General features: G+C 63.5%; 50 protein-coding genes. 24 read left to right on the top strand and 26 right to left on the bottom strand.

Translation table 11 applies throughout. From position 1 onward, the window contains the following. Positions 1–448 precede the first annotated feature (448 nt). From DDE20_RS13450 to DDE20_RS13440, 3 genes are all read right to left on the bottom strand, one after another. Positions 449–1,135, bottom strand: a complete 687-nt coding sequence (locus DDE20_RS13450; RefSeq protein WP_240608073.1) for a polysaccharide deacetylase family protein — start codon at positions 1,133–1,135, stop codon at positions 449–451. A 385-nt stretch (positions 1,136–1,520) separates the two neighbouring features. After that, on the bottom strand, positions 1,521–2,822 hold the full coding sequence (locus DDE20_RS13445; RefSeq protein ID WP_116559035.1) for an NAD(P)/FAD-dependent oxidoreductase: 1,302 nt from the start codon (positions 2,820–2,822) through the stop codon (positions 1,521–1,523). Beyond that, positions 2,822–4,219, bottom strand: coding sequence for an aspartate aminotransferase family protein (locus tag DDE20_RS13440; protein ID WP_116559034.1), 1,398 nt, complete (start codon positions 4,217–4,219; stop codon positions 2,822–2,824). Before DDE20_RS13440 ends, DDE20_RS13445 begins: the two co-directional genes overlap by 1 nt. A gap of 220 nt (positions 4,220–4,439) precedes the next feature. On the opposite strand from DDE20_RS13440, the gene DDE20_RS13435 reads away from it, so the two are divergent. From DDE20_RS13435 to DDE20_RS13420, 4 genes are all read left to right on the top strand, one after another. Beyond that, positions 4,440–5,342, top strand: coding sequence for a LysR family transcriptional regulator (locus tag DDE20_RS13435; protein WP_116559033.1), 903 nt, complete (start codon positions 4,440–4,442; stop codon positions 5,340–5,342). A 185-nt stretch (positions 5,343–5,527) separates the two neighbouring features. Then, positions 5,528–6,538 (top strand): TAXI family TRAP transporter solute-binding subunit, encoded by a 1,011-nt coding sequence (locus DDE20_RS13430; protein ID WP_165814525.1) that lies wholly within the window; start codon positions 5,528–5,530, stop codon positions 6,536–6,538. A gap of 136 nt (positions 6,539–6,674) precedes the next feature. Next, entirely contained in the window at positions 6,675–8,567 is a 1,893-nt protein-coding gene (locus DDE20_RS13425; protein WP_116559031.1) for a TRAP transporter permease, read from the top strand. Further along, entirely contained in the window at positions 8,554–9,054 is a 501-nt protein-coding gene (locus DDE20_RS13420; protein ID WP_116559030.1) for a RidA family protein, read from the top strand. Before DDE20_RS13425 ends, DDE20_RS13420 begins: the two co-directional genes overlap by 14 nt. A 64-nt stretch (positions 9,055–9,118) precedes the next feature. Here DDE20_RS13420 and DDE20_RS13415 read toward each other — a convergent pair whose 3' ends face one another. Continuing rightward, entirely contained in the window at positions 9,119–9,604 is a 486-nt protein-coding gene (locus tag DDE20_RS13415) for a flavodoxin family protein (RefSeq protein WP_116559029.1), read from the bottom strand. A gap of 441 nt (positions 9,605–10,045) precedes the next feature. On the opposite strand from DDE20_RS13415, the gene DDE20_RS13410 reads away from it, so the two are divergent. Beyond that, entirely contained in the window at positions 10,046–10,672 is a 627-nt protein-coding gene (locus DDE20_RS13410) for an outer membrane protein (RefSeq protein ID WP_165814524.1), read from the top strand. Between the two features lie 87 nt (positions 10,673–10,759). Here DDE20_RS13410 and DDE20_RS13405 read toward each other — a convergent pair whose 3' ends face one another. The 6 genes from DDE20_RS13405 to DDE20_RS13380 all read right to left on the bottom strand — a co-directional run bounded on the left by DDE20_RS13405 (position 10,760) and on the right by DDE20_RS13380 (position 17,807). Then, complete coding sequence (locus tag DDE20_RS13405) at positions 10,760–12,463, bottom strand: sulfate adenylyltransferase (protein WP_116559027.1); 1,704 nt, start codon at positions 12,461–12,463, stop codon at positions 10,760–10,762. A 64-nt stretch (positions 12,464–12,527) separates the two neighbouring features. Continuing rightward, positions 12,528–13,337 carry an ABC transporter ATP-binding protein gene (locus DDE20_RS13400; RefSeq protein WP_116559026.1) on the bottom strand — a complete coding sequence of 270 codons (810 nt, stop codon included), beginning with the start codon at positions 13,335–13,337 and terminating at the stop codon, positions 12,528–12,530. Continuing rightward, a complete protein-coding gene (locus DDE20_RS13395) occupies positions 13,334–14,134 on the bottom strand; it encodes an ABC transporter ATP-binding protein (RefSeq protein ID WP_116559025.1) in 801 nt (266 codons plus the stop codon). The genes DDE20_RS13400 and DDE20_RS13395 overlap by 4 nt, the downstream gene beginning before the upstream one ends. Continuing rightward, positions 14,131–15,276 carry a branched-chain amino acid ABC transporter permease gene (locus tag DDE20_RS13390; RefSeq protein ID WP_116559024.1) on the bottom strand — a complete coding sequence of 382 codons (1,146 nt, stop codon included), beginning with the start codon at positions 15,274–15,276 and terminating at the stop codon, positions 14,131–14,133. The genes DDE20_RS13395 and DDE20_RS13390 overlap by 4 nt, the downstream gene beginning before the upstream one ends. Positions 15,277–15,282: 6 nt before the next feature. Beyond that, positions 15,283–16,311, bottom strand: coding sequence for a branched-chain amino acid ABC transporter permease (locus tag DDE20_RS13385; RefSeq protein WP_116559023.1), 1,029 nt, complete (start codon positions 16,309–16,311; stop codon positions 15,283–15,285). A 149-nt stretch (positions 16,312–16,460) separates the two neighbouring features. After that, positions 16,461–17,807 (bottom strand): substrate-binding protein, encoded by a 1,347-nt coding sequence (locus DDE20_RS13380; RefSeq protein ID WP_116559022.1) that lies wholly within the window; start codon positions 17,805–17,807, stop codon positions 16,461–16,463. 171 nt (positions 17,808–17,978) lie between these two features. Between DDE20_RS13380 and DDE20_RS13375 the strand changes: the two genes are divergently transcribed. After that, complete coding sequence (locus tag DDE20_RS13375) at positions 17,979–19,577, top strand: helix-turn-helix domain-containing protein (protein ID WP_165814523.1); 1,599 nt, start codon at positions 17,979–17,981, stop codon at positions 19,575–19,577. Here the strand turns inward: DDE20_RS13375 and DDE20_RS13370 are convergent. The 4 genes from DDE20_RS13370 to DDE20_RS13355 all read right to left on the bottom strand — a co-directional run bounded on the left by DDE20_RS13370 (position 19,574) and on the right by DDE20_RS13355 (position 24,434). Beyond that, positions 19,574–22,297 (bottom strand): sensor histidine kinase, encoded by a 2,724-nt coding sequence (locus DDE20_RS13370; RefSeq protein ID WP_116559020.1) that lies wholly within the window; start codon positions 22,295–22,297, stop codon positions 19,574–19,576. The genes DDE20_RS13375 and DDE20_RS13370 overlap by 4 nt on opposite strands. Beyond that, complete coding sequence (locus tag DDE20_RS13365) at positions 22,297–22,590, bottom strand: hypothetical protein (RefSeq protein ID WP_116559019.1); 294 nt, start codon at positions 22,588–22,590, stop codon at positions 22,297–22,299. Before DDE20_RS13365 ends, DDE20_RS13370 begins: the two co-directional genes overlap by 1 nt. Then, positions 22,587–22,964, bottom strand: coding sequence for a response regulator transcription factor (locus DDE20_RS13360; RefSeq protein ID WP_116559018.1), 378 nt, complete (start codon positions 22,962–22,964; stop codon positions 22,587–22,589). The genes DDE20_RS13365 and DDE20_RS13360 overlap by 4 nt, the downstream gene beginning before the upstream one ends. A 198-nt stretch (positions 22,965–23,162) precedes the next feature. Beyond that, a complete protein-coding gene (locus DDE20_RS13355) occupies positions 23,163–24,434 on the bottom strand; it encodes a Rieske 2Fe-2S domain-containing protein (RefSeq protein WP_116559017.1) in 1,272 nt (423 codons plus the stop codon). Between the two features lie 99 nt (positions 24,435–24,533). Here DDE20_RS13355 and DDE20_RS13350 point away from each other — a divergent pair, with 99 nt between their 5' ends. From DDE20_RS13350 to DDE20_RS13335, 4 genes are read left to right on the top strand one after another with little or no spacing between them, the layout of a single operon-like run. Next, entirely contained in the window at positions 24,534–25,463 is a 930-nt protein-coding gene (locus DDE20_RS13350) for a PDR/VanB family oxidoreductase (RefSeq protein ID WP_116559016.1), read from the top strand. Next, positions 25,450–26,607, top strand: coding sequence for a Gfo/Idh/MocA family protein (locus DDE20_RS13345; RefSeq protein ID WP_240608071.1), 1,158 nt, complete (start codon positions 25,450–25,452; stop codon positions 26,605–26,607). The genes DDE20_RS13350 and DDE20_RS13345 overlap by 14 nt, the downstream gene beginning before the upstream one ends. A 4-nt stretch (positions 26,608–26,611) precedes the next feature. Further along, positions 26,612–27,595, top strand: coding sequence for an ABC transporter substrate-binding protein (locus DDE20_RS13340; RefSeq protein WP_240608069.1), 984 nt, complete (start codon positions 26,612–26,614; stop codon positions 27,593–27,595). Beyond that, positions 27,592–28,017 (top strand): hypothetical protein, encoded by a 426-nt coding sequence (locus DDE20_RS13335; protein WP_116559015.1) that lies wholly within the window; start codon positions 27,592–27,594, stop codon positions 28,015–28,017. The genes DDE20_RS13340 and DDE20_RS13335 overlap by 4 nt, the downstream gene beginning before the upstream one ends. Before the next feature lie 85 nt (positions 28,018–28,102). Here DDE20_RS13335 and DDE20_RS13330 read toward each other — a convergent pair whose 3' ends face one another. Then, entirely contained in the window at positions 28,103–28,630 is a 528-nt protein-coding gene (locus DDE20_RS13330; RefSeq protein ID WP_240608066.1) for a MarR family winged helix-turn-helix transcriptional regulator, read from the bottom strand. A gap of 288 nt (positions 28,631–28,918) precedes the next feature. Here DDE20_RS13330 and DDE20_RS13325 point away from each other — a divergent pair, with 288 nt between their 5' ends. Then, on the top strand, positions 28,919–30,115 hold the full coding sequence (locus DDE20_RS13325) for an enolase C-terminal domain-like protein (RefSeq protein ID WP_205961672.1): 1,197 nt from the start codon (positions 28,919–28,921) through the stop codon (positions 30,113–30,115). Beyond that, positions 30,112–31,110 (top strand): ketopantoate reductase family protein, encoded by a 999-nt coding sequence (locus DDE20_RS13320; RefSeq protein WP_205961671.1) that lies wholly within the window; start codon positions 30,112–30,114, stop codon positions 31,108–31,110. The genes DDE20_RS13325 and DDE20_RS13320 overlap by 4 nt, the downstream gene beginning before the upstream one ends. A gap of 6 nt (positions 31,111–31,116) precedes the next feature. On the opposite strand, the gene DDE20_RS13315 is transcribed toward DDE20_RS13320, so the two are convergent. Then, complete coding sequence (locus DDE20_RS13315; RefSeq protein ID WP_116559013.1) at positions 31,117–32,145, bottom strand: LacI family DNA-binding transcriptional regulator; 1,029 nt, start codon at positions 32,143–32,145, stop codon at positions 31,117–31,119. 90 nt (positions 32,146–32,235) lie between these two features. Next, positions 32,236–32,790, bottom strand: coding sequence for an NADPH-dependent FMN reductase (locus DDE20_RS13310; protein ID WP_116559012.1), 555 nt, complete (start codon positions 32,788–32,790; stop codon positions 32,236–32,238). A 440-nt stretch (positions 32,791–33,230) separates the two neighbouring features. Between DDE20_RS13310 and DDE20_RS13305 the strand changes: the two genes are divergently transcribed. From DDE20_RS13305 to DDE20_RS13255, 11 genes are all read left to right on the top strand, one after another. Next, positions 33,231–33,755 (top strand): VOC family protein, encoded by a 525-nt coding sequence (locus DDE20_RS13305; protein WP_116559011.1) that lies wholly within the window; start codon positions 33,231–33,233, stop codon positions 33,753–33,755. Positions 33,756–33,941: 186 nt separating this feature from the next. After that, a complete protein-coding gene (locus DDE20_RS13300) occupies positions 33,942–34,934 on the top strand; it encodes a TRAP transporter substrate-binding protein (protein ID WP_165814522.1) in 993 nt (330 codons plus the stop codon). A 10-nt stretch (positions 34,935–34,944) separates the two neighbouring features. Further along, positions 34,945–35,463, top strand: a complete 519-nt coding sequence (locus DDE20_RS13295) for a TRAP transporter small permease (RefSeq protein ID WP_116559009.1) — start codon at positions 34,945–34,947, stop codon at positions 35,461–35,463. Continuing rightward, positions 35,456–36,748 (top strand): TRAP transporter large permease, encoded by a 1,293-nt coding sequence (locus DDE20_RS13290; protein ID WP_116559008.1) that lies wholly within the window; start codon positions 35,456–35,458, stop codon positions 36,746–36,748. The genes DDE20_RS13295 and DDE20_RS13290 overlap by 8 nt, the downstream gene beginning before the upstream one ends. A 6-nt stretch (positions 36,749–36,754) precedes the next feature. Further along, the gene (locus DDE20_RS13285; protein ID WP_116559007.1) at positions 36,755–37,942 is read left to right on the top strand and encodes an alpha/beta hydrolase; all 1,188 of its coding nucleotides are present in this window, start codon (positions 36,755–36,757) and stop codon (positions 37,940–37,942) included. An 8-nt stretch (positions 37,943–37,950) separates the two neighbouring features. Continuing rightward, positions 37,951–38,811 (top strand): isocitrate lyase/PEP mutase family protein, encoded by an 861-nt coding sequence (locus DDE20_RS13280; RefSeq protein WP_116559006.1) that lies wholly within the window; start codon positions 37,951–37,953, stop codon positions 38,809–38,811. A 176-nt stretch (positions 38,812–38,987) separates the two neighbouring features. Further along, a complete protein-coding gene (locus DDE20_RS13275; protein WP_116559005.1) occupies positions 38,988–40,217 on the top strand; it encodes an efflux RND transporter periplasmic adaptor subunit in 1,230 nt (409 codons plus the stop codon). Continuing rightward, positions 40,214–43,309, top strand: coding sequence for an efflux RND transporter permease subunit (locus tag DDE20_RS13270; protein WP_116559004.1), 3,096 nt, complete (start codon positions 40,214–40,216; stop codon positions 43,307–43,309). The genes DDE20_RS13275 and DDE20_RS13270 overlap by 4 nt, the downstream gene beginning before the upstream one ends. A 118-nt stretch (positions 43,310–43,427) precedes the next feature. Next, positions 43,428–44,597: an amidohydrolase family protein gene (locus tag DDE20_RS13265; RefSeq protein ID WP_116559003.1), complete on the top strand. Its 1,170-nt coding sequence runs from the start codon at positions 43,428–43,430 to the stop codon at positions 44,595–44,597. An 11-nt stretch (positions 44,598–44,608) separates the two neighbouring features. After that, the gene (locus DDE20_RS13260) at positions 44,609–45,193 is read left to right on the top strand and encodes an amino acid synthesis family protein (RefSeq protein WP_116559002.1); all 585 of its coding nucleotides are present in this window, start codon (positions 44,609–44,611) and stop codon (positions 45,191–45,193) included. A 15-nt stretch (positions 45,194–45,208) separates the two neighbouring features. After that, positions 45,209–45,697 (top strand): MarR family winged helix-turn-helix transcriptional regulator, encoded by a 489-nt coding sequence (locus DDE20_RS13255; protein ID WP_240608065.1) that lies wholly within the window; start codon positions 45,209–45,211, stop codon positions 45,695–45,697. A 33-nt stretch (positions 45,698–45,730) separates the two neighbouring features. Here the strand turns inward: DDE20_RS13255 and DDE20_RS13250 are convergent, their stop codons facing one another. The 8 genes from DDE20_RS13250 to DDE20_RS13215 form a co-directional block, all read right to left on the bottom strand. Continuing rightward, on the bottom strand, positions 45,731–46,996 hold the full coding sequence (locus DDE20_RS13250) for a TRAP transporter large permease (protein ID WP_116559001.1): 1,266 nt from the start codon (positions 46,994–46,996) through the stop codon (positions 45,731–45,733). A 4-nt stretch (positions 46,997–47,000) separates the two neighbouring features. Beyond that, positions 47,001–47,582: a TRAP transporter small permease gene (locus DDE20_RS13245; protein ID WP_116559000.1), complete on the bottom strand. Its 582-nt coding sequence runs from the start codon at positions 47,580–47,582 to the stop codon at positions 47,001–47,003. Positions 47,583–47,660: 78 nt separating this feature from the next. After that, positions 47,661–48,638: a TRAP transporter substrate-binding protein gene (locus DDE20_RS13240; RefSeq protein WP_116558999.1), complete on the bottom strand. Its 978-nt coding sequence runs from the start codon at positions 48,636–48,638 to the stop codon at positions 47,661–47,663. Between the two features lie 69 nt (positions 48,639–48,707). Further along, positions 48,708–49,292: an amino acid synthesis family protein gene (locus DDE20_RS13235; protein ID WP_116558998.1), complete on the bottom strand. Its 585-nt coding sequence runs from the start codon at positions 49,290–49,292 to the stop codon at positions 48,708–48,710. Continuing rightward, complete coding sequence (locus tag DDE20_RS13230; protein ID WP_116558997.1) at positions 49,285–50,193, bottom strand: UPF0280 family protein; 909 nt, start codon at positions 50,191–50,193, stop codon at positions 49,285–49,287. Before DDE20_RS13230 ends, DDE20_RS13235 begins: the two co-directional genes overlap by 8 nt. 1 nt (position 50,194) lies before the next feature. Continuing rightward, positions 50,195–51,727, bottom strand: a complete 1,533-nt coding sequence (locus DDE20_RS13225; protein WP_240608054.1) for a 6-hydroxynicotinate reductase — start codon at positions 51,725–51,727, stop codon at positions 50,195–50,197. Between the two features lie 3 nt (positions 51,728–51,730). Next, a complete protein-coding gene (locus tag DDE20_RS13220; protein WP_116558996.1) occupies positions 51,731–54,496 on the bottom strand; it encodes a molybdopterin-dependent oxidoreductase in 2,766 nt (921 codons plus the stop codon). Between the two features lies 1 nt (position 54,497). Further along, entirely contained in the window at positions 54,498–55,337 is an 840-nt protein-coding gene (locus DDE20_RS13215; RefSeq protein ID WP_116558995.1) for an FAD binding domain-containing protein, read from the bottom strand. Positions 55,338–55,662: 325 nt separating this feature from the next. Between DDE20_RS13215 and DDE20_RS13210 the strand changes: the two genes are divergently transcribed. Further along, the gene (locus DDE20_RS13210; protein WP_116558994.1) at positions 55,663–56,475 is read left to right on the top strand and encodes a ferredoxin--NADP reductase; all 813 of its coding nucleotides are present in this window, start codon (positions 55,663–55,665) and stop codon (positions 56,473–56,475) included. A gap of 1,097 nt (positions 56,476–57,572) precedes the next feature. Here the strand turns inward: DDE20_RS13210 and DDE20_RS13205 are convergent. After that, positions 57,573–57,671: transposase domain-containing protein (locus DDE20_RS13205; protein ID WP_133240353.1), on the bottom strand; the 99-nt coding region annotated here is incomplete at its 5' end.

Below are 57,671 nucleotides of genomic sequence, written 5' to 3'. Positions count from 1 at the left end.
GGTGAAGGACATTGCCAAAGCGCCCTCCCATGGGGAGGGTCGGGCGCGGCCCGGCGGTGCCGCCGGGACAAAGGGGTGGGGCGATGAGGTGCGCTACGGGACGGAGGTGTTTACTATCGATGGCTCTCGCTTGGGCGCGTTATTGGCAGATCCGAACCAAGCGCAAAGGGACGCGCCCGACACTGGGTGGGCGCAGGTGTGCTTGGAACGACGCGGGGCGATTGGAAGCACGGATGTCGGTTGGGCGGTGACGGGCATCGCCAAGGCGCCCTCCCGGGGGGAGGGTCGGGCGCGGCCCGGGGTGCCCCCGGGCCAAGGGGTGGGGCGATGCGGTGCGCTACGGGATGGTGGTGCTTACTCTCGAAGGATCGGGCGCGGCCCGTGTTCCACACGGGCCAAAGGGGTGGACGATGTGGTGGGAGCCGGTCGTGGCGATGGGGAAGCCCCCCTACCCCCGCCAGTTATCCGCTGCCCCTTGGCGCACATAGCGCAGGCCGCGGGGGCCCCAGTGTTGCCAGCCGAGAAGCTCGGACATGGTGGTCAGCTCCATCCCCCGCGCCAATATCCCCTCGATCGCCTGCGGCACCGCGCGCACCGTCGGCCCGTGGATATCATGCGCCAGGATCACCGCGCCGGGACGGGCGCCGCGGATCATCCGGTCGGCGACCACGTGCGAGCCGGGACGGCGCCAGTCGCTGGTATCGACCGACCACATTACCGTCGGAATATTGCGCTCACCGGCCAGCATATGGCTCTGGCGTCCGGTGATCGCGCCGTAAGGCGGGCGCATGGTCACCGGCAGCACGCCAACGGTGCGCCAGACGATTTCCTGCGTGCGGTCGATCTCGCGCAGGAAACCACCATGACCAAGACGGCTGAGCGTCGGATGGGTCCATGTGTGGTTGCCCACCTCATGGCCCTCGGCAACGATCCGGTGCAGGATCTCGGGATAGCGCCGCACCATCGAGCCGATCACATAGAAGGTCGCCTTGACGTTATAGCGCGCGAGAATATCCAGCAGCACCGGCGTATGGGTCGGATGCGGACCATCATCGAAGGTCAGCGCGACCTGCGGGCGCGTGGTCTGCACCGCATGCACCGAGACCAGCCCATGCGCGCGGGTCAAACGCGGCACCGGCGGCATCGGAATGGCAGCAGTCTGCGCGGCAGCGCGTGAAGAAGTGTTCAGGACCGCGGTGCCAGACAGACACAACGCTCCCATTCCGGACAGCAGCGCCCGGCGATTTATATGAGTCACACCGTCCCCCGACATGTGTGTTAGCAGCAGCCTAAAGTGGTAGGCGCGCAGGCAACGGGGGGAAAGCGGAAACCCGCCGACCCCGCATCGCCGCTTGTGGGGTGCGGCTCAAAAACCACAATTTCTTGTGTTTTCAGGGTGAAATCCGGTGATCTGTGTTGCCCAGGCGCCACTTTTGCTTGCGCAGCAACGGGCGGATCTTTGCCGGTGCGCCTTGGGAGGCGGGGTTGTTCACAAGCGAATCACTGCCGGTGACAGCGGGTCACAGCCGGTCGCGCAGGGAAAACCACAGCATCGCGGCGACCAGAAGCGGCCAGCGCAGGCTGGCGCCGCCGGGAAAGGCCGGGGTCGGGACTTGCGCCATCAGGTCAAACCGCTCGGCCTGCCCCGAGATCGCCTCGGCCAGCAGCTTGCCCCCCAGCGTGCCCATGGCGACGCCGTGACCCGAGTAGCCCGAGGCGCTGAGGATATTCCCCGCGAGCCGCGCGAAATGGGGCATGCGGTTGAAGCTGATCCCCAGCGTGCCGCCCCAAGCGTGGGTGAGATTGATATCCGCGAGTTGAGGGAAGATCTGCGCCATCGGGCGGCGGACCTTGCCTGCGATATCGGCGGGAAAGCGGTAGCCATAGCTTTCGGTGCCGCCAAACAGCAGCCGGTTGTCGGGCGAAAACCGGAAGTAATTGACCACGAATTTGGTGTCGGCGACGGCGTGGTCACTGGGCATCACATTGGCGCGCTCACTCTCGGTGAGCGGGCGCGTCGCGGCGATGTAATTGTTGATCGGCATCACCCTTGCGGCGACCGCAGGCGCGAGATTGCCGAGATAGCCGTTGCAGCCCAGTGCGACAAAGCGCGCGGTGATCACGGCGTTTTCGGTTTTGACAATCGCGGGGTCGCTGGTGGTCAGGCTGGTAACGCGCGAACCCTCATAGATGCGCACCCCCGCCGCCTGCACCGCGCGGGCCAGCCCGAGGGCATAGCGCAGCGGGTCCAGATGGCCTGCGCCCATGTCGATATCGCCGCCGTAATAGGCGGGCGAGTTGAGCAACTCCTGTAGCTGCGCCTGATCAAGCGGGCGGATCTGGTCATAATTGTAATCGCGGGCCAGTTTCTCGGCATAGGCATGGGCGTCAGCGACGTATTTCGCTTTATGCGCGGCGTGGATGATGCCGGGCTTAAACCCCGCCTCCGGCGCATGGGTCTGCGCCAGTTCGCGGGTCAGGGCGACGGATTCCAGTGCCATATCCCACAGCGCGCGGGCGGCGGTTTGGCCGACCATACCCTCGAGCGTGTCCTGATCGAGCCGCTGGCCCATGCCGACCTGCCCGCCGTTGCGGCCCGAGGCACCGAAGCCGAGGCGCTGCGCCTCCACGAGGATCACATCATAGCCGCGTTCGGCCAGATGCAGCGCGGCGGAGAGGCCGGTGAAACCGCCGCCAATGACGCAGACTTCGCAAGACAGCGCCCCCTGTGCCGGTGCGAATGGCGGCAGCGGGGTGGCGTGTTCGGCGTAATAGCTGCGCGGGTATTCGCCCGCGCGGTCATTGGCGGTCAGCAGGTCCATTAGCTGGCCGCGACCAGCAGCCCGTCGGCGCGCATCTGCGCATGGGCCTCATCCAGCGCTGTGGTCAGCCGGTCGATCATCATGTCGATCTGGTCGGGCGTCATCACCAAGGGCGGCGAGACCACCATCCGGTCATAGACATGGCGCACGATCACATTATTGGCGAAACAGCGCTCGCGCACGATGAAACCGGCGGTGCCGGGCGCGGCGGCGAAACGCCCGCGCGCACCGGTGCCGGGGGTCAGGGCCAGCGAGCCCATCATCCCGATCAGCGAGGTCTCGCCGACCAGCGGATGATCAGCCAGCGCGTGCCAGCGTTTGGCCAGATGCGGACCGGCCACATCGCGGACGTGATCAACGACGCCCTCTTCCTCCATGATGCGCAGGTTTTCCAGCGCCACGGCGGCGGCGACCGGATGGCCGGAATAGGTGTAGCCGTGGTTGAATTCATCCTGCGCGATGGTCGCGGCGACCTCATCGCAGACCACCGAGGCACCGATCGGCGCATAGCCCGAAGACAGCCCCTTGGCGATGGTCATGATATGCGGGCGGATGCCGTAGGTCTGGCTGCCGAACCACTGGCCGGTGCGGCCAAATCCGGTGATCACCTCATCGGCGATCAGCAGAATGCCGTAGTGATCGCAGATGCGCTGGATTTCCGGCCAATAGGTGCTGGGCGGGATGATCACCCCGCCGGCGCCCTGCACCGGCTCGCCGATGAAGGCGGCGACGCGGTCAACGCCGATCTCGAGGATCTTCGCCTCAAGCTGGCGGGCGCGGGCGAGGCCGAAATCCTCGGGCGTCATATCGCCGCCCTCGCCATACCAATAGGGCTGGTCGATATGGGCGATATCGGGGATCGGCATCCCGCCTTGGGCATGCATCGGGGCCATGCCGCCCAGACTGCCGCTGCCCATCGACGAGCCGTGGTAGCCGTTCTTGCGGCTGATGATCACCGATTTCTCGGGCTTGCCCTTGAGCGCCCAGTAATGGCGGACCATGCGGATATTGGTGTCATTGGCCTCGGAGCCGGAGCCGGCGAAGAACACATGGTTCAGATCACCGGGCGCGAGTTCGGCAATCCGCGCGGCCAGAGCAATCGCGGGCACATGGCTGGTCTGGAAAAACGTGTTGTAATAGGGCAGCTCCTGCATCTGCCGCGCCGCGACATCGGCCAGTTCCTTGCGCCCGTAGCCGATATTGACGCACCACAGGCCCGCCATCCCGTCGATGATGCTTTCGCCATCGCTATCGGTCAGCATCACGCCATCGGCGCGGGTGATGATCCGCGCGCCCTTACGCTGGAACCCGTCATTCTGGCTGAACGGATGCATGTGATGCGCGGCATCAATGGCTTGCAGTTCGGCGGTGGGCAGGTGGTTGGTGATCTTGGTCATCAGATGTCTCCGGCTGGCCCGATGGCGGGATTTGGGGGGAGAATAATCCGGCGCGGGGGGCGCGGCAATAGAATTTGATCAAATTATTTGCGCGGCGTTGGGCGCAAGTTTCATGCCCGGTCGGGCGCCCTGCCCCGAGCTTGTATCCTCGCCTGCAGGGGGGAAATAACCGCGCTTCGCCCTGCTGACTTTGCCAAGTGAAACGCGGTATAGATCGTGCATGAAGGTCACGCTCACCCAACTTCGCGCATTTGTCGCCGTCGCCCGCGCCGGGTCGTTCACCCGCGCCGCCGAGGTGCTGAAGATGTCGCAGCCCTCGATCACCGTGGCGATCAAACAATTAGAGACCGCCTTGGGGCTGCGGTTATTTGACCGCTCGACAAAGATGCTGACCCTGACCAAAGCCAGCGCGAATTTCCTGCCCGGCATCGAGCGAATCCTCAGCGAGCTGGACGCGACGCTGGCGGATTTCCAATCGGTGGCCGAGGGCTCGCAGGGCAGCGTCGCGGTGGCGGTGCTGCCCTCGGTGGCGACCTTTGTGCTGCCCTCGACGATCAAGAGCTTTTCGGCGGCCTATCCGAAAACCCGCATTTCCCTGCGCGATGACAACTCGCCCGGGGTTTATGAGCGGGTGCTCAGTGGCGAGGTTGATCTGGGGGTTGCGGGGCGGATTGCGCAGACCACGGGGCTGCATTTCGAGCCCCTGATCCGCGATCCTTTCGGCGCGGTGGTGCATCGCTCGCATCCGCTGGCCGCCGAGGCCGGGCCGGTGGGTTGGGATGCGCTGGCGGAATATCCGTTCATCTCGTTCGCCGCCGATACCGGATTGCGCCCGCTGCTGGATACGCTGCGCGAGGTGCCGGAGAATATCACCGCGCCATGGGTGGAGGTGTCGAATATCGCCACCGTGCTGGCGCTGCTGAAGACCAATGTCGGGATCGCGGCGCTGCCGAAGATGGCGGTGAACACGATCGAGAATGACGTGGTGTTCCGCACCCTCTTGAACCCGCCCTTGTTTCGCGAATTGGGGCTGATCACGCGCGAGGGGCGCTCGCTCTCGCCGACCGCGCAGAATTTCGTGCAGCATATGAAGGATGTGCTGCGCCCGCAGTGGGTGCGGTGAGGCGCGGGATGTGAGGTGCATATAGGGGTGTCGCTAGAGGTGTGGCGGCCTGTGGCGCTGGTTATTTTATTATAGAGTGAACCTATAACTGGGCGAGTTTTATCGTCTTGCGGCATATTGAAGTTGGAAACGGGCGAATTTTTATGCCTGATTATCTGCATCATTCATCTGGGAGGACTCCAATAATGACCCATTCGTTCAACCGTCGTGCCGTTATCGCCGCCACCGCTGCGCTGGCCGCAAGCCTGTCGCTGGCAACGCCCTCGATGGCCGAAGATCCCGATTTCCTCAACATCGGTGGCGGCCCCAGCGGCGGCACCTTTAACGTCGTCGCCACCGGCCTTGGCGATCTGATGCGCGAGACCTTCCCCGACAGCATCATCGGCGTGCAGCCGGGTGGCTCGGGTCCGAACCTGCTGCGGGTCTCGGCGGGCGACGCCGATCTGGGCATCACCTCGGCCAGCAATGCCGCCGACGCCTGGGCGGGCCGCGATCCGGCAACACCGGAAGCGCCGATCCAGAACGTGCGCGGCTTGATGAGCTTTTTCCCCAGCGCGATCCAGATCTGGGTTGATGCCTCCTCGGATATCTACACCGTCGAGGATCTTGTCGGTCGCCAGATCAGCGCCGGTCAGCCCGGCCAGACCTCGTGGAACGCCTTCAACAACCTGCTGGCGATCTATGACATGACGATCGAGGACCTTGAGGCCGATGGCGGTCAGGTCCATCACCTGAGCTGGGCCGAGAGCCAGAACGCCCTGCGCGACGGGCAACTGGATGCGGTGATGTGGGTGGCGCTCTATCCGCATTCGACGGTGCTGGCCACCGAGACCGCGCGCCCGATCCGCGTGCTGTCGCTCGATGAGGACCACGTGCAGGAATATCTGGAGCTGCACGGTGCCGGTTTCGCCGCGGTCAACCTGCCGGTGGGCCTCTATGCAGGCCAGACCGAGCCGGCGCTGAGCGTGGGCACCACCACCTTCCTGTTTGCCAATGACGACATGGATGACGAGACCGCCTACCGCGTCACCTCGTCGATCTGGAACAACCTCGAGCGGTTCCAGCAGACCCATGCGCTGCTGCAATATATCAACGAGGACACTGCCGGTCGCGGCATGTTCGTGCCGATCCACCCCGGTGCTGCCCGTTTCTATGACGAGCAGGGCATCGCGGTCGACGACGCACAACTGAACTGATCCCCCTCTCCGCGCGGGCAGGTCCATTGGCACCTGCCCGCGCGTTTTCTCATATGGTTTTTGCACAGTTGGTCTTTGCCCGCCCCGATACTGGCGCGGGCGCTGCTGCCTGCATCTTGCGCGAAAGTTGATTGAAATGCCTATTACCCTCAAGCAAACGGCGACCGCATTGGCGGTTCTGATGGCCCTGTTCCATATCGTTGCGGCCTCACCGATGGTGCTGCTGCCCGACCTGATCCTGCGTGGCACGCATCTGCTGCTGGCGCTGGTGATCGGCTATCTGATCTATGGCATGGAGGGCAGCCGCCTGCGCAAGACGGTGGATGCCGCTTTGATCGCGCTCTCGGTGGTCTGCGTCGGCTATCTGGTGGTCAATCACGCCGCGATTGTGGTGCGCCCGCCATGGACCCGCGCCGCCACCCCGATGGAGCTGTTCGTCGCTTTTGGCACCATCCTTGTGGTGCTGGAACTGACCCGCCGCGCCTTGGGCATGGCGATCTCGCTATTGTGCATCATTTTCATTCTCTACGGGTTTTTCGGCCCCGATCTGCGGCATGTCAGCTTTCTGCGGCCCCTTGCCCATAGCGGCGTGAATATCAACGAATTCGTTGACCAGATGTATTTCAGCTTTGAGGGTATCTTTGGTGTCGCCCTTGGCGTGTCGACAAATTTCATCTTTCTGTTCGTGGTCTTTGGCGCGCTTCTGCAGGTCATCGGCGGCGGTGATTTCTTTGTGAATGTCACCAAAGCGGCGACCGGCTCGACCCGTGGCGGCCCCGCGAAAATGGCAGTGGTGGCCAGCGCCCTGATGGGCACGATGTCGGGCTCTTCGGTGGCCAATGTCGCCACCACCGGCGCGATCACCATTCCGATGATGAAGAAACTCGGCTACCCGAAGAATTTCGCCGGAGCCGTTGAGGCAGTGGCCTCGACCGGTGGCCAGATCACCCCGCCGATCATGGGCGCTGCGGCCTTCCTGATGGCGGCGATTCTGGGGATCAGCTATCAAGAGGTGATCACCGCAGCGGTTCTGCCCGCGGTGCTGTTCTTTGTGTCGCTGTTCGTGGCAGTGCATTGGGAAGCGCTCAAGCACGGGCTGCAGCCCTTGGAGCGCAGCGTGAAGGGCACCACTTGGCGCGAGTTCAAGGCCGGTTGGACCTTTTTGCTGCCGCTGGTGGTGATCATGACCTTCCTGATGATGGGCTACACGCCCAGCCTCTCGGCCTTTTATGGCGTGGTCGCGACGCTGGCGACGCCCTTCCTGCGGCGCTCGACCTTTGTTTCGCCGGCGGTGCTGGCGCAAGGCCTGAACCTTGGCGCGCGGGCGGCGGTGACGGTGGCGGTGGCCTGTGCCTCGGCGGGGATTATCGTCGGCATCGTGCAGATTTCCGGCCTCGGCTTTAGGTTCAGCAGCCTTGTGGTGTCCTTTGCCAATGGCAATCTTTACACCGCGCTGGCGCTGGCGATGATCGCGGCCTTCATCTTTGGCATGGGGATGCCGACGACACCCGCCTATATCATTCAGGCGACATTGGTCGCGCCTGCCTTGGTGAACCTTGGCGCCGATCCTTTGGCCGCGCATCTCTTTGTCTTTTACTACGCCGTTCTCGGCCAGATCACCCCGCCGGTGGCTGTCGCCGCCTTTGCCGCGGCACCGATTGCCGACACCAGTGCCTCGAGCGTTGGCTGGCGCGCCTTTGCGCTGGGCATTCCGGCCTATGTGATCCCCTTCCTGTTTGTCGCCAATCCGGTGCTGCTGGGTCAGGGCGAATGGCTGGAGCTGATCCTCGTGCTGACGCGGTCCTTGGTGGCGATCATCTGCCTGTCGATCATGCTGACCGGCTGGCTGGGCGGGCGCACCTTGGCATGGACCAGCCGTGGCCTGCTGCTGGTGGCGGCGGCCCTATTGATCACCCCGACGCTGATGCTGAACGCTGTGGCGGCGGTTGGAATACTCGGCGTCTGGGCGTTGCAAAAATACGGCCCCGGCGCGGTTGCACTGCAAGGAGAGACCCGTGGCAATTCTTAACCCCACCCCGACCGATGTGACGCCCGATATGCCGGATATCGCCAGACTGGCGCGCAGCCTGCCAGTGCCCGAGGGGACGGTCTATCCCTATGAGCTGGTCTCGATCGAGGGCAACACCGCCTTTGTTGCCGGGCAGATCGCCAAGCGCGATGGCGCGCTGGCCCATGTCGGGCGCGTCGGCGCCGAGACCGATCCCGAGACCGCCGTCGCCTCGGCGCGGATCTGTGCGGAACAGGCGCTGGCCTGGCTGAACCATTCGGCGGGCGGTTTGCAGAACCTGCGGCGGATCCTGCGGATGACCTGCTATGTGGCGCATGACGACACGTTTCAGGATATTTCGCGGGTGGCGGATGGCGCGTCGAATTATCTGATCGAGGCGCTCGGCGATGCCGGTCGCCATGTGCGCGCGGTGATCGGGGTCAAAAGCCTGCCGCGCAATGCGCCGGTGCTGATCGAGGTGACCGCGGCACTGCACGCGAACCCCTGACGGGTTGGGATGGCGTAAGCCGGATTGGGGTGGCGTCTGTTTCGGCAGCGCCACCCTTTTTCGTTCAGAACACCCCTAGCGCCAGCCCTGCGCCCAGCGCCGCGCCAAGCTCGCGGCATTGGGCGAGTTGGGCGTCGGGGATGGTTTTCTCTGCCAGTATTTGCTCCGGCGTTTGCGCGTGGGTGCAGATGATCAGGGGTTTCTGCACCTCTTTAAGCCGCCAGCCCTGCGCGATCCGCGCGGTCTGCCGCGCCGCATTCTCGCCATCCGATCCGGCGCAGACCATCTGCGCATAGGGCCGCCCCTCGATCCGGCCCAAGACCGGATAATAGCAGCGGTCAAAGAAATCCTTCATCACCCCGGCAATGGCCGCCAGATTTTCGGGCGCGCAGAAGATATAGCCATCGGCGCGCAACATATCCTCGGGGCCGGCCTCGGCGGCGGGTAACAGCGTGGTGGTGGTCTCATCGCGGGCGGCCTGCGCCGCGGCTTCGGCCATCTGGCGGCTGCCGCCGGTTTTGCTGTGATAGATGATCAATAACTCTGCCATGGGGCGCAGGTTAGGCCATCGCGGGGGCTTCGCCAACGGGCTGTTCGATGCGGATCTGCGCTGCACCGAGGTGATTCGCGCATCGTGAACGGTCTGCCGCGAGGGCGGAACACCCGCTGCCGCGACGGCAACCACTGTATTGGCGGCGTCGCGTGCGTCAGTCCCGCCACATCGCCAGATCCGCCGTGCAAGGGCTGAAATATTGCAACATCGCGTGAACTGGCAAGAAATCCAATGACCACAATATGTTGTGGATAACTCACGATCCCGTGACCGCCACACCCTTCACCATGCCGGAATTTATCTGAGCGGAAAGCCGCTTTTCACGGTAAAGTGGGGAACCATTCCAGTGCTGGGCTGTTCTCATTTACAGATCCGATGTGTAAATGCAGGAGCCGAACCTGGGCTTTTGTGGCTCACGATAATGAAAGGTGCACGGACATGAAAAAACTAGTGCTTTCCGCAGTTCTCGCTGCAACCTCGACCGCCGCTATGGCCTCGGGCCCGATTGAATACACCCCGCCCGCCGTGGTGCCGGTGATCCCCTCCGCTTATGACTGGAACGGGGCCTATGTCGGCGTCGGCCTGGCCTATACCCGTGCCCAGACCTCGAGCACCAGCGGCAACGCCCTGCCCGACGCCACCGGCGGATCGCTGGGTGTGCTGGCCGGTTACAACTGGCAGAACAACAACACCGTGATGGGTGTCGAAGCGGCGCTGAGCTTCTCGAACCTGTCAGCCACCAGCACCTGTGGCGGTGTCTGCGCGGTTAATGTCGAGAATTTCGCCGCTGTGCGCGGTCGCCTCGGCTATGCGGTTGACCGCACGATGTTCTTCATGACCGCCGGTTACGCCACCGATGCGCGTAGCTTCACCGACAACGGCGTCAATGGCAGCGCGCGCTTCAACGGCCCGACCATCGGTGTCGGCGTCGAGCATGCGATGAACAACGACTGGAGCGTTCGCGGCGATCTGGAGCATTACTTCTTTGGTTCGGAAACCGTGGGTGCCAACACCTATTCGGCCTCGACCTCGCTGCTCCGCGTCGGTGTTGTCCGCCGCTTCTGATCTGTCAGCGTCTTGACGGAGTGAAAAACCCGCCCGATTGGGCGGGTTTTTTTGTTGGCGATCAGGGGCAGCCCCTTAGCCGCCGCCTTAGTCGTCGATGCCGCGGTAGCGGTGGTAGGGCAGCGGGTTCCAGACCTTGGCCGATAGCGTGTCCTCGGCGGTGACCGGCGGCGCCGCGTCGAGATGCAGCTTGGCGGCCACCACCTCGCGCTCGGTCTCGGACTTGTCTTGATACATGAACTCATCCGAAGCCTCGGCAGGCGCCATGGCGAGTTTTTCCTCAAGGTCCGAGAGCACCATTTCCTGATGCGCCTTGATCGTCGCGCGGGCCTCGGTGATCCATGTGCGCTGCAGGCTCAGATTGTGGTCGGCGAGGCTGCTATATTCATTATAAACATCGCTGTAGACCATATGCGCGTTGCTGCGCACATCGAGACTGGCGGCCTCGAGATCGCGCACAGTGAGGTCCTCGGCGGCGAGTGGCGTGGCGCGTTTGGGGCCGCCGAAACGGGTATGCTCACGGTAGAAGGGATACATGCTCTGGACGACTTTGGCGACCGGCAGCGTGCCCTCGCCCGCCTCGTCAACGCCCTTGGGCTGGACGCCCTGAATGGCGATCCGCGCGGCCTCGGGGCGGACCACCTCTTTCGGGGGCAGGATGCCGTGGCGCAGCATCTCGCGGATGCCGGTGCCCGAGATGCCCAGCCGGTATTGCGCGTCATGCGAACAGGTTTTCTCGGTCGCATGGGAGGAACAGCGGGCGCAGTAGAACACCTCATGGAACAGGCGGATGTCGATGCCCAGTTCTTCGGCGCTGTAATTGTCAAAGATCGAGTGACCGGCGTATTTGTCATAAAAACTGCCGACACCGGCGTGGTCACGCCCGATCAGCGCATGGGTGCAGCCGTAGTTTTTCATGATCAGCGCATGCAGGATTGCCTCGCGCGGACCGGCGAAAATATAGGTCACGCGCAGGGGCGCCATCATCGCGCGGGTGTCGGGGTAATAGGTATCGAGCACCGAGCGATAGGCGAGCATGCGAAATTCATGGCGCACATATTCGCGTTTCGCCATCTCGACGAGGGGCTGGACAAACAGCCCGTCGACCTCTTCGAGCGCGTTTTTGTGGATGTATTCATGGCCGCGGTGCAGCGGGTTGGCGCCGGTGATGAACCCCGCGACCGAGGAGAACTTGCGCTCGTCGTAGAACATCCGCCAAGTGTCTTTGGGCTCTTGTCGGATTTTCTCGAACGGCCCCCAGTCGGCGCGCTTGAGCAGCGTGACGGGACCGGCCAGCGAGGTGTCGCCCATGCGCCGATAGATCGAGTCCACACCGGGATGACTGCGGTCGCTGGTGCCGAAGAGTTTCTGCGCGCGCCCGTCCTTGTCATAGTCGAAAATATCGCTGAGGGTCAGGATCGCGACCGGATCATTGTTGCTATCGGTCAGCGCCACCTCATCGCCGACGCTCAGGGTCTTGATGATCTCGGCGTTCTTGCTGCCCACCGGCGCGAAGCTGAGCGGCACCGGCCAGATCGTGCCATTGGCAAGACGGCCTTCGGAGAGCACCGAGTTATAATCCGCCTCATTCATAAAGCCGGTGTTGGGCGAAAGGACGCCGGTGGCGATCATTTCGATGGTGATGACAGCCTCTAGATCAACGCGGATCGAGGGCAGATTGCGGGCGCGCGCGATTTCGGCGTCGCGCTGCCCCGCGGGCACAACCTGATCCACCAGCACCCCGCCGTGGGGTTTTTGCGGGTAGGTGTCGAAGTTCATATCTTTAGGCATATCAGGTCTGTGCCCCCCTTTTTAGACAGTCGTATTTGTGGTGCTCACCACATATTTTAGCCGCTCAAATGGCAAGGTATTTTTCCCGCAATTCGGTGTTTTCCAAAAGCTCGGCGGCTCCACCTGTATGGACCAACTCGCCCGAGTCAAGGATCACCGCCCGATCCGAGAGGCGCAGCGCCGCCACCGCGTTCTGCTCGACGATGATCGTGGTGATGCCGCGTTCTTTGATGCTTTGCACGATGCGCTCGATTTCCTGCACGATCACCGGTGCGAGGCCCTCATAGGGCTCGTCCAGCAGCAGCAGTTTGATATCGCGGGCCAGCGCGCGGGCGACGGCGAGCATTTGCTGTTCGCCGCCCGAAAGGGTGATCCCCTCTTGCAGGCGACGCTCGGCAAGCCGCGGGAAATGCTCGTAGATTTCCTCGATCTCCCAGCCGCGACCGGGCGAGACCTGCGACAGGATCAGGTTTTCCTCGACGGTCATGCCGGGGATGATGCGGCGGTCCTCGGGCACCAGCTGGATACCGGCGCGCGAGGCCTCAAAGGCTTTCATCGGGTGCACGGCTTGGCCTTCAAGCCAGATTTCGCCGCGGGTCATTGCCGGATCATCCAGCCGCGCGATCGCCCGCAGGGTCGAGGTTTTACCCGCCCCGTTGCGCCCTAAAAGTGCGAGGATTTCACCCTTGCGCACCTCTAGCGAGACGCCCTGCACAATATAGCTTTCGCCATAATAAGCATGGATGTCGCGGATCGAAAAGAACGCGTCTCCGGCGGGTTTTGTGGCGGTATTGGCGGCAGCGGTATCGGCGGTAGTGGCGCCGATATTGGCTGCGGCAGTGGCGGGGGTTTTTTCTGTGACAGCGATATTCATTCTGCAGGCACTCCCAAATAAGCCTCTTTGACGCGCGGGTCATCCTTGACCTGTTGCGGCGGGCCCGAGGCGATCAACCGGCCCTGCGCCAGCACCGAGATCCGGTCGGCGAGTGAAAACACCACATGCATATCGTGCTCGATAATCACGATGGTCATGCCGCGGCTTTTGATCGATTTCAGCAGCTCGATGGTGGTGTTGGTGTCATGGCGCGACATGCCGGCGGTGGGCTCGTCCAAAAGCAGCAGACGCGGGCGCTGGATCAGGCACATCGCCAGTTCCAGCCGCCGTTTGTCGCCGCGCGAGAGGGCACCGGCGTGATCCTCGCGCCGCGCATAAAGGCCGAATTCGCGCAGCAGCCCCTCGGCCTCGGCGCGGATCTCGGCCTCATCCATCACCGCGCGGAACATATTGACCCGAAACGCCCCGTCGCGGCGGGCGAAAGCGGGCGCCATGACGTTGTTCAGGACCGAGAGATCGGCGAAGATCTCGGGGGTCTGGAACACCCTAGATATACCGAGCTGGTTGATCTCATGCGGGGCCATGCCGGTCAGCACATTGCCATCAAAGACCACCGCGCCGCTGGTCGGCGGCAGGCGGCCGATGATCACATTCAACAGCGTGGATTTCCCCGCACCATTGGGCCCGATGATCGCATGGGTGGTGCCCTCTTCGACCTGAAGGTCGATATCGGACAGCGCCTTGAGCCCACCGAAATTCTTGAACACATCCGCGACATGCAGGACGATATTGCCCGGAACGGCGTCAGGGGCGACGGCTTTGGCTTGCGCGGTCATGTGCGTTTCTCCTGTGCGTCGGCGGCAAGGTCATAGGTGTCGGAGCGGCGTCTAAAGCGGTGGCGGAGCTTTTCGGCGCCCTCGACCAGACCGCCGGGCAGGAACACCACGATCAGCACGAACACCAGACCCAGCGTCAGATGCCAGCCTTCGCCGACAAATTTCGACATCACCGTGACGGCGACGCTTTGCACCCCGTCGGGGAGGAACTCGAAAAACCCGTTGAGCATCTGGGTGTTGATCGCCGAGAAGATATTCTCGCAATATTTGATCACCCAAGCACCGATCACCGGCCCAAGCAGCGTGCCGACGCCGCCGAGAATGGTCATCAACACAAGGTTGCCCGATTCCGTCCATTGCATGCGCTCGGCACCGGCAATCGGATCGGTCACCGCCAGAAGGCCACCGGCCAGACCGGCGAACATGCCCGAGATCACAAAGGCGGTCAGCATATAGGGCTTGGTGTTAAAGCCGGTGTAGATCATCCGCGTCGGGTTCGATTTGATCCCGCGCAGGGCCATGCCAAAGGGCGAGGCAAAGATTTTCTGCGACAGAAAGAAACAGGCGATCAGCACCAGCGCGCAGATATAAAACCCGCCGTAGCCGCCCAGCTCAATGCCGATCAGCGAGGGCATCGGCATGCCAGAGGCGGATTGCCCGACGCCAAGCATCGTATCAATCGCGCGCGGATCATCGCGGGCGATCAGTAGGCCGGTCTCGCCATTGGTGATCGGGGTGAGCACGGAATAGGCGAGGCTATAGCTCATCTGCGCGAAGGCCAGCGTCAGGATCGAGAAATAGATACCCGAGCGCCGCAGGCTGAAAAACCCGATGAACAGCGCGAAGATACCGGCGAAGACCACGGCGAAGAACAGCGCCGGGATCATATCCATCGACAGGAGTTTGAACGACCAGACCGCGGTATAAGAGCCGACGCCGAGAAACGCCGCATGGCCAAAGCTGAGATAGCCGGTGAGGCCGAAGAGGATGTTAAACCCAATGGCGAAAATCGCATAGATGACGAATTTCTGCATCAGCCCCGGGTAGGCCGCGCCCAAGGGCTGCAGCCAGATCGGCATGGTCATGACGATGACGGAAAACACCGCCAGCAAGGTGAAGTCTTTGCGAGATAGTGAAAACATGGCGGATCAGCTCTCCATGACGCCGGAACGACCCATCAGGCCGCGCGGGCGCACCAGCAAAATGATGATTGCGACGAGGTAGATGATGATCTGGTCGATCCCCGGAAAAATCGAGGTGACCTCATTCATCGAGGCAAAGCTCTGCAGGACGCCCAGAAGGAAGCCTGCCACCACCGCTCCGGGCAGTGACCCCATGCCGCCGACCACCACGACGACGAAGCTCAGCACCAGAAAATCCATCCCGATGTGATAGTTGGGCGCCAGAAGCGGGGTATACATCGCCCCCGCGACACCGGCGACGACCGCGGCAAGGCCGAAGACGATGGTGAATTTGCGGTCGATGTCGATGCCCAGAATGCCCACCGTCTCGCGGTCGGCCATACCGGCGCGCACCACCATCCCGAAGGTGGTGAACCGCATGAAGGCAAAGACCGCGCCGATCACACCGGCCGAGAACAGCAGATAGACCAGCCGCCATGTCGGATAGGTGACGCTATAGGCCTCCATCCCGAACCAGACGCCGACATCGGCAGCAACGCGCAGATCGGCGGGGATCGGCTGCGGCACCGGATTGGCGCCAAAGAAGCTGCGCACGATTTCCTGCAGCACGATGGCAAGGCCGAAGGTGACAAGGATCTGCTCGGCGTGGCTGCGTTTGTAGAAATGCTTGATCAGCCCGCGCTCCATGACGATGCCGATCACCAGCATCACCGGCACGGCAAAGATCACCGAGAGGGGCACCGAGTAATCGACCAGAAACGCGCCCCAATCGCCAAGCCAGCTTTGCACCAAGGGCGTGCGCACCTCGACCGGCGCGCCCCAAGGCGACAGCTGCGTGGGATCGACGGTCACCGTCTCGATGGTCAAGAGATAGCGGAAGACCACCGCGCAGAAACATCCCAGCATGAACAGGGCGCCATGGGCAAAATTGACCACGCCCAGCGTTCCGAAAACCAAGGTCAGGCCGAGGGCGATCAGCGCATAGGCGCCGCCCTTGTCCAGACCGTTGAGCAATTGAGCAAGTATCGCGTCCATTTTACCCTCAACTCCCGCATCATTCCGGCAAATATCCGGGCGAAAAATTTCTTGCGCACAGAGGGGACGGTCGGCGCGGGAATGTCCCGCGCCGCCCTTTGCCTCATGCGTCAGTCGTGCCTGTTATGGCGCCAGTTAGAGTGCTGCGATCAGCACATATTCGGCTCGTAGGGGCCCAGCTCGCCGCCAAAGATCGCGGGGTCATACATGACATCCTCGCGCGGCGTCTTGCCGACCACGTCGAGCACGTCAAAGCGGCTGGTCGGCGCCTCGTTGCCGCGCACCACAAGCACCTCTTTGAAGCACTGGTGGTCCGAGCCGCGATAGAGCGTCGGGCCGTTGCCGAGACCGTCGAACTCGAAGTCCTCGAGCGCGCGGATCACCTCGGGCGGGTAGAAAGTGCCGGCCCGCTCGACCGCATCGGCGTAGAGCAGCGTCTGCACATAGCCGGTGTGCGCCGACTGCGAGGGCGGCTCGCCGTATTCGGCGCCGTAGGACTGGGTGAAGGCGCGCGAGCCCGCGTCGTCAAGCTGCCAGTTCCAGTTCTGGGTGCCGATGATGCCCTTCACCGCATCGCCCGCGCCCACCGCCATCAGTTCCGAGAACATCGGCACGATGATTTCGAACTGCTTGCCGTTCGCCATCCGGTCGCGCATGCCGAATTGCACCGCCTGCGGCAGCGAATTCACCATGTCGTGGCCATAGTGGTTGAGGATCAGCACATCCGCGCCCGAGTTCAGCACCGGCGTCAGATACTGCGAATAATCCCCGATCCCGAGCGGTGTGCGAACGGCACGCACGGTTTCCCAACCCAATGCTTCGGTCGCCGCCATGATCGATTCTTCCTGGGTCCAGCCCCAGTTGTAATCGGCGGTCAAATGATAGGCGCGGCGGTCGCGGCCATATTCCTCGGCCAGCAGCGGCGCGATCGCGACGCCGGACATATAGCCTTGGAAGAAATGCCTAAACCCGTAGCGGCGCTTGTCCTTGCCGGTGGTGTCATTGCCGTGGGTCAGGCCGGACATATAGATCACGCCCAACTCGTGGCAGAGCGCCTGTTGCGCCACAGCCTCGCCGGTGGTGACGCAGCCGGTGACCATCACCGCGCCGTCACGTTCGATCATCCGGCGGGCGCCGTCGCGGGCGGCGTCGGTGTTGGTCTGGGTGTCGCCGGTGACATAGCGCAGCCGCTTGCCGAGGATGCCGTTGCCCTTGAGCGCAGTCGGCTGCATGGTGTTGATCATGCCGCCGTCACCCTCGCCGTTGATATGCTTAACGGCCAGCTCGTAACCCTTGAGTTGCTCGAGCCCCTCTTCGGCATAGGTGCCGGTCTGCGGCACGTTGAAACCGATGATCGGATCATTGTCGCCAGGATTGTTGCAAAACTGCTGCGCATAGGCGCGGTTGGTCAGCACCAGAGGCGAGGCCACCGCTGTTGTCAGCCCTGCCCCCACGGTCTTGAGCAAGCCACGCCTGTTCATTGTGAACTTTGTCATCACTGTCCTCCCTTGCGGTGTAAACACCAGTTTCTCCCGCCGAAAGACTAGGGACACATTGAAAATCTAATCAATATCAATTTGATTACACTGCATAAATCTGTTAATCATTGAACTTATGCGGGGTGTGATCTGTCAATTGTTGACAAGATTGCAGCGGGGAGGATGGCGATGCGGGCACCGATCGGGATCAGGGTGCGGCGGCACCGGATGGCGCTGAAGCTGACGCAGGCGGGGCTGGCGCGGGCGGTGGGGATTTCGCCGAGCTATCTGAACCTGATCGAGAACAACAAGCGCGAGATCGGCGGCAGTCTGCTGCAAGCGATTGCCCAGCATCTGGGGCTGGGGGTTGAGGATCTGTCCGGCGATCCCGAGCAGCGCACGCTGAATGCGCTGCAAGAGGTTCTGAACGATCCCTTGTTGCAGCGGCTGGCGCTGGAACAGGCCGATCTGCATGATTTGGTTGCCAGATTTCCCGAGGTGGCGCGGGCGCTGACCAAGCTGCACGCCGCCTATACCGACGCCAATTCCGAGCTTGACGCCTATGCCAACCGGCTGTCGTCGGACCCGATGCTGTCGCAGATGCTGCATGAGGTGCTCAGCCGGATCACCGCGATGCGCTCGAGCGCGGAAATCCTGAGTAAGATGGAGGATCTGGCGCCCAAGGACCGGCAGCGGTTCAGCGGGCTGATCTCGAGCGAGGCGAGCAGCATGTCGGAGACGGTGCGCGGGCTGGCGTCGTATTTCGATATGGAATCGCGCGAGCGCCGCACCCTGTCGCCGCTGCGCGAGGTCGAGGATGCGCTGATCAACAGCAACAACCATTTCCCCGAGTTGGAACTGCTGGCCGAGGCGCTGCGCGCCGAGATCGAGGCGCAGGGGGCGTTTGGCGAATCAGCCATGGCGGCGGCTTTGGAGGCGCAGTTCGGCGTCACCTGTCGGCGCTGGACCGGCGCGGTTCGGGCGCAGATGCCGGCACAGGTGATAGCCTCGGGCGGGCCGCGTCCGGCGCGCTATGATGGTGACGCCAAGACCCTGTGGCTGCGCGGCTCGGCGACGGCGGCGACGCGGCAATTCCAGATGTGCCGGCTCTATGCGCAACAGGCCGGTGCGGCGCAGATTGACGCGACCTGCGACCGGCTGGACCTGTCATCGCCCGAGGCGCGTGCGCTGGCGCAGGGGGCGCTGTCGTCCTATGTGGCGGGGGCGATGGTGATGCCCTATGCACAGTTTTGGACCGATGCCGAGGCGCAGCGTTATGATATCGACCTGTTGAGCCACAGCTACACCGCCAGTTTCGAACAGGTCGCGCATCGGCTGGTGACATTGCGGCGCGAGGGGGCGGAGGGGGTGCCCTTTGGCTTTCTGCGCTCGGATATCTCGGGGCGGTTGACCAAACGCTTTCCGCTGCCCGGATTGTCGCTGCCGAGTTCGGGGTTCGGCTGTTCGCTCTGGCCGATTTATTCGGTGTTTGGCACCTCGGGCATCCAGCGGCAGATTTCCGAGTTTCCCAATGGCGCGCGGTTTTTACTGATCGCCAAGACGGTGAAGAAACGCGTGCAGGCGTGGCAGGAACAACCCTTGGTGTTCTCGGTGATGCTGGCCTGCGATCTCTTGCATGCGGGGCGCACGGTGTATGGGCAGGGGCTGGATCTGGACGATCCGCAGGCGCGGGTGCCGGTGGGGCCGAGTTGCCTTTTGTGTGTGCGCGAGGGGTGCAGTCACCGGCAGGAAGAGGCGGCGACAATGATGCAATCCCCGACGGGTTAGGCGGGTTCGTCCTCGCTCAGCGGCAGGGTGATACGGAAACACGCCCCCTCGAGCGGGCCATCGACAAGTTCCAGCCTGCCGTTCATCTTCTGGATGATCGTATAGCTGATGTTCAGCCCCAGCCCGAGGCCCGAGGGCACCGCCGCGCCCGCATCCGAGGGCTGCACGCGCATGAATTTATCGAAGATATTGCTGTGGTATTCCGCCGAGATGCCTTTGCCATTATCGGCGATATCGACCACATATTTCCCGCCCTCGACCCGTGACAGCACCTGCACCACCGGCGCTTTGGCGTCGTTATGGGCGATGGCGTTGGCGATGATATTGATGAACACCTGACAGAGCCGGTCGGGATCGCCGAGGATCTGCGCGTCTGGCACCTGCGGGTGATGCTCGACAGCGATGGCGTGCTGGCGGGCGAGCGCCTCGCAGACGATAAAGGCGCGGGCGAGCACGGTTTCGCCGTCGATGGGGCGGATGTCCCATGTGCCCTCGCCGTGCTCCAAAGCGCTCATGTCGAGGATACCGTCGAGAAGCCGCGTCAGACGGGCGCTTTCTTGGTGGATGGTCTGGATGAACCGGCTGCGGCGGTCGGGGTCGAGATCCCGCTCGCGCAAGAGGATCTGCGAGATCGAGCGGATCGAGGTCATCGGCGTGCGCACCTCATGGCTGACCTGACTGAGGAAATCATCCTTTTGCCGGTGGAGTTCATGCAGCCGTGCGTTGGCCTCTTGCAACTGTTGGGCGGTGAGGCGCAGCTTGTGGGATTTTTCCTCTAGCTCATGCGAATATTCAATCGCCTGCTGGGTTTCACCGGCGATCTGCATCACCTCCTCTAATGAAATCCGGTCATCGGCGCCGACCTTGGTCAGCAGCACATGCGCCGAGGCGGCACCGATGGAACTGGCGAGCTCGCGTTCCAATCGGGCGATGAATTCCGAGGAGACCGCAACATCGAGCGCGTGATCGCCGCGCGGGATATTGGCGGCCTCAAAGAGGGTTTGTGCGCGGTGCCAGCCAAGCACGCGCTCGGCGACGAAAAATATCTCATCGGTGGTGGCCGAGCCGCGAATGACGCGGGTTTGTGCGCCCTGATCGGCGCGGAAGATATCGACGAAAACGCCGGATTGCACCCGCTCCATGATGTTCTGCTTGGCCAGAAGCGAGACGAAAATCAGCGCGGTGACGTTGAAAAACAGGCTCCAGAACACCGAATGCACCAAGGGATCGAGCCCCTCCATGCCAAAGAGGGCCTCGGGGCGCAGGGCGGTCAGCCCCCATGGGCCATGGGCCACAAGGCTGGCGATGGTCAGCGAAGAACTGGTGAAACTGGGCAGAAACAGCGTCCATGCCCACGTCGCGGTGCCGATCAGAATGCCCGACAGCGCGCCGTAGACATGCGCCTGCCGCCAATAAAGCGCGGCCAGAAGCGCGGGCAGGAATTGCGCGACACCGGCGAAGGAAATCAGCCCGATGGGCGCCAGCGCGTCGCTTTCACCGGTCAACCAGAAATAGAGGAAGCCCATCAGCAGGATCACCGCAATCGAGATCCGGCGCGAGCGCAGTAGCAACCGCGCGATGCCCTTTTCGCCGGTCTCGACCAGCTTGTCGCCACGGCTGAGCGCGAGGGGCAGCACGATATGGTTGGAGACCATGATCGACAGCGCAATCGAGGCGATGATGATCATCGAGGTGGCCGAGGAAAACCCGCCAATAAAGGCAAACAGCGCCAGCCCGTCCTGCCCCGCCGCCATCGGCAGGGTGAGGACGAACATATCGGGGTTCGATCCTGCGGGCATCGTCGCCAGCCCGTAATAGGCGATCGGTAGGGTGAAGGTGCTCATCAACAGCAGATAGGCGGGAAAGGCCCAGCCGGCGGTGCGCAGATGTTCCTCGTTGGAGTTCTCGATCACGGTGATATGGAACTGGCGCGGCAGGCAGAGGATGGCGCTGGACGAGAGGATCAGAATCGCGATCCAGCGGCTGCCGAAGGGCTCGCGCTCATGGATATCAAACCCCGCCTCAACGGCGCGGGCGTAGACATCGCCAAAGCCGCCGCTCATCCCGAAGACCACAAACAACCCGACCGCGATCAGCGCCAGCAGTTTGACGGCGGCTTCAAAGGCGATGGCGGCGACAACGCCGAGATGTTGCTCGCGCACATCGACGTTGCGAGTGCCGAAAAAGATCGAGAACAGCGCCATGCCCACCGCCGCGCCCAGCGCAAGGCTGACATCATCGAGCCCCGCCAGCCGGTCGCCATGGCCGCGGGCGCTGGATACGGTCTGGATCGAGGTGGCAATCGCCTTGAGTTGCAGCGCGATATAGGGGGTGATCGTGACCATGGCGATCAGCGTCACCAGAACCGCGAGGCTGCTGGATTTGCCGAACCGCGAGGACAGAAGGTCGGCAATCGAGGTGATGCCCTGCGAATGGCAGACCCAGACCAGTTTGCGCAACAGGAACCACCAGCCGACAAACACCAGCGTCGGCCCCATATAGACGGCCATGAACTCGAGCCCGTCGCGGGCCGCCGTGCCGACCGCGCCGTAGAATGTCCAACTGGTGCAATAGACCGAGATCGACAGCGTGTAGACCAAGGGCGAGCGCAGGAATCCGGCCTTGCCACGGCGCGTTTGGGCGTCGGAGAAATAGGCGATGACGAACAGCAAACCGACATAGGCCACCGCCGTCAGAATGACGAAATCCGGTGACAGCATCAGGATTTATCGGGCTCCGCGCTTTTGTCGATCGGGGGGCTGTCCACCGGCTCGGGGTCGATCTGGCGTGGTAGACGGCGCGAAAGGACCACCGCGCAGAGCACCAGCGCCGTCCAGATGGTGAACAGATAGGCGACTTCCAGAGGGATGCCGAACAGAAGGCGGCGCACCGCAAACAGGTTGAGAAATGGCGGCGTCAGCAGTAGCGCGGCAAAGGCGGGGATGACAAATCCGGCGTCCTGCCAGCGACGGCGCACTTCGGTGCGGGCCGGAACCGGACGCGGGGCGCTCATGGCGCGCGGTCTTTGCTGAGCAGCCGCGAGACTTCCGCGAGCAGCTCATCATTGTCGAAGGGCTTGGTGATGAAGCCGTCGGCGCGCAGGTCCAGCGCCATCTTGCGGTCCTGTTTCTGCCCGCGCGCGGTGAGCACCAGAACCGAGATATCGGCCAGATGCGGATCATCGCGCAGGATGCGCAGCACCTCCAGCCCGCTGAGCCGCGGCAGCATGATATCAAGCAGCAACAGCCGTGGCCGCGCGCGCCGGATACTGGCCAGCACCGCCTCGCCATCGGTGACGGACTCGACGCACCACCCCGCATGCTCGAGGATAAAACGCAGCGGATCGAGGATCGCGGGCTCGTCCTCGGCAATCAAAATATCACTCATGGAGCCTCCCCCCATCTCTGTGACGCGGAGTAAAGCCGGTTTACTTTCATTTCGCAACATCGGCGGTGGCAATGGCTGGCGGAGGTGACGCTGAAATACACCGGCGGCGCGGCTAAAAAGCGCAGCGCGGGCGAGGATCTGCAACGCGATCTGGACAGTCTGAAAGCGCTGATCGACAGGGATGACGACGGCTAGACCTCAGGGCGCGGGCGTCTGCCAGATCGCGCGCCAGTCGCTGCCCTTGGGCACCACGCCTTGATACGAGGCGATCTGCGCCTGCGGCAGGCGGCAGGCGGTGCCGAGTGCGGGGGCGCCATTGGCCATGGCGATGGCGGCATCGACCATCAGGCGGCGGAATTCGACAATCGCGATATCCGAGGCGCCGAGCACATCATCGCTGCGGTCAACGATCGTGCCCATCGACACCCACATCGCGATATCCTGATTGGGAATGCCTTTGATGCCGGTGAAATTCCCCTCTTTCATCAAGTCGCGGTCCTGCCGGAAGCGGTTCTCCATCGTGCCATAGGTCGCCCATGTCACCGGATCCAGATCCTCGCCCGGCACGGCGCTGGCAAAGGCGCGCCATGATTGCGTATCGGGGGTGTCCTCGGGATCGCCCCAAGCGATGAAATGAAACATCGAGGCGCCGTCATCCACCGGCACGATCACCGTCGCCACATTATACGAGGAATTGGGCGGGATCAGCGAGGTATAGGGCGCGATATACTGGGTGATGCGCAGATAGTCATGGGTCGCGGCCTGTTTGATCGGGCGGCGGATGGCGACATATTGAAACCCGTAATCGGTGGTCGCGGCCTGCATACGCGGGGATTTATCGGTCGAGGGGCGCAGCCATTTGCTGTCGGTGGCACCGGCGCTATCGACCCGCGCGGGCACCATATCCGAGGAGTGCAGCGAGGACGAATGGGCGCTGTCGATCTGGCCTTCGGTCATCTGCGCCCAATTTGCCGGAATGCGGATTTTCAGGATCGACACGCGCTCGGTGCCGGTCGGGCAAAAGGCGGGGGGCTGGAATTCGGGCACGGTCTCGGGATCGCCGAGCCATGCCCAGACAAACCCCGCCGCCTCCACCGTCGGATAGGCGCGGTGTTTGACCTTGCTCATCAAGGGGCTGCCCTCGGGCTCGGAGGACATCGCCACGACATTGCCCGCGACGTCAAATTTCCAGCCGTGATAGAGACAGCGCAGCCCGCAGTCCTCATTGCGCCCCAAGACCAAGGAGGCCAGACGATGCGGGCAGCGCTCATCCAGCAGGCCCAACTCGCCCTTGGTGTTGCGAAAGGCCACCATCCGCATGCCCAGCGCCTCGACCAGCAGCGGCGTGCCATCGCGCTCAGTAACCTCCTCGGACAGGCAGACCGGCGTCCAATGCTGGCGCATCAGATCGCCCATCGGCGTGCCCTTCGAGACCTGCGTCAAAACCTCGTTTTCCTGCACTGACAGCATGTTCATCTCCTATGGCTGCGAAAACTCTGCCAAAGCCGCCCGCGCTTGACAAGATAATATTAGATATCTAAGCTAAATCTATTCAGCGGAGCCTGATTGATGAAACTTGACGTCCTCCAGCGGCGTGCGCTGACCCCGCAGATCATGGAATTCACCCTTGCCGCTGCGGATCGCCGCGTGCTGCCCGCAGCCGAAGCGGGGGCGCATATCACCCTGCAGACCCCCTCGGGCGCGATGCGGCGCTATTCGCTGGTGCATCCGGCCAAGGCGCCCGAGGCCTATGTGGTGGCGGTGAAACGCGAGCCGCAGTCGCGCGGCGGCTCGGCCTCGATGCATGACGCCGCGCAGGTCGGGCAGATGCTGGACGGCGCGCCGCCCGAGAACGCCTTTGCGCTGGGTGCAGAGCATCCGGCGCTGCTGATTGCGGGCGGGATCGGGATCACCCCGATCTATGCGATGGCCCAGCAACTGGCCGCCGAGGGCCGTGCCTTCCGGCTGGTCTATTGCGCCCGCGATGCGCAAAACGCGGCCTATGCGGCGGAATTACAGGCGCTATGCGGCGCGCGGCTGACCCTGCATTGCGACGCGGGCGATCCCGAAAATGCCTTTGATTTCTGGGACATCTGCGCCGAGCCGACGGCGGAACATATCTATTGCTGCGGCCCCGCGCCCTTGATGGAGGAGGTCCGCGCGGTCACCGGCCATTGGCCCGAGGGGCGGGTGCATTTCGAGGATTTCAAACCCGTCGACGTGGTCCGCGCCGATGACCAGCCCTTCATGGTGACGCTGCAACGCTCGGGCCAAGAGATACTGGTGCCCGCCGACCGCTCGATCCTTGAGGCGCTGCGCGATGCCGGTCATCCGACGGTGAGTTCCTGCGAGAGCGGCACCTGTGGCACCTGCAAATGCGGCCTGCTGGCGGGGGCGGTCGATCACCGCGACAGGGTGTTGATGGAGGATCAAAAGCAGGACCACATCATGATTTGCGTGTCGCGCGCGGCGGCGGGGCATCTTGTTGTCGATCTCTGACCCCCTGCGCCTTGGCGTGGTCGGGCTGGGCCGCGGCTTTGCCCTGAGCGCGCGGGCCATCGCGGCCCATCCCGGCCTGCGGCTGGTTGGTGCCGCCGATCCCGATGATGAGAGTTGCCGCGCCGTCCAGGGCGCCTTTGGCGGGCGCATCTATGGTGATATCGCGGCGCTGGCGGGCGATCCCGATATCGAGGCGATCTATATCTGCACCCCGCATCACCTGCACCGCGACCACGCGCTGACCGCCCTGCGCGCGGGCAAACATGTGCTGGTGGAAAAGCCGATGGCGGTGACGCTGGCCGAGACCCACGCGATGATTGATGCCGCAGAGGCGGAGGCGCGGCAGTTGATTGTCGGCCCCAGCCATAGTTTCGACGCGCCGGTGCGGCTGGCCGCCGAGATGATCGCCGCGGGGGCGATTGGCGCGGTGAAGATGATCCATGCGCTCTATGCGACCGATTTCCTCTATCGTCCGCGACGGGCTGCGGAACTGGCGGGGGATCTGGGCGGCGGCGCGGTGCTTGGGCAGGCGATCCACCAGATTGACGTGGTGCGGCGGCTGGCGGGCGTGCCCGCGCAACGGGTCACCGCGCGCACCGGCGGGGCTTGGGATCCAGCGCGGCGGGTCGAGGGTGCCTATGCGATGCTGGTGGATTTCGACGGCGGGATTTTCGCCACGCTGACCTATTCCGGCCATGGGCATTTTGACGGCGACCGGCTGATGGAGGGCATCTCGGAACTGGGTATCCGCAAGCCCGACCGCCATCGCGCCACCCACCCACGGCTGCACGCTACCGCCGATGAGGCGGCGGCGCGGCGTGCACGGCGGTTCACCCGGCTGGAGGACTGCCCGCAGCCCGAAACCCATGAGCATTTCGGGCAGGTGATCGTCTTTGGCACGCAGGGCGATCTGCGGCTGACGCCCGAGGGCGTTGAGCTGAGCGATGCCCAGCGCCGCAGCTTTCACCCCGCCCCGATCACCACCCCGCGCGCCGAGGTCTTTGACGCGCTTTATGCCGCGATCCGCCACGGCCGCGCGCCCTTGCAAGACGGCGCATGGGGGCGGGCGTCGCTGGAAATCTGCCTTGCCGCGCTGGCCGGTGCGCGCAGCGGCGCGGTGCAACCCCTTCAATTCCAAAGGTGATGATGTGACGCTGAAACTCTCGATTGCGATGGGCGATTATGACCGCACGCGCCCGCTGTTTGACCGCCGCGTGCAGATCGACGGGGTCGATCCGCTGTTTCTGCTGCAGTCGCCCGAAGAGATGTTTTTCAACGCCTTCCGGCACCGCACCTGCGATGTGACCGAATTGTCGCTGAGCTCTTATTGCGTGTCGCTGACCCGCGAGGACCCGCCCTATATCGGCATTCCGGTGTTTCTGAGCCGTGCGTTCCGCCACTCGTCGGTTTATGTGCGCGAGGATCGCGGGATCGAAAGCCCCGTTGATCTGGCTGGCAAGCGTATCGGGCTGGCCGAATACCAGCTAACAGCGAATGTCTGGGTGCGGGCGATATTGGCCGAGGCCGGGGTGACGCCCGACCGGATCACCTGGCTGCGCGGCGGGATGAATGCGCCGGGGCGGCCCGAGAAGATCAGGCTCGACCTGCCCGCCGATGTGACCGTCGAACAGGCACCCGAGGGGGCAACGCTGAACCAGATGCTGGTTGATGGCGCGATTGACGGGTTTATCGGCCCGCGCTGGCCGGCGTGCTTTCACGAGGGCCACCCGATGGTGCGGCGGCTCTGGCGTGACGGGCTGCAGGCGGCGCGGGACTGGCATGCGGAGAGCGGGCATTTTCCGATCATGCATATCCTCGGGCTGCGCCGTGAACTGGCCGCGCAGCACCCGTGGTTGCCCGGCGCTTTGCTCAAGGCCTTCACCCTGTCGAAACAGGCGGCGCAGGCGGCATTGGCGGACACCTCGGCGACCAAAGTGACGATGCCCTTTGTCGAGGATATTCTGGCGATCTCGGCGCGGATGTCGGCGGATATATGGTCTTACGGCGTGGCCGAGAACCGCGCGACACTGGCGTATTTCCTGCGCCACCACCATGCGCAGGGGTTGAGCCCGCGTCTGTTGGAGGTGGATGAATTGTTCCATCCCTCCACGCTGGAAAGCTATTCGCTATGAGCCTGCGCGCTGGAGATATCGTCGAGATCGAGACGCCGCAGGGGTGGCTGCAGGGGTTGGTGATGGCGCAGGAGGCGGGCTATCCGCCGGCGATCGGGGTGGCGATGGTGCTGCATGACGCGCCCTTACCCGCCCCCGCCGCGCCCTTGGATCCCACCGCTTTGCAGGTGGTGTTGATGCCGCTGGACCGGGCGCAGCTTGCGGGGCATCTGCGGGTTCTGGGGGCGCAGCGCCCGCCACCATCGCCCGGGTTTCGCGTGCCGGTGCGGGACCGCGCGGGGGCCGAGATTTACGACTGGATCTGGCAGGCGGGGCGGCTCAGGCTGCGTCGGCCCGAGGATGCCGACGACCTGCCGCTTCGCGAAATCCGCGCGCTGGATGATCTGGTGGAAGATCTGGCCGGACGGGCCAAGCGGCGCTGAACCCTGTCGCGTTTTGCAAGTTCGGCGCAGTCACTGGTAGCCGGGGAGTGCCAACCTGCCAGTGGCTGGCCCCGGCGCCCCGCGCTTAAACCGCGCTGGTGGCGCGGGTGGGAGGCACCCGCAGACCGCGTTCGGCGGCTTCGATCTCGTCGCGGGCCAGATTGTCGATGATCACCCCCAAAGCATCCCGCAACACCTGCTGGGTCTGCAGGCTCAACCCCTCGACCGCGACCTCATTGGCCTCGATCGCCAGCGGCACCAGCTTGTCGCGCAGCGCCCAGCCCTCGGGCGTCAGAAACGCATGCTGGCGGCGCTTGTTGCCCTCGACATTGCGGCGCTCAAGATAGCCCAGCTCCTCCATCCGCAGCAGCGCGGTATGGGTGGTCGGTTCTTTGAGATGCGCGCGCTCGCTCAATGCGCGCTGCGAGAGCCCGTCCTCCTGCCACAGAATGCGCAGAAAGATCCAATGACTGAAGGTCACATTATGAACCGACAGGCGGATCTGCAGCGACCGGTTGAACGACCGCGCCGCCAGCCGGATCAATCGCGCCAAACGCTCTTCTTGCGGATCGGCGCTGGTGTCCTGCGCTTCGATAGTGTCAATGCGTGACATTCTGTTCCCCCCCGCATGTCCTCATTGCGGCGCGCGGCTCCACAGCGTGAGAGCCCTGCGTGATTTTCCAGACAGGTTAATCCTTTGCAAAACGCAAAGCCATGGTTAAAGCCTAGCCTTGACCCGGCTCGCGTAATGCGGAATATCGCAGGGCGGATTTCTACCTCAGGTTTATATCGCGTGCAACGCCCTGCCGGTTAGCGGCGACTGGGTTGTTGACTTGATTTTGCACACGTGTTCAGATCGCGGCATCACGCAGCAAACACGCGCAGCATCCAAAGGATCCCCATGGCGCAGATGGCGACGGGTCTGACGCAGGCCCGCATTATCGATATCCGCGAGGTCTCGGTGCCCTTGAGCGGCGCGCTGGCCAATGCGGTGGTGAATTTCGCCTCGCATGACGTCTCGCTGGTCGCGGTGATCAGCGATGTGATCCGCGATGGCAGGCCGGTGGCGGGGCTCGCGTTCAACTCGATTGGCCGTTTCGCCCAGCCGGGATTGTTGAACCGCCGCTTTATCCCGCGCCTGCTCGCCGCCGATCCCGAGACACTGGCCGGAGGGCCGAATGGCGCGCCCGATCCGGCGAAAATCCGCGCTGCTGCGATGCGCGATGAGAAACCCGGCGGCCATGGCGACCGCGCCTCGGCGGTGGCGGCGCTGGAACTGGCGATCTGGGATCTGGCGGCGAAACTGGGGGATGAGCCGGCCTGGATGACGATCTCGCGCGCCTTTGGCAGCACGCCGCATCGCAACGGCTGCGATGTCTATGCGGCGGGCGGCTATTATTACAGCGGCGACACCACGCGCACCCTGACGGATGAGCTGAAATCCTATCTCGATCTGGGCTTTACCGCGGTGAAAATGAAGATCGGCGGCGCGGCCTTGGCACAGGATCTGACGCGCGTCGAACAGGCGATTGGCATCCTTGGTGGCGCGGGCAATGTCGCGGTGGATGCCAACGGGCGGTTTGACCGTGCGGCGGCGCTGGACTGGGGGCAACGGCTGGACGGCTACGGGCTGCGCTGGCTTGAGGAAATGGGCGATCCGCTGGATCTTGGCACCCATGCGGCGTTAACCAAGGCGCTGCAAACGCCGATTGCCACCGGCGAGAACCTGTTCAGCCGTCAGGACCTGCGCAATCTGATCGGATTTGGCGGCGCGCGGCCCCTGCGGGATATCTTTCAGATGGACGCGGGGCTGAGCTATGGGCTGGGTGAATACGCCGGTATGATCGCCGATCTGGAGGCGGCGGGCCATAGCCGCGCGCAGATCATGCCGCACGGCGGGCATCTGATCAATCTGCATATCGTCACCGCGCTGGGGCTGGGCGGCTGCGAGGCCTATCCCAGGGTGTTCGAGCCCTTCGGCGGCTATTCCGCCCAGTGCCGATTGCAGGACGGCAGGATCAGCCCCAGCGATGCGCCGGGGTTTGGGTTGGAGCAAAAACAAGGGCTTAGGCCGCATATCCAGGGGTTGCTTGAATGAGCGGCGCGGGGGGAATGATCGGCGCGGATGTCGAACCGGCGCGGATCGGCATTTTGGGCTGCGGCGCGATGGGATCGGTCTATGCGGCGCTCTTTGCCGAGGCCGGGGCGCAGGTGATTGCGCTCAATCGCAAGGGCGCGCATCTGGGTGCAATCACCGCCCATGGGCTGCGGCTTTCGGGCGCCAGCGGGGATCGGGTGGTGCACCTGCAGACCTGCGCGATGCCGCCCGAGCACGCCGAGACCCTGCCGCCATTGGACTTGCTGATCGTCGCCACCAAATCCATGGATGCGGCGCAAGCGACGCGCGACGCGCTGCCTTTGCTGGCGCCGCAGACGCTGGTGTTAACCATCCAGAACGGGCTTGGCACCAGTGATCAACTCGCCGGAATTGTCGGCGCCGAGCGGCTTGCGGTGGGTATCGCCGCGGCCTTTGGCGCCAGCATCCAGGCCCCCGGCCATGCCCATCACGCCCATAGCGGCAGCCTGACCATCGGCGCCTATCGCGGGCTGGATGCGGCGCAAGTCTCGCGGATCGCGGCGCTCTGGCGCGCGGCGGGGATCAGGGCCGAGGCCGTGGCGGATATCGCCGCGATGCAATGGGAGAAACTGATCTGCAACGCCGCCTTCAGCGGGCTTTGCGGGGTGACCGGTTTGCGCGTCGGCGAAGTGATGGCGAGCGCCGAACTGGCACCGCTGGCCCAAGCCGCCGCCGCCGAGGCCTTTGCCGTCGCGCAGGCCGCGGGCGTCGCCCTGACGGTCCGCGATCCCGTCGCCCATGCGATGGCGTTCGGCGAGAAAGTGCGCGCGGCGAAACCCTCGGTGCTGTTGGATATCGAGGCCGGACGGCGCAGCGAGATCGAGGTGATCAACGGCGCCATCGACCCGATTGCGCGCCGGTTCGGCACCATAGCGCCGGTCAATGCGACGATCGCCGCATTGGTGCGCCACCGCGAGCGGCAGGCGGGGTTGCGCGGTGACAGCGAGGCCGGTTAAGCGCCCTTAAATGCGCCGCACTGTGCCGCGTTCGATCAGCGCACAGGCAAACCGAAAATCACGCTGGCCCTGCGCATCCGTCTCGATTTGCACAGCGTTTTGGGCCGCGGCATCGGCTTTCTGCCCGCTGGCGAGTGCGGCGACGGTGCTGGCGATCCGGTCAATCGGCAGGCCGACCGTGGTGATCCCCGCGCCCCAATGGGCGAACCAGTCCGGGTCATCATAGCCGGTGAAACTCAGGTCTTCGGGCACCGACAGACCCGCCGCGCGCACCGCGTCCAGAAAGCCGATGGTCAGCTGCGAGGAGCCCAGAACGATGGCCTCGGGGCGATCAGGATCGCGCAACAGACGCTCGGTTGCGGCGCGGCCGAATTCGGGCTGCGGCGGGCCGAGGTCATAATGCGTATGGGCCGCAACGCCCGCCTCTTGCATCGCTGACAGATAGCCCTGCAACCGCTCGCTGCCGGTGCTCAGGGTCTCGGGCCCGCCGCCGATATAGGCGATGCGTTGATGCCCGCGCGACAGCAGATGCCGCACCGCCTGTGCCACCCCCTGCCCGTCATCCGCGGCGATCAGATCCGTGGCCAGAGCCGGATTGCGGCGCACCATCTGGGTGGTTGGAATCGCCCTGAGAATATCCAGCGACAATTTGGTTAACGCGCTTGTCGGGGTGATCACGATCGCCCGCGCGCGCGCCCGCTGGAGTTCGACCAAATGGCGCTCTTCGCGGGCCGGATCCTCATCGCTGGTGGCCAGAACCAGTTGCAAACCGCGGTCCGCCACATGCCGCCCGACAACGCTGGCTATTCGCGAATAGAAGTGGTTGTTAATATCGGGCAAAACAAAGCCGACAATATTCGACGCCGAGCCGCGTAAAGCCCGTGCGGCGTTATCGGGGAAATACCCCATTTCCTTGGCCGTGCGCTGCACCAGTTCAAAGGTCTCGGGGTTCACCAATGGCGAATTATTGAGCGCGCGCGAGACTGTCGCATGCGACATCCCGATTTTGCGGCCAATATCTTTGATCGTTACCAAACCGGTGATCTCCTTTGCGCCTGCGACTGCGCCCCCGTGCGACGAACCGTTCGGCGGCGTATGCGCAGCGCTAAATACGCTTGCGGTAAGTCATTGCTTTGCCGCCATTTGTCCGCGGAATGCGTTCAAGGCCGCGTCGATCCGCACCCGCGCCATCGGGTCTTGAAACCGGGCCTCGATATCCGCTTTTGACCCGACACCACTCATCGAGATCATATAGGGCATTGTCAACGCACCCAAGAGTTCAATGCTTGGCCGCAGCGATTTCATCCCGCGCCATGCGCCGTAGGGCGAGGCCGAGGCGCCGCCGATCAGCGTCGGTTTCACCGCCATCAGGGTAACCGAGATACGGCTCAACCAGTCGATGCCGTTTTTAAAACTGCCGGGAATCGCGTGGTTGTATTCCGGTGTGACGAATATCAAACCGTCGGCGGCGCTTATTTTATCGGCAAGGTCTTTCATCCCCTGCGGCGGGCCCTCTGCCGCCTCGCGGCGGGCGGAATACTGCGGCGTGTCCTCGAAAAGCCTGTAATCCACCCGTTCGACCTGTCCGGCGGCGCCGTCGAGCGCGGTGAGGATCACGTCGAGCAAGGCGACATTCAAGGATTGGTCGCGGCTTGAGGCGGCCAGCGCAATGATGGTCATCGAAACACTCCTAAGGGTCTGGAAACTGGGATCTGCGGGGTCGGGCACGGGGTCTGACGCTTGGCCTGACACCGGTAAGTTTTGATATCTAAGCTATGGCGTGGGGACGGTTCGGCGCAACCGGCGGCGCGGGGAAATTGATAAAATTGTCGAGAAAACCCCTTTGGTGTTGCTTGGGTCGCGGCTGCAAAATACCGCGCGACCCGCGGCAGGGCAGCCGGAAGACTGGCGCAAACTCCGGCAAAATTCTTGCCGGAAACCCCTGTTCGAATCATACTGGCCACCACAACCCGCGCCCCTGCCCTTTGCTGCCACGTCAGATTTTCACGCGCCACATCAACATTCTACAAGAAATTCCACCGTTCCAGATAAAAATCTTTGCTACTTCTTAGATATCGAATATTATCAAATCGAGAACCATATCAGTAAGGGAGAAACTGATGTTACCGCAGTCGATTCACCATGTGGCCTACCGCTGCAAAGACGCGAAAGAGACCGTCGACTTTTACGAAAAAGCACTGGGCATGTCCTATACCTTTGCGGTTGCCGAGGATGAAAACCCGACCACCGGCGAATCCGCACCCTTCATGCATATCTTCTTTCAACTGCCCGATGGCAGCCATGTCGCGTTTTTTGAACTGCCCGAAGAAAACGAGATGGGCCGCGACCCGAACACGCCGGAATGGGTGCAGCATCTGGCGATGGATGTCGGCAGTCTGGACGACCTGAACACCGCCAAATCCCGGCTGGAAGCGATGGGCGTCGAGGTGGTCGGACCGACCGATCACAAGATTTGCCATTCGATCTATTTCTTCGATCCCAACGGTCACCGGCTCGAGCTGGCCTATCGCACGCTCTCGGATGAGCTGGCCAAAAAATTGCATGACATTTCGGCGCCGATGCTGGAAGAATGGACCAAGACCAAGCGGGCGCCGCGTCATTTGATGGCGAAACTCGCGGAATGAACGCCGCGACGGGCGGGGTGTCGAATGCAGATAAAGATCAATGGACCGGCAGTTTCCGCCACCCGCGCCAGTGATAGAGACGATCATATTTTGACCAGAGCGCGGCTTCGCCCGCATGACATTAAATCCAGGGAGGATTCTATGAATACGCGATTTGCCCTAGCCGGGCTTTTTTTCGGGATGCAAATGTTCACGTTTACATCCGCAGCGGGCGCCGACACAACGCTCAGATTTGGCTGGTATGGCAGCGCCGAGGCCGACTTTAACCGCGATGGCACTTTTGTCTGGGGCGAGATGGTCGAAGAGGCCACCGAGGGCCGCGTGCAGGTCGAATTTCTGGCCTCGCCGCCGGGCTCGCCGGTGGTGTTTCATGATCTGATCCGCGACCGCGTGATGGATGCGGGCTATTATTCGCCCGGCATCCAGCAGCGGCCTTTCGTGCTGCACCGTGTCGCCGAACTGCCGTTTCTGGGCGATTCCGCCGAGGCAAATTCGGTCGCCTATTGGCGCATTTACCAAGAATATCTGGCCGCCGCGGGCGAGAATGACGAGGTCGTTGTGGTCACCGTGTCCACCCATGGGCCGGGGATGATCCATAACTCGGAACGGCCGGTGATCAGCGCCGCCGATCTTGAGGGGCTGAAGATGCGGGTGCCCGGTGACACCATCGGGCAACTGGCGGATTCGCTGGGGGCGGTGGCGATGTCGGTGCCCTTTACCGAGGTCTCGCAGGTGATTTCGAGCGGCATCGTTGACGGGATTTTCGTGCCCTATAATGCGGTGCGCGATATGTCTCTGGCGCGCTATCTGCCCTATACCACCGATGTGCCCGGCGGGCTGTATAACTTCGTGTTCCACTTTGCGATCAACCGTGAGGCATGGGCCGAAATCTCAGCCGAGGATCAGGCCGCGATCATGGAGATCTCGGGCGAATCCGGGGCGCGGCTGATTGGCCGGTCATGGGATGTCGGCGATGCGGCGGGGCGTGAGTATGTCGCGGAGGAAGGCGTCGACGTGGTTGATATGTCACCGGAATTCCGCGCCGAGATCGAAGCCGCCTTTGCCCCGATCGAAGAGGAATGGTTTGAAAACGCCGCCAATCTGGGCGTTGACGGGCGCGCCGCTTTGGCCGCTTACCGCGACGAGGTTGCGCGGCTCAATGCCGAACTTGCCGAATAGGGGCGGCTGAATGGCCGCGGCGAACCAGAGTGACAATCTGCGGGGTGACTGGCCCCGCAGGTTGCTGAGAACCGGCCTTGCGCTGGTGCTTTTTGCGCTGATGATGATCACCGTGATTGACGTGATCGGGCGCGATATTTTCGACAGCCCGCTGCGCAGCGCCTATGAGGTCACCGGCCTGTTGCTGATGGTGCTGTTTTTCCTTGGCCTGCCGGAGGCGACGCTGCAGGGGGTGCACATTACCGTCGGGCTGATCGACTCGGGCTTGGGAGTGCGGGCGCGGCGGATGCTGGATGCGGCGGTCTGTCTGCTTTGCGCGGTGACGCTGGGTGCGCTGAGTTTTTATGTCGCGCAAAAGGCCTTTGGCTCGATGCGCTATGGCGAGGCGACGATGTTCCTGCGGGTGCCGCTGGGGCCGTTTTCGCTGCTGGCGGCGGGGTCGATTGCGCTGACCGCGCTGATCCTTGCGGGGCAATTCGTGATCGCCCTGCGCGCCCCCTTGCCAATATCGGGCGGTGCCGATGATTGACGCCTTTCTCGGATTTGCCGCGCTGCTCTTGCTGATCTTTTTGCGGGTGCCGATTGCCTTTGCGATGATGCTGGTCGGGCTGGTCGGCTTTGGACTGGTGATCGGCTGGCGGCCCTCGTTCATCTCGGCGGCGCAGGCGACGATCCACACCACGCAGGATTATTCGCTGCTGGTGATCCCGCTGTTCCTGTTGATGGGCAATCTGATCTCGCGTTCGGGCCTCTCGGGGCGTTTGTATGATGCGACCTATGCCTGGTTGGGGCATCGGCCCGGCGGTCTGGCGCGGGCGACGATTGTCTCCTGTGCGGGGTTTTCGGCGGTCTGCGGCTCATCGCTGGCGACCACCGCGACGATGGCGAAAATCGCCGTGCCACAGATGAAACGGCTCGGCTATTCGCCCGAACTTTCCGCCGGAGCGATTGCGGCGGGCGGCACTTTGGGCATCCTGATCCCGCCGAGCGTGATCATGGTGCTGTATGGCGTGTTGACCCAGACCGATATCGCGGCGCTGTTCATCGCCGGGGTGATCCCGGGAGTGATGGGCATCGTGATGTATAACCTCGCGGTGACATTCGTCGTGCGCCGCGCACCGCAGGCGGGGCCGGCCGGTCCGGTGGTCAGCTGGCGCGAGAAATGGAGCGCGTTGCTGGGTGTCTGGGAGATCGTCTTGCTGTTCGCGCTGGTCATCGGCGGGATATATTTTGGCCTGTTCACCCCGAATGAGGCGGCGGGCGTCGGCGCCTTCGGGGCGCTTTTGTCGACCCTGTTCCGCCGCACCATCGGCTTTGGCCAGTTGGTCGATGTGTTCTACGAGACCGCGGTGATGTCGGCGACGCTGATCGTGGTGTTGATCGGCGCCTTCGTGTTTTCCAACTTTCTGAATATGACCGGCATGCCGCGCCAGATCGGCGAATTCGTCGCTGGCAATGGCTATCCGGTCTGGCTGGTGATGGCGCTGATCATTCTGGCCTATCTGGTGTTGGGCATGATCCTTGACAGTATTTCGATGATATTGCTGACGATTCCGGTGTTCTTTCCGCTGGTGCAATTCTACGGGCTGGACCCGATCTGGTTTGGCATCATCATCGTGGTGGTCACCGAAATCAGCCTGATCACGCCGCCGGTGGGGATGAATATCTTTGTTCTGGCCAGCGTCGTGCCCGAGATGCAGATCCGCACGATCTATCGCGGGGTGATCCCCTTTATCGCCGCCGATTTCCTGCGGTTGGCGCTGCTGTTGGCGTTTCCGGCGCTGTCTTTGTTCCTTCCCAATATGATGAATTGATCCGCTATGACCGACCGGCAAAAACACAAGTTCACCCGTCTGCCGCTGATTATCCAGTATCCCGAAGCGTTGAAAAACGCCGAGACTTACGGGTTTGTCGGCACCCAAGGCATGGTTAATCTTGAGGGGCAATTGCTGCGCCCCGAGGGGGTGGCGGCGAAAACCGTGTTGCTGATCATGCATCCGGCGACGACGCTGCAATTGCTGCCGGTGCCGATTGCGCTGGCCGAGGCGGGGTTTCATGTGATCTGCGGCAACAGTCGCTATGCGCGGTTCGATGCCAGCCTGATCATGGAGAAAGTGGCCCGCGATATGGGCGCCTATATCGACCACGCCAAGAACGTGCTGGGCTATGAAAAAGTCGTGCTGCTGGGCTGGTCGGGGGGCGCCTCGCTGTCGCTGTTCTACCAGTCGCAGGCCGAGAGCCCCGATATCACCCATACGCCGGCGGGCGATCTCTATGATCTGACGCAGGCGGGGTTGATCCCGGCCGACGGGGTGATGATGGTCGCCGCCCATGCCAGCCGCGCGCGCACGCTCAGCGAATGGCTCGACCCGTCGGTGATCGACGAATCCGATCCCTATACCCGCGATCCCGAGCTGGATATCTATGACCCGATGGGCGCGCCGCCGCCGCCCTATTCGGCTGATTTCATTGCCACATTCCGCGCTGCGCAACTGGCGCGGATGCGCAGGATCACCGCTTGGGCGCGCGACGAGCTGGAGCGGCTGAACGCTGCGGGCGGGGCCGAGTTCGAGCGGAGTTTTGTCACCCATCGGACGATGGCCGATCTGCGCTGGCTCGATCCGAATGTCGATCCCAACGACCGTGTGCCGCAGACCTGCTATCTGGGCAATCCCGAGGCGGCGAATGTCAATCCGGTGGGAATTGGCCGCTATTCCAGCCTGCGCAGTTGGCTGTCGCAATGGTCGGTGGATGACAGTCGCTGCGACGCGGTGGTCAGCGCCGCGAAGATCTCGGTGCCCCTGATGGTGATCGAGAATAGCGCCGATGACGGGGCGCCGGCCTCGCACAGCCGGATGGTCTATGAGGCGGCGGCGCAGACGCGGCGCGAGATGCATGTGATCAAGGGCGCGACGCATTACTATAAGGGCCAGCCCGAAAAGCTGCAGGAATGCCTTGATCTGATTTCCGGCTGGCTGGCGCAGACCGGCCTGACCTCATCGCTTTAGGGGCCGATATGCCGATCTCGTTGAAACAGCGGCTCACGCAGGGGCCGACGCTGATGGCGCCGGGGGTCTATGACGGGGTATCGGCGCGGCTGGCAGCGCAGGCGGGGTTCGAGGCGCTGTATATGACCGGTTTCGGGGTCTCGGGGGCGAGCCTCGGGATGCCGGATATCGGCTTGATGAGCGCCACCGAAATGGCCGAGCGGGCGCGCGCATTGGCCGAGGCCGCGGCGCCGCTGCCGCTGATTGCGGACGGTGATACCGGCCATGGCGGGGTGCTGAATGTGGCGCGGCTGGTGCGGCTTTATGAGCAGGCGGGAGTGGCCTGTATCCAGCTTGAGGATCAGGTTTTTCCCAAGCGTTGCGGGCATATGGCCTCGAAAGCGGTGATCGGGATTGAGGACGCCGCCGCCAAGATCGCCGCCGCCGTGGCCGCGCGGTGCTCGCCCGAGTTCCTGATCATGGCCCGCACCGATGCCCGCGCGCCCCATGGGCTGGACGAGGCCCTGCGGCGCGGCGAGGCGTTCCTGCAGGCGGGCGCGGATATACTGTTCATCGAGGCGCCGCAGTCACTGGCGGAATTGCAGCGCGTGGCCGCGCATTTCAAAGGCGTGCCGCTGGTGGCGAATATGGTCGAGGACGGCAAAACGCCCTATCTTTCGGCGGCGGAACTGTCGGAAATGGGGTTTGCACTGGCGATTTATCCGGTCTCGGCGCTGCTTGCGGTCTCGAGCCTGTTGCGCGACGTTTACCAGCAGATGCAAACCGCCGGACGTCTGCCCGCCGAGGTGCCGCGGCTGGGGTTTGACGCCTATAACCGCGCCATGGGGCTGGGTGATCTGATCCCCTCGGCGCTGTCTGACGACACCTGAGGGGGCGCGGGGCAAAGCGCCGCGGATCGCGCCGCCGCCTATCACAGCCGCGTTAATCAACCGTCAATCAACCGGCAATCGGCTAGACTTTTTGAGGATGTTGCATAAACCTCGACGGAAACCGCGCGCGATCGCGTATAACCTCAGGACCACTCTGGCCAAAGGCGCTTATTCCGATGCGGAAACTGCTCAATCTCATTATGGCGATCGCGATTATCGCGGGTGCCTATGCGGCGACCTTCGGGGTGCCGACACCCGTTGCCGCGCTGATCGGGCAGAGCCCCGAGGCGGAGCCTTCGGCCAGCGGCGGCGCCCCTCAGGCGGCGCGTGGTGCGGGCGGCCGACCCGGTGGTGGGCCGGGTGGCGGACCAGGTGGTGGACGGGGTGGCGGGCGTGCGACCACGGTGGTGACAACGCCGCTCGAGATGCTGCCATTTGAAACCATCCTGCAGGCCATCGGCACCGCCAGCGCCCTGCGCAGCGCCGATGTAGTAAGCAGCACCGCCGGCACGGTGATCGAGAGCCATCTGGCGAGTAATCGCGATGTCGAAGCGGGCGAAGTGCTGCTGCGGCTGGATGCGCGCACGCAGCAATTGAACCTCGAGATCGCGCAGGCCAATCTCGATGTCGCGCGCGAAACCGTCAGCCGTTACGAGCAGTTGCAGGCGCGGGGCAATTCCTCGGTCAGCGAGGTGGCGCTTTCGGAGGCGCGGGTCGAGCAGCGTCTGGCCGAGGCCGCGGTCGGGCTGGCGCAGGTGGCGCTGGATGACCGGATCATCCGCGCGCCGATTGCCGGACGCCTGAGCCTGAGCCGCGTGGAGATCGGCGATGTGCTCACCGCCAATACCGTGGTGGCGAGCATTGATCAGGCGGACGCGCTGCTGCTGGAATTCGAACTGCCGGAGCGGGCGATCTCGCTGCTTGGCGAGGCGCGCGAGGTGCTGGCGCGGACCTCCAGCTTTACCGGACGGGTGTTTGACGCCGAGATTGTGTCCTTTGACAGCCGCATCGACAGTGTCACCCGCAGCGTCACCGTACGCGCGCGGATCGACAACCCCGACGGTGTCTTGTGGCCCGGAATGACGTTTTCGATCAGCCTGATCCATGAAAGCGCACCTTTGCCCGCCCTGCCCTCGACCGCGATCACATGGTCGCGCGCCGGGTCCAGTGTCTGGGTCGATGAGGGCGGCGTCGCTGTGCAGGTGCCGGTGACGATCCTTTACCGGCGCAACACCACGGTCTGGATCGACGGCGAGATTGCCGAGGGCACGCCGGTGGTCACGGAGGGCGCGCATAAACTGCGCGCCGGTGCGCGGATTGCAACGCCGGATGGCGCCGGAGATGGGCCACGTGGTGGCATGCGGGATGGGGCGCGGCGGCGTGCCGGTGCCGAGGCACCGACATGAGCGGGACGATAACCAAGGCGGGCAAAGGGATCGCCGATCTCTTTGTCTCGCGACCTATTTTCGGCATTGTTATCAATCTGTTGATCCTGATTGCCGGTCTCGCCGCGCTGACCGGTGTCGATGTCCGCGAGATGCCCGATGTTGACCGGCCGGTGCTCTCGGTGCGCACCACCTATGAGGGCGCGGTGCCCTCGACCGTGGATCAAGAGGTGACGCAGGTTCTCGAGGCGGCGCTGAGCGCGCTAGAGGGGCTGTCCTATATGGAATCCTCTTCATCCACCGGATCGAGCCGGATCACCATTGATCTGTCCGAGGGCACCAATGTCGATGTCGCCGCCAATGAAGCGCGCGAGATTGTTGCCGCGACCCAGCGGCAATTGCCCGATGATATCGACGACCCGAGAGTGACCAAAGCCGATACCAACGCCGATGCGATCATCCGGCTGGCGCTATTGGGGGATGCCAGTCTCGATTCGCTGACCGCACTGGCCGAGGGGGCGATCTATGACCGGCTGTCGGCGATTGACGGGATCGCCGAGGTCACCGTGCAGGGCAGCCGCGCCAATGAATTCCGCGTGACGCTGGATATGGCGGCGCTGCTCAGCCGCAATCTGACAATATTCGATGTCTCCAACGCGCTGACCGCGCTGCGCGACAACACGCCTTTGGGCAGTCTGGAAACCGATGCGCAAACGCTGGCGCTGCGGGTCGGCAATGCCGAGGTCACCACCGAGATGATCGGCCAGATCCCGATCAACGCCCATACCCGCGTGGCGGATGTGGCTTTCGTGCGCGTGACCCCCGAGGACAGCGGGTTTTACACCCGCGTTAACGGGCAGAGCGCGGTCAGCCTGAGCATCACCCGCCAGTCGGTGGGCAATACGCTGTCGATCTCGCAACAGGTGGGTGAGGCGGTGGAGGAATTGCGCGCGACCTTGCCCGAGGGTGTGGAACTCTTGGTCACCTCGGATGACGGGACGTTTATCGAGGGTTCGATCAATGAAGTGGTGCGCTCGATCGGGCTGGCGACGCTGATCGTGATCGCGGTGATCTTTGCTTTCCTGCGCTCGGCGCGCGCCACGATCATCCCTGCCGTCACCATCCCCGTGGCGCTGGTCGGCACCATTGGCGCGATCTGGATCACCGGCTTTTCGGTCAACACCATCAGCCTGTTGGCGCTGGTGCTGGCGACCGGCATGGTGGTGGATGACGCGATTGTGGTGATCGAGAATATCGTGCGCAAACGCAAGGACGGGATGGGCGCCTTTGCCGCCGCCGCGGCGGGGGCGAACGAGGTGTTCTTTGCGGTGATTTCCACCACCGCAACGCTGGCGGCGGTGTTCATCCCGATCTCTTTCCTGCCCGGACAGGCGGGCGGGGTGTTTAGCGAGTTCGGCTTTGTGCTGGCCTTTGCGGTGACGCTGTCGTCGATCACCGCGCTGACCCTCGCGCCGGTGATGGCGGCCTTTCTCGACCCCGGCAAGCCCGATGCCAAAGCGGCCACTACGCGCAAACCCGGCTGGCTGGCGCGCGGGTTTGATAGGGTGATGGATTGGTCGATCCGCACGCCTTTGGTGGTGCTGGCGACGGCTGGCGGGCTGGTGATCATCGCGCTGGGTGCGGCGAGCACCCTCTCGTCCAGCGTCACCCCCGCCGAGGACCGCGGGTTCTTTCTGATCTTCGCGCGCGGCGCTTCGGACACCACCACCGAATATGTCGACACCCAGACCGCGCTGGTCGAAGAGATCCTGACGCCGTTCCGCGAAAGCGGCGAAGTGGCGGCAGTGCAGAGCATCATCGGTGTCGGCGGTGGCACTGCGGCGTTCATCATCGTGCGCCTGCCCGATTGGGACACGCGCGACCGCTCGCAGGCCGAGATCATGGGCGATATCAACAGCGAGCTGGCGGCGGTGCCCGGGATTATGGTGTTCGGGCGCTCGACCAACTCGCTGAACATTCGCGGCGCCGGTCGCGGGCTGCAATTTGCCGTCACCGGCAGCAATATCGAGGCGATGATCGAGGCCGCCGACCAGTTGGTCGCGGTGATGGAGGGGAATGCGGCCTTTGTGAACCCGCAGCTATCCGGCGATTCGGTGCAGCATCAATTCGAGGTCCATGTCGATCCCGATATGGCCAGCGTGTTCGGGCTGACCGAATCCGAGATTTCGCGCACGATCAGCGCCATGGTGCGCGGGGTGACCGCGGTCAGCGTGTTCTCGGATGACACCGAAGTCGATGTGCGCGTGGTGCCGGGCGGGCCGCCGATCAACGACACCTATGATCTGGAATCGATCTATCTGCGCCTGCCTGCGGGGGGCTATGTGCCGCTGTCCTCGGCGGCGAGCCTGTCTTCGACGGTCAGCCAGTCGTCGATCTCGAGGCAGGGCGGATCGCTGGCGGTCTCGGTGCAGGCGAACCTCGGACCGGGGGTTGATCTGGGCACTGCGATGGGCGCGCTGTCGGAGATTGCCGATCAGACCCTGCCCGACGGCATGGGGATCATTTTCACCGGCGAGGCGGCGACGCTATCCGACAGCCAGTCGGGGATGATCATGGTCTTTGGCGTGGCGTTTCTGGTGGTGTTCCTTGTGCTGGCCGCGCAATTCGAGAGTTTCGCCAGCGCGGTGGTGATTATGCTGACCGTGCCCTTTGGTCTGGCCGCCGCCCTGATGGCGATCTCGATCACTGGCGGCTCGCTGAATTATTACAGCCAGATCGGTCTGGTGATGCTGATCGGGGTGATGGCGAAGAACGGCATTCTGATTGTCGAATTCGCCAACCAGTTGCGCGAGGCGGGGCAGGATATCGACAGCGCCATCCGCGATGCGCTGCGGCTGCGGATCCGGCCGGTGATGATGACCATGGTCTCGACGGTCTTTGGCGGCCTGCCCTTGGTGATGACCTCGGGCGCCGGTGCCGAAGCGCGGATTGCGGTCGGCTGGGTGATCGTCGGCGGGCTGGGCTTTGCCACCGTGTTTACCCTGTTCCTGACGCCGATCTTCTATCGCTGGATCGCGGTCTGGGGCGCGGCGCCGGGCATGGCGGTGAAACGGTTGCAGAGCGAACGCAGCAGCCAGTCACCCGCCGAATGAGCCGTTTTTAACTGCAAATGACCCCTTTTGCCCCCGATAACCCGCGGCGAGATTTCTGTCTTGCCGCGAGGGGGTTTCCGCTGATATCGTTTCTACACAAACAAACTGGAGTGATATCATGGCGGCTGAATCAAAGGACCTTCCGGCGCAAGGCCGGCAATTGATCCGCAACATCGGGTTGTTGCTGAGCGGTGATCTGGACCAGCCGATTGTGGACAGTGACTGTCTGCTGATCGAGGACGGGGTGATCGTCGGCTTCGAGGCCGGTGACGTCGATAGCGAGATCGACGCGCAGGGCTGTGCGGTGATGCCGGGGCTGATCGACAGCCACACGCATCCGGTGTTCGGCGATTGGACGCCGCGCCAGAACCAGCTTGGCTGGATCGAGATGAACGTGAATGGCGCGGTCACCAGCTTTCTGTCGGCAGGCGAGGTGCATCTGCCGGGCCGCCCCAAGGATGCCGAGGGCGTGCGCGCGCTGGCGATGGTGGCGCAGCGTTGCTTTCAGAACTTCCGCCCGATTGGCGCCAAGGTGATCGCCGGTGCGCCGGTGCCGGAACTTGATTTCGACCGTGAGTTCTATGCCAGCCTGAAAGCCGCCGGAATCGCGCGGATTGGCGAGATCGGCTTGGGCACGGTGGCCAAGGGCGCGGATGCGGCGCGGGTCACCGGCTGGTGCCGCGAGTTGGGCATCGAGACGATCATGCACACCGGCGGGCCGTCGATTGCCGGCTCGCATCTGGTTACCGCCGAGGATGTGCTGGAGGCGCAGCCCGATGTGGTCAGCCATATCAACGGTGGGCCGACCTCGATCCCGCATGAAGCGGTGCGCGAATTGTGCAAACACGCCAAGGGCGCGCTGGAAGCGGTGCACAACGGCAACGAGAAATCGGCGATTGTGGCGATGGAAGCGGCGCTTGCGAATGGCCGTCTGGCGGATTTCCTCTTGGGCACCGATGCGCCCGCAGGCTCGGGCGTGCAGCCCAACGGCATGCTGCGGATGGTGACGCTGCTGGCCAGCTTTGGCGGACTGCCCGCCGAACAGGCGATCTGCTGCGCCACCGGCAATGTCAGCCGCAAACGCGGGATCGATCAGGGGCTGCTGGCGCGTGGGCGTCCGGCGGATATCGTGTTCATGGACAAGCCCGAAGGCTCGAGCGGTAAGAATGTGCTCGAGGCGATGGCGATGGGCAATATTCCGGGCATTGGCGCGGTGATGATCGACGGCAAAATGCGCACTGGCCGCTCGCGCTCGACGCCGCCTGCGGCGCGTGTGCCGAGCGTATAAGGGGGGATATCATGCAAGCGAAAATCCGTAAAATCGCGGTGTTTCTTGAGGAAACGCATCTGGAAATGGGCCGCGAGATCAGCCCTGCCACGCGCAAGGCCACGGCGGTGGCGGTGATCGAGAACCCGCTGGCGGGGCAGTATCAGGATGATCTTGAGGCGCTGATGGAGATCGGTGCCGAGATGGGCGATCTGCTGGGACGGCGCGCGGTTGAGGCGCTTGGCATCGCGCCCGAGGCCGCCGAAAGCTACGGCAAAGCGGCGATGGTCGGCGAGAATGGCGAGTTGGAACATGCCGCCGCGATCCTGCACCCGCGGCTTGGGGCCCCTTTGCGGGCGGCGGTCGGGAAAGGCGCGGCGCTGGTGCCCTCCTCCAAGAAAATGGGCGGACCGGGGCAGGTTTTGGACGTGCCGCTGGGGCATAAGGATGCGGCCTATGTGCGCTCGCATTTCGACGCCACGGTGGTCAGCCTGAATGACGCGCCGCGCGCCAATGAGATCATGGTGGCGGTGGCGGTGGCGGATTCCGGTCGGCCCCTGCCGCGCGTTGGCGGGCTGACAAAAGACGAGATCAGCGGTAAGGATGGGTTGCGGTAAACCCAAGGAGGCGCTGTGCGCGAGTCTGACAACACCGACCCCGACACGCTGGACCCTGACGATGAAAAGGCAGCGCCCCACCCGCGTGGGCGCCGCCGCTATGTGCTTGACCAGCAAGCCGGATTTCTGCTGCGCAAGGCCCAGCAACGGCATCTGAGCATCTTTTCGGCGCATATGCTGGAGGGGCTGACCGCGCAGCAATTCGCCACTTTATCGAAGCTGTTGGAGGCCGGTCCGACCTCGCAAAACGCGCTCGGGCGGCTGACCGCGATGGACAATTCGACGATCAACGGGGTGGTCAAGCGGCTGTTCCAGCGCGGGCTGGTCGATAAGACGCAATCGCCCGATGACAACCGCATGCATCTGGTCGGGCTGACCGTCGAGGGCGAGCGGGTGACCAAACGGGTGCTGCCCTTGGGGCAGGAGATCACCCGTCTGACGCTGGCGCCGCTGTCCGACAGTGAACAGGCGACGCTGGTCCGATTGCTGCGCAAGATCAGCTAGTGCGCCGCCCCTGATGCGGGACGGCGCAGGGCTTTAACCGCCTACAAAGGCGAGGCTGAGCCATGGCACCAGCGCCAGCACCACCAGCGCCAGACAGGCGACAAAGAAGAACGGCAGCGCCACCCAGAACACGCGGATCGCGCTGACCCCGCTGACCGAGGCGGCGACATAAAGCCCGATGCCCACCGGCGGCGACAGCAATCCGAGGATCAGGTTGACCGAGACCACGACGCCGAAATGCAGCGGGTCGATGCCGTAGACCTCGGTCGCAATCGGCAAGAGGATCGGCACCACCATGATCAGACCGGGGATGCCGTCGATCACTGTGCCGACAATGAGCAGCATCACCAAGACCAGCAGCATGAAGGCGGTGGGCGTGGTGGCGACCGACTGGATCCATGCGGCCGCGGTCTGCGGCACTTGGCCAAAGATCAGCACCCATGAAAACACCCCCGCCGCGGCGACCAGAAACAGCACCAGCGCCGAACTGAGGCCGGTGCGCAAAAGGATCGTGGGGAAATCGCGTAATTTCAGCGAGCCGGTGTAGAACATGCCGATCAGCGCCGCGACCACCGCACCGATGGCCGCCGCCTCGGTCGGCGAGCCGAAACCGCCGACAATCGTGCCGATGATCACCGCCGGAATCGCCAGCATCGGCAGCGCATCGCGCAGCGCCGCAAAGCGGGCGCGCCAGCTTAACCGCTCGCCCTTGGGGTAGTTGTAACGCCAGCCCAGCGCGGCGACAGTGAGCACGAAAAGCGTGGTTAACAGGATCCCCGGCAGGATGCCCGCAATCAGCATATCGCGGACCGCCACCTGTGCCAGAACCGCATAGACGACAAAGACAATCGACGGCGGGATGATCGGCCCCAAGAGCCCGCCAAAAGCGGTGAGCCCAGCGGCAAAGCCCCTGTCATAACCGGCGCGCTGCATCTCGGGCACCATCACTTGGCTCATCATCGCGATCTGCGCGGTGGCCGAGCCGAGGATCGAAGCGACCATCATATTCGCCAGCAGATTGATATAGGCCAGCCCGCCCTTGAGCGCGCCGACAAAGGCCGAGGCCAGCCGCACCAGCCGCGTGGTGATCCCGGCGCCGTTCATCAACTCGCCAATGAGGATAAACAGCGGGATCGCCAAGAGGCCGAAGTTGTCGAGCGAGGAGAAGAGTTTGAGCGGATAGCTGTCGAGCAGCAAGGGATTTCCGGTCTCGTAAATGAACACCAGCGCGCCGATGCACAGGATCAGCCCGATCGGCAGCCCGATCACCAGAAGAGCAAGAAAAGCAAACATTGTCATCGGCTTAGCCCTCGCCTGCGGTGTATTCATGCGCCAAGGGACGCGCCTCGATGAGACCGATATCCTCGGCCAGATTGGTCAGCGCATGGACGCTCAGGGTCAGGGAAAACCACGGCATGATCAGGAAAAACCAGAAATACGGCAGCGCCAGAACCGGCGTGCGCTCGGTGTAAAGAAAGTTGAACGTCGTCATCTCGAAATCGCCGATATTGAACCCCACCGCAGCCAGCGCGGGCAGGTTGAACCAGCGCCAACACAGCCAGAGCAGCACCAGCCCGAAGAGACTGGCAATCAGCGAGATCGCAATCCGCAGCCCTTTGACAAGCGCCTTGCCACCGGTCTCATGCAGCAACAGCACCGCGGGATCGGTGCGCGCGCGCAACATCAGGGAGGCGCCGACAAAACCGCCCAGCGTCATCGACAGGATCGCCAGTTCATCGGCCCAGGCCAGCGTCACATTGAACAGCCGGAAGGTGACATTCATCAACACGAAAATCGCCACCGCTGCGGTCAGCACAATCAGCATGCCCCGCTCGATCCGGCTTAGAATATCAGACAGACGCCGCAGCGCTCTGATCAATAGCATCGCACCCTCCACGTTGGGAGACATTCAGCGCACCGTTACGGGCGCAACCGAAGCTGCGCCCGCGGTGGTGGCTTGGGTTCAGAAGCTGGCGACCAGCTCGCGCAGACGCGCGACGTAGGGCGTTTGCTCTTCCCAATGGGCGTCCCAGCGGGTGACGATATCGCCAAAGAACTCGGCGCCGACATTCTCGGTCACATTGACGCCTTCGATGCCTTGCAGACGCTCGAGTTTACCGGCCTCTTCCTCGACAAAACGGTCGATGGTGCGGTCGCAATGCAGTTGCACGGCCTCCGAGATGATCGCGCGGTCATCCTCGCTCAGGCTGGCCCAGACGCGGGCCGAAACCAGCGCGACCATGCCGAACATATGGTGGTTGGTGACCATCATATTGGGCGCATGCTCATAGTAGCGGAAGTTGATGATCGACTCGAAATCCATGTCGATGGCGTCGATCTGGCCGTTGGCGAGCGCGTCATAGACCTGCGTCAGCGGCATCGGCGCAGGCGCGGCGTCGAACATCTCAAAGAAGGTGCGGATCGCCGGTGCGGGGGTGATGCGGAAGCGCATGCCGCCCAGATCCTCGGCTGAATCCACGGCATCGCGGGTCATCAACTGGCGCATGCCGGTCATCGCATAGCACAGGCCAACGGTGCCGGTGGCGCGGGGCAGACCGCCGAGGATCTCGCGTGCGGGCTCCGAGCGCAAAACGCGGGCGGCATCGGCGATGTTGTTCACCAAGAACGGCGCGTGTAGGGCGGCCATATCGGGCACCCGCGTGGTCACTTCGGCGGAAGTCAGCCACGCCATATCCAGCGCGCCGGTCTGCATCTGCTGCATCATCGTCGCTTCATTGCCCAACTGCCCCGAGGGGAAGGCGACGACCGAAAAGCGCCCGTCCGAGAGCTCCATCAGCGTGTCGCTAAGTGCGGCAACCTCTTGGTTCCACACATGCACCGGCGGGGTGATCATCCCCAGCCGAAACTCGCGCTCTTGCGCCGCTGCCGGTAGCGCCAGGCCAATCCCCGCGACTGCGGCCAACATGGTCTTCCAGTTCATTATGTCTCTCCTAGTTGAAAATGGCCCGGTTGCTCCGGGCTTTTTTAACGTCCCTTTTGGGCGTTGTCGTTATCTCAACCCGTCATGGGCGGAAATTTCCTCTTTGGCCAAGCCGCCGACCCGGGCATGGATGCGCCCGCCGGTGCTCATCACAAGGATCAGCGCCAGTTCATTGGCCCGTGGCGCATCGTGCATCCCGACCTCCATCGCGTCGAAATGGCTGCGCACATAGGAGGCGTTGATATGGGTGATCGGCACATCCAGCCGCGTGCCGACACCGCCGACTTTCTTGGTCGAAGGCACGATGGCCTTGGCGTTATCCAGCGTTTCGCGCATCGCGTAGCCACCGGGCACATGCCAGAGCGCGCCGTGCTCCAACTCGCCACCGGCGCCGACAATCGCGCCCTTGCCATAGCCCTCAACCACCGAGGCATCGCCGCCCAGCGCCGCGATCATCCGCTGCGCCATCGCCAGACCCAAAGGCTCGAGGGTCTTCATAAAGCCAGCGATATCAGCCTCATAGCGGCCCGCGAAAGGGTTTTCGATCACGCTGACCATGGCCACGCGGCGCAGGGGCAGGTCGGCAATGGCGCCGCCTTCGTGAAAGATTTCTTCGGTCAACAGCGCCTGTTTGCGGAGCTTGATGTCAGACATTGTGCAACTTTCTAACTGAGTGGACTTGGCCATGGGTATGCAGCGGCAGATCGCCAACCAGCCGCACCCGCCCTTGTAAAACAAGCGCGGCACCGTGAATTCGACGCGTCGCTAGCAGTGACTCTGCCAAGGTTTCCCCCGCGTCAAGGGCTTGTGTAATTTCTTTGGCGGTCAGCGCGCCGACATGGGTGGTCACCAAAGCCGCGCCGAGGTCGCTGTCGGGCGCGAGGACGCAGGCGGGTTGGCGGGTGATTGCCGGGTGGTCGGGCAGGTCCACCGCGTTGGCGATTAGGGTCGCGGCGACGTCGGCCTCGGGCGCGGTTTTGGCCAGCACGGTGACGCTATCGGCGATGCCGAGGGAATGGCTGCGGCCTTTGGCGCCGCTACTCGCCACACCGCGGCAGCTATGCTTGGGGCCGATGCGCAGCACGCCGGGCGAGGCGGGATCTTGCGGATCAACCACCACCGCGAGGCGCCAATCGGGGGCGTCGGAGGCAAGGTAGAGCGCGATATCGCCGCCGTTGTTAACGCTGGCGCGGGTGAGACCGGGCACCTCGCTGATTGCGGCGAGCACCGCCTCGGCGACGGCACCGGCGACGGCGGCCATCGGGGTGACAAAGAGCGGCGCGCCCTCGGGCATACAGCCCCGCGCCGCCTGCCACATGCGCTTTGCGATTGGTCCTTGTAGCGGGCAGTCGTCCCCTTGCACTGGTCGGCGCAGTAGCGGCAATTCGGCGACCAATTCCTCGAGTAGCCCGTCAAACCGCGCCACGGCCCGACGGTAGCCTTCGGCCACCGCGTCAGGGGCACCCTCGGCCTGCACAATCAGGTCAATCGGCCCATGCCCGAGATGCAGCCGCCGCCCGTCGGGCAGCATGCGGTGGTGCGGGGCCTGCATCATGCTAACGTGTCCAGCCGAAGTGATGGGGTTGCACCGGCCATGCGCCCGCCTCTTCGCCCTGATTGAGCCGCCGCTGCGCACCGCCGACCTCGGCCAGCGGGCGGATCGAGTCCATATGCCCACCCAGCGCCTCGTAATCGCTGACCCGCATGGTGAACTCAATCGGTGCAACCAGCGCAGGCGTCGGCACGTAACCGAATGAATTTTCAGGCATTTGCGTGACATCCACCATATAGGTGATGCCGCCGCCGGGCCAGATATAGACCTCGGCCCCGCCCGAGGTGACATGGGTCAGCGTATCGCGCACCGAGCGCGTCAGCCGCACGGGGTTTTCGGTGACACCGGCGCGCAGGGACCCGCCTGCACCGCCGATGAACACCACCGAACAGAGCGCCGGTTCGCAGTTTTCCTTGACCCGCTCGACAGTGTCGCGGACCGCTTGCGGCATCTCGGCGCGCTGCGGTGTCAGATCATCATCAAGCACAAAATAATCCGAATGATCGCCGGTGGTCGAAATCATCAACAGCTTCATCCCCGGCGTCGCGGTTTTCGCATCAAACCGGTCGATGATCGCCAGCGGATCATCCAGATTGGTGCCACCCCAGCCCTGCCCCGGCTCGGCGACGCGGAAATACCGCCCCGGGGTGCTGCGCTTGCCTTTGATCTTGATGCCGGTCGGCGGCACATCCAGCAGTTTGCCCGCCTGATGCTCGGACAACACGCCGGTGATATGGTCGTCGACCACCACCACATCATCGACATGGCGGAACCATTGCTGGGCGAACATGCCGATCGCCGCCGAGCCGCAGCCGACGCGCATCCGCTCTTCACGCTGGCCCTCGATCACCGGCGCTTTTCCGGCCTCGACAATGATGTTAACGCCCTCATCAATCTGCAATTCCACCGGCTGGCGGTTGCACAGATTTAAGAGCGCCTCGCAGGTCATCCGGCCCTCTTTTTTCGAGCCGCCGGTCAGGTGATGGACGCCGCCGAGGCTCATCATCTGGCTGCCGTATTCGCCCGAGGTGACATGGCCGACGACCTCGCCCTGATAGCGCACCGCAGCGGTCTCGTCGCCGAGGTGGCGGTCGGTGTCGATCTTCAGCTTGACCCCGCAATAGGAGAATATCCCCTCGGTCACCACGGTCACCATATCGACGCCCGCCATCTGGCTGGAAACGATGAAGGGCGCGGGTTTATAGTCGGGATAGGTGGTGCCGGCGCCGACTGCGGTGATGAAACTCGCCGGCGGCTGGACGATATCGCCCTCCCATTCGCGCTTGTCATCGAGAAAGCTGACCACCTCGCCACCGGCCTCAACCGTGCGGTCGAGGATCACCAGCGGGTCCACGCGGGTGAGGGTGCCGCCGACATTGGCGTAGCGGTCGCAGGCACCGGCGCGGCCGTCAGCGATGAAGCAGAGCACCGGACAGGCATCACAGCGGATTTTCTCGGGCTGCTCGCGTTTGGCGCGGCGCGGGATCGAGGGCGGGGTGGTGATTTCCGGCGTGGTTTCGGGCGTGTCTTGGGTCATTACTCAGGCCTCCACAGCGTTGAGGGCGCGCAGCACTTTGTCGGGCGTGGCGGGCAGATCGCGCAGCCGCGCGCCGGTGGCATCGCGCACCGCATTGAGGATCGCGGGGGCGGTGGGGATCAGCACCTGCTCGCCGATGCCCTTGGCGCCGTAAGGGCCATGCGCGTCGGGGTCCTCAATGAGGATCGAGCGCACCCGCGGCACATCGCCAACGGTGGGGATCAGGTAATCATGCAGGTTCTCGGTGCGCCCGGGGTGGAATTCTTCCATCAGGGCAAAGCCCAGCCCCTGCGCCGAGCCGCCCTCGATCTGGCCTTCCAGTAGCGTCGGGTTGATCGCGCGGCCCACGTCATGGGCGCAGACCAGATCGCGGGTGCGGATCAGGCCCAACTCGGTGTCGACCTCGACCTCGGCCAGATGCGCGCCCCAGCCGTAGGCGGCGTAAGGATCGCCCTGCCCGTTTTCATCCAAGGGGCTGGTCGGCGGATCATAGGTTTCCTCGGCCATCAAAACATAGCCCAGCGCGTTGGCTTCATCACTGAGCGCGGCGAGATCGAGCCGCGCGTCACCGGCGGCGATGACGCTGCCGCTCAGCGTCAGCTGCGCGTCATCCCCGGCGTTCAACCACCGCAGGATTTGCGCCCTGAGTGCCGCGCCCGCGCGCAGGGCCGCGGCGCCCGAGACAAAGGTCTGCCGCGAGGCCGAGGTTTTACCCGCGTCCGGCGTCAGGTCGGTATCGGCGCCGACAAGGGTGAAATCCGCGACCCTCAGGCCCAGCGCTTCGGCGCAAATCTGGGTGATTACGGTGTTCGAGCCCTGCCCGATATCCACCGCGCCCTGATGCAGCATGAGTTGGCCCTTGGCGGTCAGCCCGACGCGGATTGTCGAAGGGTTCGGCAAGGAGGTGTTTCCGCAGCCATACCACATGCCCGCGACGCCAACGCCGCGCCGCAATGTGCCGCCGCTGGCCTCTTGTTCGGCGTTGAAGGTGGCGCAGGCGGCGCGGCGCGTGGCCCAATCCTCGCGCAAAGCCTCAAGACAGGCGCGGATGCCGACGCCCTGCGCAAACACCTGCCCGGTCACCGTCGCCTGCCCCGTGGTCAGCGCGTTAGTGATGCGAAATTCCAGCCGGTCATGGCCCAGCGCATCGGCGAGTTCATCAAACAGGCTTTCCTGCACCACCGAGCTTTGCGGCACGCCAAAGCCGCGAAAGGCACCGGCGGGGGCGCAATGGCTGTGCACGGCGATGGATTTGGCGTGGTAATGCGGCACGCTATAGGGGCCCGAGGCATGGACCGGCACGCGGTTCGCCACCGTCGGCCCCCAAGAGGCATAGGCGCCGGTGTTGAAATAACCGGTGAAGTCCATGCCCAAAAGCTTGCCCTCGGCGTCGGCGCCGATCCGCGCGGTGATCTGCGAGGGGTGGCGTTTGGTCGAGGTCTGCATCGATTCCTTGCGGCTATAGACCATGCCGCAGGGCGCGCCGGTGACCCAAGCCGCCAGTGCAATGAAGGGCTGCACGGTCAGATCGAGCTTCGAGCCGAAGCCGCCACCGACCGAGGTGGGCAGGATGCGGATATTCTCGACCGGCAGCCCCATGATCAGCGCCAGATCGTCGCGGTTCATATAGGGCGCTTGGGTGGACACGGCGATCTCGATACGGTCACCGACACGGCGGGCGAAACCGGCCTCGGGCTCGATATAGGCGTGTTCGACAAAGCCGCTGGAAAATTGGCCTTCGACGATACTCGCGGCGGTTTTGAGGGCAGTTTCCGGCGTGCCACGGCGCACGAGGCCGTTGACCAGAATATTACCCGCGCGGCTCTCGTGCAGCGCGGCGGCGCCCTCGGCCAGCGCCTGATCCACGGTCAGCGCGGCGTCCAATTCCTGCCACTCGACGGGGAAATCGGCGAGATCGAGCGCCTCAACCACTTTGCGCGGGCCGACGATGATGGCCACCGCCTCGCCCTTGAAGCGGGTGGTGCGTTCGGCAAACACCGGCTGGTCGGCAAGCTGAGGGATGACGCCGTGCAGGTTGCGCCCGGGGATATCATCGGCGGTGAGAATGGCGCGCAGCTCGGGGTGGGATTTTCGGTAGGCTGCCAGATCACCGAGGGTGAAGCTGGCATGGTTAAACGGGCTGCGGATGGCGCGCACCAGTAATGTGCCCTCGGGCCAGTTGTCGGCGCCGAAAAGGTCGCTACCCAGCACCTTCGGCAACCCGTCAAGCCGCTCGATCCGCGCGCCCACGGCTGCGGGTTCGGGCGTTTTGGCGGGCGCTTCGCTGTGACACTCCATGATCGCCGTGACGATCTTGGCGTAGCCGGTGCAACGACACAGCACACCCGAGATCGCCTCTTCGACCTCGGCGCGGCTCGGGTTCTTGGTGCGGCGCAGCAAAGCCTCGGCCGAGACCAGCATTCCGGGCGTGCAAATCCCGCATTGCGCGGCACCGTGGCGCAGGAACGACCGCTGCAAGGCGCCGGGCTGATCGGGCGCAGCCGCCAGCGCTTGCGCGGTTTCCACCACCCGCCCCTCGGCGCGCGTGGCGGGCAGCATACAGGCGCAAACCGGCGCACCGTCCAAGAGCACCGTGCAAGCCCCGCAATCGCCCGCGTCGCAGCCCGATTTGACATCCTCGCAGCCGAAATCCTCGCGCAGCGCGGCGCTCAACCTTGCTTGCGGGCGCAGATCCGCGCGGCGTGACTGGCCGTTGAGGGTCAGGGACAGGGTGACTTGCGAAGCGGTTTTTTCCACGGCGTCTCTCATTTCAAGCCTCCAGCGCGCGGGTGATGGCGCGGCGCACCAACACCGGCACCGAGGCGCTGCGATAGGCGGCCTCGGCGCGCACATCGCCAATCGGCGCCAACCCGGCGAAGTCCTCGGGGCGCAGCGCCCCTGCGATATCGGCTTTGCCCAACCCGATAAGTCGTTTTTCCAGCGCCGGCAGCCGCTGCGCCACCGGTGAACAGGCGCCGACCGCGATGGCAGCGCCGGTGATCTTACCCTGCGCGTCGCACTCGATCAGCGCCGCGACCATGGCAATCGAGATCACCAGATACCGCCGCGCGCCCAGTTTCAGAAACGCCGATTTGGCCGCCGCGTCGGGGCGTTTGATATGCACGGCGGTGACAAATTCGCCCGCCTGTAGCGCCACCTGACGCACACCGGTAACGAAATCCGCCAAGGGCATCTCGCGCGTGCCCTGCGGTCCGGCAATCTCGACCTCGGCGTCCAGTGCCAGCAGCGCCACGGTGCCATCGGCGGCGGGCGAGGCGTTGCAGATATTGCCGACCACGGTGCCCGAATTCTGCACCTGCGGCGAGCCAACCTCGCGCCCCGCTTGCTGGAGGGCGGCGAAGGCGGGCGGCAGCTCCATACGCTGCACCTCGGTCCATGTCGCCAGCGCGCCGATCCGCAGCGAGCTGTCACTCAGCGTGACCCCCTGCAGCGCCTCGATGCCGGTGATATCCATCAGTGCCACCCGCGCCACCTCATCGCCCAGCGTCGGGTAGACATCGGTGCCACCGGCGAGAATGCGCAACTTGGGCGCCTGCGCCAGATGGGCGAGCGCCTCTTGGAGGGTGGCGGGGCGAAGGAAGGCTGGCATGGTCTGGCATCCATTCTATGGGGCGCGTCAATTATTGGACGCACACAAGTTATTTTTCAATCTGGCAGAGCATTCCCCTTCGCACAAGAAAATTTTTCCACCGGCCAGAAGTTTGTTGTTCGCGCTAGCACCCTTGCAGAAAACCGGCATTTCCGCCTGTTTTCAGCGGGAAAAGCGCTGCGGACCCCGTGATTCCACTGCCATGCCGGGGGATGGGGGCCTCCCGCTGCCGCGTCTTTTTTGTTTGTGCACGAACGTTATTTTGCTATAGATCGATGCAGAAGACGCAACCAACCCACCCCGATTCCAGCCATAAAGGTGCGCCGTGTCCCTAGATTCCGCCCAAACCACCGCCCCGTTTCCGATCCCGGCCAATACATTCGTCGAGACCGTCACCGAGGTGGAGCATTACACCGACCGCCTGTTCCGCTTTCGCATGACCCGCCCCGCGAGCTTTCGCTTCCGTTCCGGCGAATTCGTGATGATCGGCCTGCCGAATGCCGAGAAACCGGTGCTGCGCGCCTATTCCATCGCCTCGCCGTCCTGGGATGAGGAACTGGAGTTCTATTCGATCAAGGTTGCCGACGGGCCGCTGACCGAGCACCTGCAAAAGATCAAACCGGGCGATCAGGTGCTGATGCGCAAGAAACCCACCGGCACGCTGGTCACCGATGCGCTGCTGCCGGGCAAACGGCTCTATATGTTCTCGACCGGCACCGGTGTGGCACCCTTTGCCTCGCTGATGCGCGACCCCGAGACCTATGAGAAATTCGACACCGTGGTGCTGCTGCACGGCTGCCGCGAGAGCGCCGAACTGGCTTACGGCACGCAGATTGTCACGCAAACGCTGGAAGATCCGCTGGTCGGCGAGTGCGCGGCGGGGCGGCTGCACCACTATACTTGCGTCACCCGCGAGGACCATCCGCGGCGCATGCGAATCACCGATGCGGTGACCTCGGGGCGGCTTTTCTCGGATCTCGGCCTGCCGCCGCTCGATCCCGAGGTTGACCGGGTGATGATCTGCGGCTCGATGGAAATGCTGAAAGACTGCCGCACGCTCTGCGAAGACGCGGGCATGCAAGAGGGTTCGAACAGCGCGCCGGGCGTCTTTGTGGTTGAGCGCGCCTTTGTTGACTAAACGGCAGGTTCCGGCGCGCCCTGAGGTTGCCTGACACCTCGAAACGCCGCTTTGCGCCCCTGCCCGATACGGGCGCAAAGCCTTAAATATAACGGCCAAAGGCTAAAATCCCGCGCAAAGGTCACGGCGCAATCGGTGGATTGAAACGCCTATAGCGCGATATTCGCGCAGCTCCGGTGAAGCGAGCGTATGGGAATGGCCGCCAAGACCTACACGCAGGCCCCACTGGCGCGGGTGCCGCTGCGCCTCGCAAGTGCTGGATGGCGTTGCCCGCTGCGAGACCTAAGCAGTTTGATAATTTTGCGTTAATCACGCCCCCTACCCTGCTCAATGCCAGCGCGCGAGGGTGTTTCCCGGCTGCTCGCCCCATGCATTGGATTTCATGGATCGAGCGCATACAACAACTGCATGTATTTGTTACTTCGCGGCAATGAACTTAAAGCGATCCCGTTTTAGAGATACGCTACCGATGCGGAAGTATAATTTATAAGGGGCATTATAAGCCCCCCCTCAATAATCGCGATATACTCAGTTTATGCGAAGTTGTGGCTTGCCGTCATCACGCTCGGAGGTGTGGCGATTTCTGACGGTTTCTGGGGCAGCACCGCGCGCAATCATTAGTTGCAGCTAATTTGCACAACTCAACCTAAAATCGACACGCAGCGCCCAAACCAAGCCCCCAAATCCCCCGCCTGAAAGCACGCACACCCTGTATATACTGGCCCCAGCGCCCAACCAACCGATGTGTTCGCAAAAACACAGGTCTCGGCTTTCGACGCGAAATATGGCGAAAAAAAGTTGATCGGTCCCCCTGCGGGTGTAGAAATATTGGCAATGGTTGACCGGCTGACGTCGGAATTTTCGATCGTTAGCGACTCAAACATTTACTTCGATATTTTTTACTTTTTGCACTTAGTAATCCGTTCGGGGGATCCCAATGAAACAACTCCTTTCCACCATTTGCGCTGTTGCTGTAGCCGGCACTGCCACTGCCGCTCTGGCTGACGGCGGGCGCACGCCGATCACCGTGGCACCTCCGGTCGTCTATCCGGTCGAGCCCGAGACCAATGTAAGCGGTGCCTACAGGGCACTCAGGATCAGCTTGACGGGCTGAAGTTCCATGGGAGCAGGTCGTCGATGCGGCGGGTTGGATGGCCTGCGGCGATGGCCTCGAGTGTGGCCTTGAGGTAGGCAAA

It is taken from the genome of Pararhodobacter oceanensis (assembly GCF_003076755.1).
Classification (GTDB): Bacteria; Pseudomonadota; Alphaproteobacteria; order Rhodobacterales; family Rhodobacteraceae; genus Pararhodobacter; species Pararhodobacter oceanensis.
This window is presented reverse-complemented; position numbering and strand designations above follow the sequence as displayed.

Bases quoted from the DNA above. Each gene is read 5' to 3' on its own strand.
- DDE20_RS13335 (WP_116559015.1), top strand. From the start codon at position 27,592: ATGAGCCTGCGCGCTGGAGATATCGTCGAGATCGAGACGCCGCAGGGG.
- DDE20_RS13295 (WP_116559009.1), top strand. From the start codon at position 34,945: ATGGCCGCGGCGAACCAGAGTGACAATCTGCGGGGTGACTGGCCCCGC.
- DDE20_RS13395 (WP_116559025.1), bottom strand. From the start codon at position 14,134: ATGACCGCGCAAGCCAAAGCCGTCGCCCCTGACGCCGTTCCGGGCAAT.
- DDE20_RS13260 (WP_116559002.1), top strand. From the start codon at position 44,609: ATGCAAGCGAAAATCCGTAAAATCGCGGTGTTTCTTGAGGAAACGCAT.
- DDE20_RS13350 (WP_116559016.1), top strand. From the start codon at position 24,534: ATGAAACTTGACGTCCTCCAGCGGCGTGCGCTGACCCCGCAGATCATG.
- DDE20_RS13320 (WP_205961671.1), top strand. From the start codon at position 30,112: ATGAGCGGCGCGGGGGGAATGATCGGCGCGGATGTCGAACCGGCGCGG.
- DDE20_RS13435 (WP_116559033.1), top strand. From the start codon at position 4,440: ATGAAGGTCACGCTCACCCAACTTCGCGCATTTGTCGCCGTCGCCCGC.
- DDE20_RS13440 (WP_116559034.1), bottom strand. From the start codon at position 4,219: ATGACCAAGATCACCAACCACCTGCCCACCGCCGAACTGCAAGCCATT.
- DDE20_RS13240 (WP_116558999.1), bottom strand. From the start codon at position 48,638: ATGAACTGGAAGACCATGTTGGCCGCAGTCGCGGGGATTGGCCTGGCG.
- DDE20_RS13425 (WP_116559031.1), top strand. From the start codon at position 6,675: ATGCCTATTACCCTCAAGCAAACGGCGACCGCATTGGCGGTTCTGATG.
- DDE20_RS13280 (WP_116559006.1), top strand. From the start codon at position 37,951: ATGCCGATCTCGTTGAAACAGCGGCTCACGCAGGGGCCGACGCTGATG.
- DDE20_RS13385 (WP_116559023.1), bottom strand. From the start codon at position 16,311: ATGGACGCGATACTTGCTCAATTGCTCAACGGTCTGGACAAGGGCGGC.
- DDE20_RS13220 (WP_116558996.1), bottom strand. From the start codon at position 54,496: ATGAGAGACGCCGTGGAAAAAACCGCTTCGCAAGTCACCCTGTCCCTG.
- DDE20_RS13265 (WP_116559003.1), top strand. From the start codon at position 43,428: ATGGCGGCTGAATCAAAGGACCTTCCGGCGCAAGGCCGGCAATTGATC.
- DDE20_RS13370 (WP_116559020.1), bottom strand. From the start codon at position 22,297: ATGCTGTCACCGGATTTCGTCATTCTGACGGCGGTGGCCTATGTCGGT.
- DDE20_RS13410 (WP_165814524.1), top strand. From the start codon at position 10,046: ATGAAAAAACTAGTGCTTTCCGCAGTTCTCGCTGCAACCTCGACCGCC.
- DDE20_RS13285 (WP_116559007.1), top strand. From the start codon at position 36,755: ATGACCGACCGGCAAAAACACAAGTTCACCCGTCTGCCGCTGATTATC.
- DDE20_RS13235 (WP_116558998.1), bottom strand. From the start codon at position 49,292: ATGTCTGACATCAAGCTCCGCAAACAGGCGCTGTTGACCGAAGAAATC.
- DDE20_RS13405 (WP_116559027.1), bottom strand. From the start codon at position 12,463: ATGCCTAAAGATATGAACTTCGACACCTACCCGCAAAAACCCCACGGC.
- DDE20_RS13270 (WP_116559004.1), top strand. From the start codon at position 40,214: ATGAGCGGGACGATAACCAAGGCGGGCAAAGGGATCGCCGATCTCTTT.
- DDE20_RS13380 (WP_116559022.1), bottom strand. From the start codon at position 17,807: ATGACAAAGTTCACAATGAACAGGCGTGGCTTGCTCAAGACCGTGGGG.
- DDE20_RS13290 (WP_116559008.1), top strand. From the start codon at position 35,456: ATGATTGACGCCTTTCTCGGATTTGCCGCGCTGCTCTTGCTGATCTTT.
- DDE20_RS13275 (WP_116559005.1), top strand. From the start codon at position 38,988: ATGCGGAAACTGCTCAATCTCATTATGGCGATCGCGATTATCGCGGGT.
- DDE20_RS13415 (WP_116559029.1), bottom strand. From the start codon at position 9,604: ATGGCAGAGTTATTGATCATCTATCACAGCAAAACCGGCGGCAGCCGC.
- DDE20_RS13400 (WP_116559026.1), bottom strand. From the start codon at position 13,337: ATGAATATCGCTGTCACAGAAAAAACCCCCGCCACTGCCGCAGCCAAT.
- DDE20_RS13445 (WP_116559035.1), bottom strand. From the start codon at position 2,822: ATGGACCTGCTGACCGCCAATGACCGCGCGGGCGAATACCCGCGCAGC.
- DDE20_RS13225 (WP_240608054.1), bottom strand. From the start codon at position 51,727: ATGACCCAAGACACGCCCGAAACCACGCCGGAAATCACCACCCCGCCC.
- DDE20_RS13365 (WP_116559019.1), bottom strand. From the start codon at position 22,590: ATGAGCGCCCCGCGTCCGGTTCCGGCCCGCACCGAAGTGCGCCGTCGC.
- DDE20_RS13215 (WP_116558995.1), bottom strand. From the start codon at position 55,337: ATGCCAGCCTTCCTTCGCCCCGCCACCCTCCAAGAGGCGCTCGCCCAT.
- DDE20_RS13330 (WP_240608066.1), bottom strand. From the start codon at position 28,630: ATGTCACGCATTGACACTATCGAAGCGCAGGACACCAGCGCCGATCCG.
- DDE20_RS13310 (WP_116559012.1), bottom strand. From the start codon at position 32,790: ATGACCATCATTGCGCTGGCCGCCTCAAGCCGCGACCAATCCTTGAAT.
- DDE20_RS13300 (WP_165814522.1), top strand. From the start codon at position 33,942: ATGTTCACGTTTACATCCGCAGCGGGCGCCGACACAACGCTCAGATTT.
- DDE20_RS13250 (WP_116559001.1), bottom strand. From the start codon at position 46,996: ATGACAATGTTTGCTTTTCTTGCTCTTCTGGTGATCGGGCTGCCGATC.
- DDE20_RS13430 (WP_165814525.1), top strand. From the start codon at position 5,528: ATGACCCATTCGTTCAACCGTCGTGCCGTTATCGCCGCCACCGCTGCG.
- DDE20_RS13325 (WP_205961672.1), top strand. From the start codon at position 28,919: ATGGCGCAGATGGCGACGGGTCTGACGCAGGCCCGCATTATCGATATC.
- DDE20_RS13360 (WP_116559018.1), bottom strand. From the start codon at position 22,964: ATGAGTGATATTTTGATTGCCGAGGACGAGCCCGCGATCCTCGATCCG.
- DDE20_RS13375 (WP_165814523.1), top strand. From the start codon at position 17,979: ATGCGGGCACCGATCGGGATCAGGGTGCGGCGGCACCGGATGGCGCTG.
- DDE20_RS13390 (WP_116559024.1), bottom strand. From the start codon at position 15,276: ATGTTTTCACTATCTCGCAAAGACTTCACCTTGCTGGCGGTGTTTTCC.
- DDE20_RS13245 (WP_116559000.1), bottom strand. From the start codon at position 47,582: ATGCTATTGATCAGAGCGCTGCGGCGTCTGTCTGATATTCTAAGCCGG.
- DDE20_RS13230 (WP_116558997.1), bottom strand. From the start codon at position 50,193: ATGATGCAGGCCCCGCACCACCGCATGCTGCCCGACGGGCGGCGGCTG.
- DDE20_RS13305 (WP_116559011.1), top strand. From the start codon at position 33,231: ATGTTACCGCAGTCGATTCACCATGTGGCCTACCGCTGCAAAGACGCG.
- DDE20_RS13355 (WP_116559017.1), bottom strand. From the start codon at position 24,434: ATGCTGTCAGTGCAGGAAAACGAGGTTTTGACGCAGGTCTCGAAGGGC.